This is a genomic window from Vallitalea longa, from assembly GCF_027923465.1.
GTDB lineage: Bacteria > Bacillota > Clostridia > Lachnospirales > Vallitaleaceae > Vallitalea > Vallitalea longa.
In genome coordinates this window covers 1-57,671 of the sequence record NZ_BRLB01000022.1, presented here as the reverse complement: position 1 = coordinate 57,671, position 57,671 = coordinate 1, and the positions used below count along the sequence as shown (strand labels likewise).

Here is a 57,671-nt window from a genome sequence, read left to right as displayed (position 1 = left end):
ATTTGGTTGTCAGTATCTCTGTTTATGAATAATTCTACTATCCAATCACTATTTTCACCTTTAAATATATAATCATAGTTAGTTTCTTTTTTTGTTGATGTATAAAATATCATTATAATAAGTAAAATTATAATAATTAATAATAAAATCTTTTTAAATGCAGAGTATTTTTTCAAATATAACACCTCTTATTAAAATATTACATTATAATCTGTTAGGACCTAACATGCATAATTATACATTTGTAATACATAAATGTCAAGAAATTTATTCGGAAAATAAAACAATAAATTTAACATGTATTAAAATATATATATAATAAAAACTATTTAAATATAATTAGTAATTTAAAGGCAAAAAACTATTAAATATAATAGTATAATAACTTTACAAATAACAGAGCCATTATTATGAATAAAGGCTTTGGATGATGTTTTAATTGTATATTTATAATTTTTATAATTTTTCCATATAGATTTTATCATGATAATTCATATAGAGGCATTATTATAAGATAACTACATATATAATTTAATAAATAATTGACAATAAAAAACTGAAATGCTATAATGAAATTAATCCAAACGATTGGATTAGTTTTTACAAAAAGAATTGAGGGTTTTTTTATGTCCGTAACATTGAAAGAAATTGCTAAAAAAGCAAATGTTTCTATATCGACTGTATCAAGAGTAATTAATAATGATACCAATAAACCTGCTAGTAAAGAGACTCAGGATAAAGTTTGGAGAATAGTAAGAGAACTTGGATATGTTCCTAATCAAAATGCAAGGAATTTGATTAAGGGTAATGAAAGTATTATAGAGAATACTAATACAAGAGCAATCGGATGTATTTTTACATCAACTAGGGACACATATAATGATCCTTTTTTCTCACAGATAGCTAGAGGTATCCAAGATGAAGTTTCAAAAAGAGGATACGTGTTAGGATATTCATTTTCATCATGCGACATGTCATTTTCGGCATTATATAATAATTTGACCTCTAATCCTGTAGATGGGGCTGTTATACTTGGAAGATTCAGTAAAGATGTTCTTAATTTTCTGAAACAAAATATAAGTAACATTGTTTATGCTGGAGTCAACTATGTAGATGCAGGTTTTGATGAAGTTATATGTGATGGATATAAGGGAGCAATGAGTGCAGTTGAACATTTAATTAATTTGAACCATAGAAATATCGGATTCATAGGTTCGACAAAAGAAATAGAAAAGGTAGTTAATGAACATAGATACGAAGGGTATTTGGATACTTTAAATAGACATTCTATACCTGTTGATAAAGCTTATATAGAAGATGTAGAACTTTCTTCAGCTGATGGATTTTCTGGAATGGAAAACATGATTAACAGGTTAGGAAAAGATAAATTACCAACAGCAGTTTTTTGTGCTAATGATTTAGTAGCTATTGGAGCGATGAAAGCTCTTCATAAAAATAATATAAGAGTACCACAAGATATATCAATAATAGGACTTGATGATATAGAGTTATCAGAATATGTTACACCAGGGTTAACAACTATAAAAGTACCGAAAGTAGAATTAGGAAAATTTGCAGTAAAGATGCTTATAGATAAGATTGAAAATGGTCATACTCTACCTGTAAGAGTTAATGTACCTTTCGCACTAATTGAAAGAGAAAGTTGTAGAGCTATAAATTGATAATTAATCATTTATTACTTCTATATTAAGTGAATAGTCGTAAGATTGAGTTAAGCATAATTAGCTCTTATAATTTTTATTATATATCCAAACGTTTGGTACAAAAGGAGGAAACATTTCATGAGTAACATGCTAATCGTCCATGGTGGTGGACCTACAGTAGTAATCAACGCTTCTTTATATGGTGCTATTATGGAAGCAAAGGGAAATGAGAAAATAGAAGCTATTTACGGTGCACTAGGTGGTACAGCAGGATTTTTAAATGAAGATTTTGTTGATTTTAACAAAGAACCACAAGAAAAAATCGAATTATTGAAGACAACACCTGCTACAGCTATTGGTACATCAAGAACACCATTATATGAAAAAGAATATAAGAAGATGGTAGAAATTCTTATAAAACATGATATCAAATATGTGTTGTTCAATGGCGGTAATGGAACTATGGATGCTTGTGGTAACTTAGCTAAAGTAGCCAAGGAGCATGATATCAAAGTTATGGGGATACCTAAAACTATTGATAATGATTTAGCAGTTACAGATCATAGTCCAGGATTCGGAAGTATGGCAAAATATATTGCAACTTCTGTATCTGAAGTCGCTCAAGATGTAAGGGCTATGCCTATACATGTTTCAATAGTAGAAGCTATGGGAAGAAATGTTGGATGGATAACAGCGGCTTCTGCTCTTGCAAGAAAAAATAAAGATGATGCACCTCATATGATTCTATTACCAGAAGTTCCATTTAAAGAAGATGAATTCTTAGAGAAAGTAGAAGAATTATACAATAGATTAGGTGGAGTTGTAGTAGTAGCTAGTGAAGGATTGAAAGATGAGCAAGGAAAACCTATCGTTCCTCCTATTTTCAAAACTGAGAGGGCAACATATTTTGGAGATGTAGGATCTTATCTTGCAGAATTGGTCATTAAGAAATTAGGAATAAAAGCAAGAAGCGAAAAACCAGGAATCGTAGGAAGAGCTTGTGCTACTTTACAATCTTCAGTTGATAGGGATGAAGCTATAGAAGCAGGAAGAGAAGCTGTAAGAGCAACATTAAATGGTAATACAGGTATGATGGTTGGTATCAAAAGAGTTAATAATGATCCTTATGAATGTGAATATTTCTTGATACCTATTGAAAAGGTTATGATGGATGAAAAGGTTATGCCAGAAGAGTTTATCCATGAGAATGGGATGGATGTTACTGATTCATTTATTAGATATTGTAAGCCTTTGATTGGTGAAGATATTCCTGAATATGCATATTTTGAAAGAAATAAAAAGATAGATAATAAGATTTGATGTGAGTGTTTTTGGTAAAAGTAAAGTATTGTAATAATGATGAAAATTTATTTTAAAGAAAGAGAGGGAAAATATGAAAGAAATATTTGTGAATCTTAAAAGATTTGATGTTCCTGTATCTCTAGGTGGGATTTGTCCTAGAGAGAATTCTAAGGAATGGATTGAATGGGTAATAGCTGAAAGTATTAGAAACAATCTAGGGACATTAGAGGGTATTACAGTGACTTATTTATTACCTGAATCTCTTCTAATTCCTGCAATGGAAAAGTTAAAGTGTTATGAAGAGAATGATAGAAAGAATATCTTCTTAGGAAGCGAAGGTGTTTACAGAGGAGATGTTGCAAAGGGTGGTAACTTTGGTGCGTTTACTACCAATCTACCAGCGGCAGCAGTAAAAAGTATGGGACTTAGTTGGTCTATAATAGGACACTCAGAAGAAAGAAAAGACAAACTTGGTATTATAGAGAGATTTGATAAAGATTATGATACTACAAAGGCGTCAATAGCTGTTAATTCTATGATTAATGATGAAGTAGTATGTGCACTTAAGCAGGACATTAATGTATTATTGTGTATTGGAGAGACTGCTAAAGAAAGAGGAGAAGGAACTTTTGAAGAGCAGAAGCCTCGTATCAAAAAAGTACTTGAAGAGCAATTAGAATTATGCCTTGGTGGTACAGTTGAAGTAATGAAGAATAACAAGATTGTTATTGGATATGAACCTATATGGGCCATTGGTCCAGGAAAAACACCACCCGGTAAAGAATATATAGCTTTTGTTTCTAAGTGTATAAAGGATTATGTTAAGAAAGAATTCAATTTTGATATTGCTGTAGTATATGGTGGTGGATTAAAGGAAGAAAATGCTGAGATGATTGCAAGCATTGATACAATCAATGGTGGTTTAGTTGCGTTGACTAAATTTGTTCAGCCTGTAGCATTTGAACCTGAGGGATTAAAAAACATCATTAAGAAATATTGTTAATAAGTTTTAATAATATAAGTAATAATAATGAATAGAGTCAAGATTTAATAAATGTCGAGTTCTATGAATATTACTAAATGAAAAATTATTTATTGTCATTTGACAGTGAGTTTATTATAGGATAAAAAATTAAAATTATGGAGGTTACAATAATGAAATTACAGTTTGAATATGGACAAGGATTAATGGAAGCCAATCTACCAGATAATACTGATGTTTTTATTCCTGGTGAAACAGTAGCTGACCCAGAGATTATACCTGCTGACAAGTTAGAAGAAGTAACAAGACAATCTATTCTTAACCCTATTGACTTAGAGCCTATCTCAAACCAAGTTAAAAAAGGTTCAAAAGTCACAATTATATTCCCAGATAGAGTTAAAGGGGGATTTCAAGAAAATTCTCATAGAAAAGTTTCTATTCCAATTATTATTGAGGAATGTCTAAAAGCTGGAGTGGAAAAGAAGGACATCAAATTAATCTGTAGTAACGGACTTCATAGAAAGAACACTAAAGAAGAAATCAAAAGAATCTTAGGAGAAAAAGTTTTTAATGAATTCTTCTATACTCATCAAATCGTTAACCACGATAGTGAAGATTGGGATAATCTTGTAGACCTTGGATATAATGATTATGGCGATAGAGTAATCATGAATAAGGATGTTTATGAATCTGACCTAGCAGTTCTTATTGGTCATACACTTGGCAATCCTTATGGAGGATATTCAGGAGGATATAAACACAGTGCTACAGGTATTACACATTGGAAATGTATAGGTGCTCACCATATTCCAAGAGTTATGCATAGAGATGATTTCACTCCTGTAACAAAAACAAGTCTCATGAGACAAAAATTCGACCAAATCAGTCAATATATGGAAGACAAAATGGGTAAAAAATTCTTCTGTTGTGATGCGGTACTTGATACTTATCAAAGACAAATCGCATTATTTACTGGATATGGAGAATCAATTCAGCCATTATCTTGGGAAGTTGCTGACAAACGTACATTCATTCCTTGGGCTGAGAAGAAATATGATGTAGTAGTATTTGGTATGCCTCAAAATTTCCACTATGGTAATGGACATGGAACTAATCCAATATTAATTATGCAGGCTATTGCTGCTAATATTATTCGTCATAAGAGAATTCTAAGCGATAATTGTGTTGTTATATGTTCAACAATCTGTAATGGATATTTCCATGATGAAGAATTTCCATCATACAGAGAAGTATATGATTTATTCCAAAAAGATTATAATAATACTTTACCTGATGTAGAAAGATACAGCGAATACTTATCACACAATCAAGAATACATTGATAAATATAGATTTAATCATGGATATCATCCATACCATGCATTTTCTATGATTTCTTGTGGACATATTGCTGAGAAGAATTGTTCGGCAGTATATGCAGTAGGTGCTTATGAGCCGGGTTATGCAAGAGCTATGGGCATGAAGACACGTGCTACATTTGAAGATGCATTGAAGGATGCAAGAAAATATGTTGGCGATAATCCTAATATATTAGCATTACCTAAGACTTTCAAAACAGCTGGCGTACACTTAATGATGAAAGACGAAGTTTTATAAAATAATTATTGTAGGCTGTTCATAATAGCTTGTTTTATATAGGACAGCCTTTTTTCAGATGATAGTAATTGGACAATATTAAGAATTAGATAGAATATGAAACATAACTTTTATTTTAGGGAAATATTTACACGTGTAAGTAATTAGTTTAATAAAATATATGTAATAATAAGGAGGAAATAAAATGCCAATAGTACCTTTAAGACCTTTATTGGAAGCTTCCAATAAGTATAAATTCGCTCATGGAGCGTTTAATGTAAATGCTGTAGCACAAGCAGAAGCAGTTATTGAAGTTCATGAAATGTTTCGTTCAGGTGCCATCTTACAAGCAGCTGATTTAGCTAATGGATTCATGGGTGGAAGAAAAGACTTCATGAATGCAACACTAGAAGATAAAAAAATAGGAGCAAAAAGGATAGCTGATGCTGTAAGAAAGATCGGTGAGCATTCCAGAATACCTATTGTTATTCATCTTGACCACGGAAAAGATTTTGATTCTGTAAAAGCAGCTATAGATAATGGATTTACTTCAGTTATGATTGATGGTTCACATTTATCATATGATGAAAACGTGGAACTTACAAGAGAAGTCGTTAAATATGCTCATCCAAAAGGAGTTTCTGTAGAGGGAGAATTAGGAGTACTTGCAGGTGTGGAAGACCATGTGTTTTCAGAAACATCTACATATACTAATCCTATGAAAGTATGTGACTTTTTCAGAAAAACAGGAGTCGACTGTCTTGCTATATCTTATGGAACTATGCATGGAGCTTCAAAAGGAAAAAATGCTAAGCTTAGAAAAGAAATTGCAATAGCTTCTATGGAAAACTTAAGGCATGAAGGCATTTTCGGTGCATTAGTATCTCATGGTTCATCCACTGTTCCAAGATACATTGTAGAAGAAATCAACAACTATGGTGGAGATATTCAGAATGCTTACGGTATCTCTATAGATGAATTAATGTCTGTAATACCTTTTGGCATTAGAAAGATAAATGTTGATACAGATATTAGATTAGCAGTGACTCGTAACATTAGAGAATACTTTTTAGAGAATCCAAGTAAACAAAACAGCGATTCCATAGGTGGAATTTGGTCCATCATGGATAATAACAAGAGTGCATTTGATCCAAGAGTATATTTAACACCAATTATGGATACTGTATTGACTGGTAACGAGCCTGACGATGATGTTTCTGCAATTACAGATTGTATTAGACGTGGGGTAAAAGAAGTTGTAGGAACATTAATAGTTAATTTTGGATCCGTAGGATATGCACCTAAGATAGAAAACGTATCGTTAGAACAAATGATTAAACGCTATAAAGGCTAGATTGAATTTAATAATTTCACAGTAATAAAGTAATCAATCATAGATATAGCTGCCTGATAACCATGCAATAAACGTTATCTTAGCAGCTATATTATAGATTATGTTACCTATTAAGCTTATTATCGATATATTCGTTAACTGTTTCTTCTAAGAGAAAAAGTGGAATTTCTCCATTAATCAAGATGACGTCATGAAATTCTTTTATGTCAAAATCACTACCTAGAGATTCTATGGCTTTTTCTTTTAGATTATTAATGTAGTAGCGTCCATAAGCATAATGTAGTGTTTCACCTGGATTAGCAATAGCTCTATCTACGATTGATTCAATTTGTTCCCCATAATATAGAGAATAAGTGTTAACTATATCTAATCTAGAAGCACCATAATAATGAAGATACAGGTCGATCATGGTTAATATAGCGTAGGTTGCATCAAGATTACTAAGCATCAATTGATTCATAAGAGGATTATCAAATTCAATATAATTAATTGCTAAGCTTTCAACATATGAGGCCCAGCCTTCGGTAAAACATGAAAAATCAAGGGTTTTTCTAATGTTAGGTATATTATCTTGTTGATATGCTATAGAAAATTGAAAATGATGTCCGGGAATACCTTCATGACAAACTACTATAAAATCATTAACATTCAAACTAGTATATAGAGAATTCTTTAAAAACATATTACCATATTTTTTTAAGTCAATGCTAACAGGAAGATAAAAAGCAGCTGGTAAATCTTTTTCTAGATAGTTTGGTATTGTCAGATTATTAATTTTGGGGATGTCGTATTCATAAAAATTGTCTTTGGTCAATTCCTGACATTTTTTATATAATTCATCAAAGTTGGTAAATGGTTTTGGCTGTGTATTGTAGAGGGTATTAAGCTCAGGTTGTTCTTCAAGTATAGCTTGAATTTCATTTGAAGATTCTATTAATGTATCGTTAGCCCATTCAAATAAATCTTCAGGTGTGATATTAGTACCTGTATTAGCTTTTATAAGATATGAATAATATTCTTTTCCTTTTGGAAAAGTAAAAACACCAGAAGTAATTATTGTTTGGGACTTGATGTCTTCCAATTCTTCAATTAGGTTAGTGTATGCAGGATATACAAAATCATTTATTGTTTTAAGGCATTCAGCTTTTGCAGATACTTTTTCTGAATCTGACATATCAGATAATTGATTGATATTGTCACAGAAAGCAAGATATAAAAAATTTTCTTCAGTAGGTTTCATAAAAGCTTTGCACTGATCAATAACTTTATTAGAAATGTATTCGGGCTGTATATACCCTTTTTGGGCTTTAACTCGCTCACCTTCCATAAGTTGAGTGATTAATGTTGGGAACTGTTGTAATCTTTTTAAAAACTTAGTAGTATCTTCTTTACTCTTTATAGGTATTTGAGATAATGTAAGGGGGATACCAATATGAAAACCTAATGTATGCCGGATGTTGTAGGTGTAGTCTTTATACTCTTCACCTTCAATAGCAAGCTCAAGGTAGTATTTCATGACTTTATAAGATAATTGTTGATCTTTACTTAAATTATCTATATTAAAAGTTTTAAGAGTTTCTAGGTCATCACGATAATTTTCATATTGTTGTTTAAGTGCTTCATCGCTGAAATCATCAAGTTTATCAGAAGTATCTTCCAAACCGAATTCCTCTGGAGAAGATATTAACATAGACATTTCAAGTGGAGAAGATGCTATATACTCTTTGAACATAGTGTCAAGAAAAGAATTGAATCTGCTACTGTCATCAATCTTGATGTTTTCAGTAATATTTTTATCTTGCTGTGAATCAGGTATATATGTTATATCATCATTAGTGCTATTATTACATCCTTGAAGAATCAATGAAAATAGTAATATAATGCTTAGGATACTAACTAAAACTTTATTTTTTATTGAATTAATTTGACGCATAATATTTCTCCCCTTTAAGGTGAATAAATAAATTTAATTATTAATATTTAAATTATGTTCATTATAACTATTATATTCAGTAATACTAATATATAGTAGTATTATGATTTACTTATTTAATATATATAGATGGGTTTATTAAATGATTTACCAATAGTTACAGAATTATACCAAGGGCTTAATATTAATATATATAATATAGAATACTGGTCATATAACGCAATCTTTAACTTATATTAAAGAAATAATAAGGAGGCTGTAAAATGAATTCATTACACTTAGATTATAAAAATGTAGATAAATATATAAATAATGAAATATTAAAAGAAGAAGTATCAAAAAACAAAAAGCTTATAGAAAACTGTTTAAAATCAAAAGCATCAGATTCTGATTCTCTAGGATGGATTAATACTTATCATTGCAATGATGAAGATATGTTGACCAAAATGGAAAGTAAAGCTAAAGAAATAAGAGAAAATGCAGATATTTTCGTTCTAATAGGTGTAGGTGGTTCTAATCAAGGAGCAAGAACTGTTATAAAATCTATGGGTGATAGTAAAGTAGAAATATTATATGCAGGAAATAACTTATCACCAGCGTATCTTAAGAACATAATGGAAAAACTCAAAGGTAAATCAGTTTATGTTAATGTAATAGCTAAGAATTTCGCTACATTAGAGCCAGGAATAACATTTAGAGTAATGAGACAATATTTAGAAGAAACTTATGGAGAAAAGGAAGCTGCTAACAGAATAATAGCTACAGGTTCTCTTAATGGAAGTTCACTAGAGAAGTTAGGAAAAATGAAAGGATATACTCTTCTTCCATTTCCTCTTGATGTAGGTGGAAGATTCTCCGTTTTAACGCCAGTAGGTTTATTCCCTATTGCAGTTTCAGGAGTAGATATAAGAAAGCTACTTGCTGGTGCAAGTGAAATGGAAAAAACTATTCATACTACAGATATTTATAAGAATGATGTTGTCAATTATGCAGTAATAAGAAACTTACTTCTAAAAAAAGGGTATAACATAGAGATATTAGGTGTATTTGAACCTTTAATGGAATTCTTTAATAAATGGTGGGTTCAATTGTTTGGGGAAAGTGAAGGAAAAGATGGAAAAGGTATTTATCCATCATCTTGCTCATTCTCAGAGGACCTTCATTCATTAGGACAATACATTCAAGATGGACAGAAAATATTATTTGAAACATTTATTAATATAGAAGATATGGAATCTAGTTATCCTATCCCATTGGAAAAAGAAGATATAGATGAATTTAATTATTTGAACGGTAAGGATTTTAGTTTCCTTAATAGAAGTGCTTATGAAGCAACAGTTAAGGCTCATTATGAAGGTGGTATTCCAGTTTTAACAGTGAATGTTCCAAAATTAACACCATTCTATATGGGGCAACTATTCTATTTCTTTGAAGTTGCTTGTTATTTATCAGCTACTATACTTGGGGTAGATCCTTTTAATCAACCGGGTGTAGAGGCTTATAAGATTAATATGTTTAAAACATTAAAGGCATAGATTATTATTGGTTATTAGTATTTTTACTTCTCATAAAATAAATAACTTATATAAGGAAATAGCGATGGCTATTTCCTTATGTAGTTATTGATTTATTAATTATTCTATAATCCCCAATAAATTTCTAAGTTATTATCTTCTAACTCAATGTTTTTATTATAATTTTGAGTTGTATTATCATTATATTTGATGTCTATGGTGGCTTTATCACCAACTATATCTCCATTTTCATTAGTATTAAAGTAAACGATACAATTACTTTTACTTATATACCAGTTATTACTGTTTATATAATCCAAATTAATTGTTATATTATCTTTATATTGACTTAAACGATCTGATGGAATTATGATTTTAAAAGTATATGAACCATAGCTGCCACCTTTAGTATTATATGTTCCATTTTCAGATACAACACTACATTTTTCAGACTCATGAAAGCAATCTGCATTGAGATTATCTAAAGATATTTTTTCCCCATCAAGCATAACTGTTAGATTGATGGTGATACGTTCCTTTGAATATAGATGACCTTGAATTCTTGGAGAGTTAATGACTAAAAAGCAGATTATAATAATAATTGCTAAACTACTTATGGTTATTAAAAACTTTTTATTCAATAATTTCATTAGTGTTATCCTTTCTTAAACAATATAATATTTATTTTGTTATATTATATATAATACTTAATTTTGCGCTAAACTACTTATAATGTATATTCTTAATATTCAACTTAATATAGCTGAAATCACGGTCTTCATAGTGCCAAATCCCTTGGCCAATAGATGCTAAATTATAACCATTGAAGTTTTTGTAACCACTTACAGGTGTTGACCATTTTATTTGTTTGTAATTATTATTGTTTTCAATTTTGTATCTATCATTGGAAATGAAATTGATTAGTTGACCTTTTTCATTGAAGAATAGTTGGGCTGAAATTTTTATACCTTCAAGTGTATAGTGAGCTATTACTGATAATTCATCTATTTCTTCCCAAGTTATGTTAGCATCTATCAAAGTCGAAGGGGCAAATATACACATGTCATTAAAAAATGTTACTGTTTCGGCCTTATTCATAATTTCCCCTCGCTGATCTACCACTTTGATTAAGTCTAGAATCTTTATTACCATACTGGCTTTGCCTTTTTCAAAATGATGTAAACCATTGATTGGAATTCCTTTATACTTCATAGTCATATAAAATAGCCTTATACTTTGATTGATAAAGGTTTTTTGTTCGGCAGTTATTGGTGCCCAGTCTTTATCTTCATCTAGTCGCATTTCTCCATCAATATCGATGGCAAATTGATTGATCTTTTTCTTACCAACAACATCTACGTATCTTAGATATTTTTGAATCACAACTGGTAAATATTGAAGATCTTTTTCTGTAATGATTTCATTATTATCCAAATTATCAGCAGATAATGCTCTAGATAAGTTTTCTTTGTAAGCTCTATGTGTACTTCCATAATACCAGTATACCATGATAAGTATAATTAGAATGATTACAATACCTAATGATTTCAATTTCTGTTATCCCTCCATTTTAGTACTCAGTTTTATAATACCATTGAATAGTCTTTCCATATAATTAAAGAATTGCTCAAGTTCTTGTTGGTCAAATCTCTTAAATAATATATTCATTTCTTCTATATCTGATAGATCTCTGTTTTTCCAATATGCTCTTGCTTTATCCGTCAAAATCAATCTCTTTGCTCGCCTATCTTTTGGGTCACGGATAATTTTTACATAGTCTTTTTTTTCAAGTTTCAAAGCAATTTGTTTGATATTCTGATATGAGTTACCAGCTCTATCAGCAGCTTCTTTAAATGTTGGATTAGCTGTACCAAAACTATCAATGACAATCATCAAAAACAGTTGTTTTGATGTTAGGTCATCTTCAACTAGTGTTTTGTCCAAATATACTTGTAATGTATTTGATAATTTAAAAATATATGAAAAAATATTATTTTGTAATTGATTTTTATTTTTCATTGTAGTCTCTTCTTTCATATTAGAATAATACATAATATATTATATATCTGATAAATACATAATATATTATGTATTGAAAAATGTCAAGTATATTATACATTTCAACTTTTAATATTCTATACTATAATACTACTTCTATTATTTTAAGAAACAAATAAATCTTATCAATAGGAAAATAGTTATTCTGTCAAGCCTCTTAATAACGGTTGTAATTGAAAAAATACTTTGCATTTTTTTTGTTAAAACTATATAATATATCATAACGACAACCCCAAAATTATTACTATCTACTGGTTATGAAATCAATAAAAACTTAAGTGAGATTAATTTGTATAATAATAATTTTGATTAAACAGATAATAATAATTATTAAAAAACGATCGGAGGAAAAATACAATGGCAAAAAAACCATTTTACATTACAACCCCAATATACTATCCAAGCGATAAGTTGCATATAGGTCATTCATATACAACTGTAGCAGCAGATACTATGGCAAGATACAAGAGAATGCGTGGTTATGATGTCATGTTTTTAACAGGAACAGATGAACATGGACAGAAAATAGAAAAAGTTGCTAACAAACAGGGGATAACTCCTAAAAAATATGTGGATAACATTGTGGATTGGATAAAAGATCTGTGGAGAACTATGGATATATCATATGATAAATTCATAAGAACAACTGACCAAGACCACGAAAAAACTGTACAGAAAATATTCAAGGACTTATACGATAAAGGTGATATATATAAGGGTTCATACGAAGGATGGTATTGTACTCCATGTGAATCATTTTTTACTGAGCGACAACTTCAAGATGGTAAATGTCCAGATTGTGGAAGACCTGTGGATAAAGTCAAAGAAGAAGCGTATTTCTTCAAACTTTCCAAATATCAAGATAGACTTATAGAATATATAGAGACACATGAAGATTTCATTCAACCAAAAACAAGACAAAATGAAATGCTTAATAATTTCTTAAAACCTGGTCTTGAAGACTTATGTGTATCTAGAACTTCTTTTGAATGGGGAATACCTGTAGAATTTGATAAAGGACATGTAGTATATGTGTGGTTAGATGCCTTATCAAACTATATCTCAGCTCTTGGATACCATACAGAAGATGATGAGAAATACAAAAAATATTGGCCAGCAGATGTACATTTAGTAGGAAAAGAAATAGTAAGATTCCATACAATAATATGGCCTGCTATGTTGATGGCGTTAGGTGAGCCATTGCCTAAACAAGTATTCGGACATGGATGGTTAGTAATAAACGGTGGAAAAATGTCTAAATCAAAGGGTAATGTAGTAGATCCTAAGATACTTTTAGATAGATATGGTTCAGATGCAATAAGATATTTCTTAATGAGAGAAATCGCATTCGGACAAGATGGTAATTTCACTAATGAAACCCTTATTCAAAGAATCAACTCAGACTTGGCTAATGATTTAGGTAACTTAGTATCAAGAACAGTCGCTATGATCAATAAATATTTTGGAGATGAATTTACTGATAAATTTGAAGCTACAGAATTTGACTCTGAAGTAGAAAAAATGGCACTAGATACAGTAAATAAAGTAGAAAATGTAATGGAGAATCTATTCTTCAGTGATGCATTGGTTGAAATATGGAATTTAGTTAGAAGAACTAATAAATATATTGACGAGACAAGACCATGGGTATTAGCTAAAGAAGAAGATAAAAAACCAATACTTGCTAATGTATTATATCATTTAGCTGAAAATCTAAGAATAATATCAATACTTATTGAACCATTCATGCCTAATACTCCAAAATTGATGAGAGAACAATTAGGTATAAAAGATAAAGAATTAACAACTTGGGAAAGCACTAAAAAATGGGGAAGATTGTCAAAGGATATAAAAGTCAATCCAAGTAATATCATATTCCCAAGAATAGATATGACTAAAGAAATAAAAGAATTAGAAAAAGCTCAAAAAGCTGGTAAAGAAGAGCCAAAAGAAGTAAAAGAAGAAGATTATATAACTATAGATGATTTTGCTAAGGTAGAATTAAAAGTAGGAGAAGTAATAGAATGTAACAAAGTAGAAGGTGCTGATAAACTATTAGTATCAAAAATAAAAATTGGTAGTGAAGTTAGACAGATTGTATCAGGTATAGCAAAAAGTTATACTCCTGGTGAAATGATAGGAAAGAAGGTTATTGTAGTAACTAACCTTAAACCTGTTAAATTAAGAGGCGTTTTATCAGAAGGTATGATACTTGCGGCTTCACTTAAGAAAAATTTAGTAGTAGCGACTGTTGATGGGGATATTAACAGTGGTGCTGTTGTAAGATAATATTAAATTAATCTGTGATAATAGAGAGGGTGTATGTACTGCTTTTTTTACGTATATACACCCCATTATCTTCATAGAGATATATTTATTGGTTAAAAGCATAAGAATATAGAGGTGGAAACAATGATATTTGAAAGTCATGCTCATTATGATGATGAGAGGTTTGATGATGATAGAGATTCTTTGTTAGATAATCTTCCAAACAAAGGAATAGAATATGTAGTAAATGCCGCAGCTGATATTGATTCGTCATACAAATGTGTAGAATTATCTAAAAAATATAATTATATATATGCTGCAGTAGGAGTTCATCCAGATGATGTAGAAAATATGAAAAAAGATGACTTGAAAATTTTAACTGATCTAGCGAAATATGAAAAAGTTGTTGCAGTAGGAGAAATAGGTCTTGATTACCATTATGAAAATTCTCACAGAGAAGCTCAGAAATTATGGTTTACAGAACAAATTGAATTAGCAAAATGTTTGAAATTGCCTATAATAGTACATAGTAGAGAAGCTGCAAAAGATACTATGGATATTATTAAATCATCTAATGCAAAAGAAATAGGTGGAGTAATACATTGTTATTCAGGAAGTTTAGAATTGGCACGAGAATATATTAAAATGGGATTCTATATAGGTGTAGGCGGTGTTGTTACTTTTAAAAATGCAAATAAGCTGAAAGAGATAGTGAAAGAATTACCTATAGAGAATATATTAGTAGAGACAGATTGCCCATATTTGGCACCAGTACCTAATAGAGGTAAAAGAAATGATTCTAGTAATCTAAGATATATAGTCGAAAAAATAGCGGAATTAAAGAATATGCAATATGATGAAGTTGAAAAACATACTAATGAAAATGCTAAAAAACTATTTAAAATAAAGTAGCTATAGGGTAACCACATAATAGTGGTTAACCCTATTGGCCTATTTTTTAATTTCTATTTGTGTCATTAATTCCTCTAATTGTGAATCGATTTGTTTAGACATTTCCATTATATCAGTATTGACAGTTAGTTTTCTATTAATTTGATTTAAAATATTAGTTAGATTTTCATTTACTTGATAAATTATTTCAGTACTTCTCATAGAAGGCACCTCACTTAATTATTTGTTTGTCATATTAATAGGAATTGGAATTAATAATAACTAAGGTTAATAAGTTGATGTTCATAAATAGATTTATTAAGTTAATATTAATTATGATATTTGATAAATAGTATTAGTATATGTAATAGTAGTTTTAAAAATATAATTTGTATAGAATTATTTTGTATATATATATTTTAACACATTAATCGAATTTATAAAGAAAAAAATGGAAATTTTTACAAAAACTCGAAAAATTAATTATTTTTATATGTTTTGTTTATCTATTAAACCAAATGACACCATTATACAATATATAGTATAGAATTTAAGTAAATAACGTATATGTTGTATATAGATGTAAAAAATTGGAATTTAATAACATATTTGATATTAATGTTAAATTCTGCAATTGATAACAATTCAAAATAATAAGTAATACCAGTTATAAGTTTATTATATTATCATAAAAAACAAATTCAAAGAGGTGATTTATATTACAGAACCAATTGCTTCTCCAAAAAGAACAATAGAAATAATAAAAAAATATGATTTTGCATTCCAAAAGAAATTCGGACAAAATTTTTTGATAGATCATCATGTTCTAAATAAGATAGTTACATCTTCAGAAATAAGCAAAGATGATGTGGTAGTAGAAATAGGTCCTGGAATTGGCAGTCTCACTCAACAATTAGCAGAAAATGCTAAACATGTTATAGCAGTTGAGATTGACAAAAAACTCATACCGATATTAGAAGATACATTAAGTGATTATAGTAATATTACAATAATTAATGAGGATATTCTGAAAGTAGATTTAGGGAAATTAGTAGAAGAAAAAAATAACAACAAACCTATAAAAGTAGTTGCTAATCTTCCTTATTATATAACGACGCCTATAATAATGGGGTTATTTGAAAAAAATATACCAATTACAAGTATTACTGTAATGGTTCAAAAAGAAGTAGCTGATAGAATGAGGGCTGAACCAAGTACTAAAGATTATGGTGCTTTGACTTTAGCTATTAAATATTACTGTGACCCATATATTGTTGCTAATGTACCACCTAATTGTTTTATACCTAGACCTAAAATAGGTTCAGCAGTAATTAAACTCACTAAACATACCAGTCCACCTGTTAAAGTAGATAATGAAAAATTACTCTTTAGAATAATAAGAGCATCATTCAATCAGCGTAGAAAAACACTTATCAATGGATTATCTAATAATCTACAGGAAATGTTTGAGAAAAGTGATATAAGACAGGCTATGGATAACATAGGGCTACAATCTAACATAAGAGGAGAAGCGCTTAATCTAGAAGAATTTTCAAATTTGACAAATGAATTAAATAAATTTATAAAATAAATTTGAGTCATTAATATACTAAAACCTTCCTTATATAAATATAAATGTATAAAGGGGGGTTTTAATGTGCAAGCAAAAAATTATAATCGGCAAGTTATCGATCTGAAACAAGATGATAAAGGATATGTATCTGTAGGTAATAAATCTTATGGATATTGTAAAATAGAAAAAAGAGGACAGAAATTAAGAATTAAGATATCAGTTAATGGACTTATGAATTCAAATAGAATCTATAAAGCTTATCTTATAAGATCTACTGAAAAAAATAGTGATATGATACCTATTGGAGTTATTGAATTAGATAACAATAATTATAGTAATTTAAATGTTACTACTGATTCTAGTAAAATCATGGGACAGAGTATTTCAATTGATGAAATTTCAATTGTAGCTATAGTGTGTAAAGATGATAATGATAATTTTAGTTTTCCATTGGTAGGATATATAAAAGAAATAAAATATCCTTGGAAAAAAAGTCTAAATACAAATAAAAGGAATAAGAAGAAAAAAGAAGTAATCAAGAAAGATATTATAGTTGATAGAAATGATATTCAACATAAAGAAATAAATTATGTTAATAATAATGATAATAATAAAAGTTTTTCAAGTCAAAATGATAAAAATTCTAAAAATGTTGAAAATCTCAAAAAAGATGAATCAATCAATTTGAAAAAAGATAAATCAATTAATCAGACTTTATGCAGTAATGAAAAAACAGAACCTGAAAAAACCGAAAAAGATGAAGTATATGAAAGTAATAAATCTATTGAAATAGATGATATAGGTAATCAAACTTTTGATATTATAAAAAATCATTTTGATGATAAAGAATTAGCCAAAATCCATGATAATATTTTTAGAGAATATCCCAAAATGAGACCTTTTGAAGGCAAATACTCAGATGTGGAATGGATTAGAATCGAGCCTGCCGATATTATCTATTTTCCAATTGAATCTTGGTTGTTGACAAATAATACATTTTTATTGAATGCATATAGGAAATATAAACATCTTATACTTGGTAGGAATGAAGAATGTAAAGATGGAAAGCCATACTTTATCTTGGGTGTACCTGGAATCCATTATCCAAAAGATAAAGTAGCAGCATATTTTTATGGATTCAAAGATTTTATTTGTTGTTCAGGAGCAAAGACTAAGTCAGGAGAATATGGATACTGGATTAAAGAGATAGATTGTCCAATGTAATCTAATTGTAATGATATTGACATCTAAAATACACATTAAAATGGTATATTAAATATGAAAACTATCCCCCCTTTTATTTATGATAAATTTACATATTTTATCCTACCGCCGTGGTAGGATTTTTTTTGTTAAATTAAGAAAGTTCTACTTTCTATTTTCCTTGAAATCTTTTATGAGGCGTCTGTTCTGATTATGCTAAATTAAAAAACCACTAATCATATTTGAAAAGCGGTTTTATTATTTATGTAAACTAAATTAGTGAGTAATTGCTTTAGATTTGATATTCTTGAAATAATAACCAATATAACTGGAGAGAGCTATTAATTCTAAGATTATTGCTATAAACATTACCAAGATACTTATAAAATAATGTGGTATAACTATTATTAAAAATATAGCAGCTGAAAATACTACAGTTGCAAGTTTACCGAATTTGTTAGATGGTATAACAGTCTTTTCTTTCCTAAAATACAAAAAGATACCTGATATAACTAAACAAGTTTCTTTAACTAAAACTATAAGTAATACCCATAAAGGTATGTAGTGAGACACATTTAAGCAAACTAATGTAGTTAACAACATTAATTTGTCAGCTAAAGGGTCTAATACTATTCCTACAACAGAAACTACTTCGTATTTTCTAGCAAGATATCCATCTAAAAAATCAGTAAAACTAGCAGTCAAAAATATAATTAAAGCATATATATGAGCATTATCTGTTGATGAAAAAAAGGCTATAGGAAATAGTGGCACAAGGAATATTCTAATTATGGTTAGGATATTTGGTACATATTTCATTATTATTCCCTCCTTGTTAATTGTATATCCATAATTATCACGTTATGATTATTATATATAAAAGATAAATCCAAGTCTATAGTTTTAACCATATTAATTATTTTTTTTACGACTTGATATACAAAAAGAATACCATTAAATTAAAATAAGATCAATTTAATGGTATGTGCTACATATTGTTTAATCAATATTCATTTTGTCTGGAATGGGAAATTGTTGTTATCTTCTTGTGATTGTTATATCACCCATACTACATTCAATAGTATAAGGACTTCTTTTTTTAGTAGTGTCAAAATCAGATTTAATATCGCCCATTGATGCTTTGGCTGATATTAATGAATTATCGTTATCATATAATTTCATATTAATTTCTCCCATATCACATATAATGTTGAAAGAATCAATATGCTTTTTAAAGGTTGTATTGATTGAACCCATATTGGCTTCTAATTCGCAATTATTTAATTCATCATTAGATATAATTTTTACCGTACCCAAATTAGCAGTTATAGTACAGTTTTTAATTGCTGAGTTTGATTCAATATTTACATCACCACTATTTGCTATAATCTCTAAGTTATCTATTTCAGAATTATTATTAAGTTTTACTATTCCAAGAGCACTAATTAACTTAACTGATTTTTTAGGATTAGATATAGTAATATCTATTTGACCTAAACTTGTTGTTATATCAATAATATCTGATACATTGGAATAAAAATCGTTATTATTGATATCTCCCAAATTATTTTTTATATAAAGATTATCGATGGAGAAGTCTTTTGGTACGTATATAGTCAAAGTATTTTTGTAATTGTCTTTATTAATATTTCCAGAAAAATTTCTTGTTTTTATATGTTGAGTAATATTCAGAGTTTTGTTTTTAATTTCAGCATTATAATCTATAGCATAATTATCTATATCAGGTTTAGTGTATATATACTCTACTTTTATATCACTTCTATCTTCCTGTATGAACGAGATACTAGCTACATCTGTAGTTATATCTATTTCATTAATATTGTCTTTAGAAAAAGTATCTTCGATGGTATCTCCTGTTTTGTCATAATGGTTATTGAAATTAAAGTTCATTGAATTATTCCATCCTTTCTCTACAGTATCTTCTATATCATCTACAAAATTATCTTGTACAAAAGGTATAGATTTTAACCAGTCCATATTAAAATATAAATTGTTATCCTCAGATTCTTTATCATCTTTTTTATCATCTGTAATATATGTTTTATAATATAGATCTACATCATTAACAGCCGCATAAGCTATTATGCCAAAAAACGAAGTTACTAAAGTTATACAAAGTATTATAGTTAGACTTTTAAGCTTTTTCATAATAATTATCACTCCTAATAATTTTTTTGTTCCATTCGATATACTTCATAGTAAAATCTTTATATAGTTTTAATGTAACTGATGTACCCACAATAATAAGTCCTCCAACACTTGCAACAAAAATAAATACTAAAAATCCTAGAATAGGATGAGCTATTATATAATAAGGTATGGAAACAAAACTTAATGAAGTCCCTACAACAGAAACTATCAATATAGCGATACTGGATATTATCAATGCTATTCCAACTACGAAAAGTGAGATTAAAACTGCCCATAATGCAAGATAAACTCCAATAAACATTAAATTGAAAAATATCATTCCTATTAATATGGGAATATTATATGTGACTCTATTGTTAATATATTGTACATTTTTTATGTCTTTTTCTCTAGTTTCTCCTCTATTATATGTATGCATATTAGGTATATAAGAAGCAGCGATGGTTTCTGGGTTTCCAAGTTCATCAGCAATCTGTTCTTCTGATTTCCCATCATATAGTCCAGATTTAAAGTGTTCTTCATAGTCATACATAATGTCTCTACGTTCATCATATGGTAGAGATTCAAGTAGGATATCCAATTTTTTTAGAAATTCATTTTTATTCACTTACATCTGCCTCCTCAATTAAAGAATTAACTCTTGAAACAAAATCATACCATTCATTATTTAGTTGATCTTTTGCTTCATAACCCTTTTTTGTCAGGGTATAATATTTCCTTGGTGGACCCTCGGTAGATTCCTTTAGATAAGTTTCAAAATAGTTTTCTTTTGTTAATCTTCTTAATAAAGGATATATGGTTCCTTCGGATATTCTTACGTTGTTGGATATCTTCTTCACTAACTCATAACCATAATAGTCGTCTCTTGAGAGCAGAGATAATACACACAACTCTAATACGCCTTTCTTAAACTGTATATTCATATGTTAACCTCCTAAATCATCTCTCAAATTTTATTATAGTATATCACACACTACCTAATAATACAAGGTACTGATTAAAGAAACATTCTGAACTGTTTTTACTTAATTAATACCACCAAAAATATTTATTACAATTAAATATTAAGCTATAATCTTTTTATATATTATAAAGATGTAAAATATTATATGTCTATTAATTAGTCAGTAGTAATTTTTTACATTTTTACTAAACAAGGAAGAAGATGATAGTAGCTGCTATTATCATAATATGTATAAAATATTAGAAATAAGTCTATCATTTATATGATAGTTATTTAAACCTAAATTGTTTAATAATTATGAAATAAATTCTTGACAAATATGTTCAATTTAGATATACTTTGATTATCAAATTATTTGCAACACAAAACAAATAGGAGAGACGATATGAAAAATGTTAAAATCATAGGAACAGGTAGTTATCTACCAGATAATATAGTATCAAATAATGATCTATCCTCCTTTGTTGATACAAATGATGAATGGATTAGTAGCCGTACTGGAATTAAAAATAGACGAATTACAACTGGTGAAGGGACAACAGATATAGCAGTTAATGCTGCAAAAAAGGCTATTGAATCTTCAAAAATACACCCTAGTGAAATTGACTTGATATTAGTAGCTACTATTTCATCAGATAATTTTACTCCATCTACTTCATGTGAAGTACAGAAGGAAATACAAGCAGACAATGCTATGTGTTTTGACATTAATGCTGCATGTTCTGGTTTTATATTTGCACTAAATACAGCTACAGCTTATATTAAAGCAGGTTTAGCAAAAAATGCTTTAGTTATTGGAGTGGAAGTATTATCTAGATTGACTGATTGGAAAGATAGAAGAACATGTGTATTATTTGGTGATGGCTCTGGTGCAGCTGTAATTAGCGAATCAGAAGAAAAAGGAATAGATAATTTTGACTGCAAATCATTTGGAAATTTAAGTGAATATCTAATATGTGGTGGAAGCGATCTGAAAAATCCTTTTGTCAACAAAGAGTCAGATAAATATATACAGATGAATGGACAGGAAGTATTTAAATTCGCATGTGGTTATGTACCAAAAGGTATTAAACATGTTATTGAAAAATCACCATATGAGATAGAAGATATTGATTATTTTGTATTACATCAAGCTAATGAGAGAATAATTAATTCCATAGCTAAAAGGTTAAAAATACCTCAAGATAAGATATATAAAAACATTTCTTCATATGGTAACACATCATCAGCTAGTATACCTATTGCTTTAGATGAAATGTATAGAAAGAATATATTGAAAAAAGGTCATAAAATTATTATAGCAGGCTTTGGTGGAGGACTTACTTACGGAGTCGCTATGATAACAATCTAAATTAAAATAATATAAATCAATTAGGAGGATTATAAAATGGATTTTGAAAAATTAAAAGAGATAGTAATCGATCAACTAGATGTTGAAGAAAGCGAAGTAACATTAGAAGCTAAATTTATAGATGATCTTGGAGCAGATTCCCTAGACTTATTTGAATTGGTCATGGCGATTGAAGAAGAATCTGGAGTGGAGATTAAAAACGAGGATTTACCTTCAGTAATTACTGTACAAAATGCATTAGATTACGTGAAAAACAATCAGTAACGAATGATTAACTTATAACCAATCAGGGGTACCCGATTGGTTTAAATTTTAAGGAGTGAAAATAGTGGAATCTGAGATTTGTAAGATGTTGAATATTAAATATCCAATATTTCAAGGTGCTATGGCTTGGATAGCTGAGTATAACTTGGTAGCTGCAGTATCAAATGCAGGAGGTCTTGGAATTATTGCAGGAGGAAATGCTCCTTGTGATTTGGTCAGAGAACAAATAAGGAAGACAAAAGAATTAACTGACAAACCTTTTGGAGTTAATATAATGCTCCTTTCACCTTATGCAGATGAAATAGCTCATATGATCTGTGAAGAGAAAGTTGCAGTTGTCACAACAGGGGCAGGAAATCCTGGTAAATATTTAGAGATGTGGAGAGAAAACAATATTAAGGTTGTACCTGTAGTACCATCCGTTGCGTTAGCCAGAAGAATGGAAAGATCAGGTGTGGATGCTGTTATCGCAGAAGGTTGTGAATCAGGTGGTCATGTTGGAGAATTGACGACTATGGCACTCTTACCACAAGTTGTAGACTCTGTAGATATTCCTGTTATTGCTGCTGGTGGAATTGGTGATGGAAGAGGTTTAGCTGCTGCCAAGATGCTTGGAGCTGATGCATTCCAAATAGGAACAAGATTCTTAGTTGCAAAAGAATGTATAGTACATAAAAACTATAAGGATAAAATTCTAAAAGCTAAGGATATTGACACTCGTGTGACGGGAAAAGTTACAGGCCATCCAGTAAGAGCATTAAAGAATAAGTTTACAAGAAAACTTATTCAATTGGAAAAAGAACGAGTTAGTGTGGAAGAATTAGAGGAATTCGGTACTGGCAAGCTTAGGTTAGCTGTTATGGATGGAGATGTGACGAATGGTTCTGTAATGGCAGGTCAGATTGCAGGATTAATTTCTAAAGAACAGACTTGTAGTGAAATAATACAAGAATTAATGATAGATGCGAATAAGACTATGAAAAAATATTTAGAAAGCTAGGAAGAGCAGGCTGTTTAGATATATGAAAGGAATGAAAGACATGGGAAAGACAGCTTTTTTATTTCCTGGGCAAGGGGCTCAATATCTTGGTATGGGAAAAGAAATAGCCAATAATTATAAAAGCAGTAAAGAAATTTTTCAAATCGCCAGTGAGGCACTAGAACTTGATATAGAAGAAATATGTAACGAAAAAGAAGATGTTCTTAATAAAACAGAATATACACAGCCTGCAATACTGACAACTACTATAGCTATTTTAGAAGCTGTAAAAGAACATGGATTAGAGGCAGATGTAGTTGCTGGATTAAGCCTAGGGGAATATAGTGCTTTAGTAGCTAATGAGACGTTGGATTTTCGAGAAGCTGTAAGTCTTGTTAGAAAAAGAGGTAAATATATGGAAGAAGCTGTTCCTGACGGTAAAGGTTCTATGGCAGCAGTCCTAGGTCTAGAACCACGTAAAGTCGAAGAGATATGTGACAGTGTAGATGGAATGGTTAAACCAGCTAATTATAATTGCCCAGGACAAATTGTAATAGCGGGAGAAGTAGAAGCATTAGATACTGCTTGTGAAAAATTAGAAGAAGCAGGTGCTAGAAGAGTAATTAAGCTAAAAGTAAGTGGACCTTTTCATACCCCTATGCTTAACTCAGCAGCGGAAAAATTAATGAAAGAACTAGATAAAGTCAATGTCAAGAAAAGTAAGATACCGTATATAACCAATGTAACAGCCGATTATGTAGATAATTATGATGATGTCAAATCTTATTTAACTAAACAAGTCATTTCACCAGTAAGATGGGAAGAGACCATAAACAAAATGATAGATGATGGTGTAGACACATTTGTAGAAATAGGACCAGGTAAAACATTAAGTTCATTTGTCAAAAAAGTAGATAAGAGTAAAAGAATTATTAATATACAAGATATGAAATCTTTAGATAAAGCATTGAAACTAATCAATAAAGTAGATTGATAATAATAGGTATACGAATAAGAATTAAAATCCCATAGAAAGGATGATAATCTAATGGATAAGATTGCTGTAGTAACTGGTTCTGGTAGAGGGATTGGTAGAGCAATAGCTCTTAGGTTAGCTAAAGATGGTATAACAGTAGCTGTTAACTATAGAAACAGTGAAAGTAAAGCAAATGAATTAGTTGAAGAAATTACTCAAAATGGAGGTAAAGCAAAAGCATATAAAGCTGATGTAAGTAATTATGAAGATGCTAAGTCTCTAATATCTCAAATTAAAGATGATTTTGGAAGAATAGATATTTTAGTTAATAATGCAGGCATTACTAAAGATATGTTAATGTTGAAGATGACAGAGAAAGAATTTGATGATGTTATAAATGTTAATTTAAAAGGAACATTCAATTGCATTAAGCATGTAAATAGGATCATGTTAAAACAAAGAGCAGGAAGAATTATTAACATATCTTCTGTTATCGGTGAAATAGGTAATGTCGGTCAGGCAAACTATGCAGCATCAAAAGCAGGGATAATAGGTTTAACTAAATCAATGTCAAAAGAATTAGCTACTAGAAATATAACTGTAAATGCTGTTGCACCAGGGTTTATAGAAAGTGATATGACTGATACTATAAATGATAAATATAAAGAACAGATTCTATTGAATATTCCTATGAAAAGAATCGGCAAGGCTGAAGAAGTTGCTAATGCAGTAGCCTTTTTAGCATCAGATGAGGCAAGTTATATTACCGGTCAAGTAATTAATGTAGACGGTGGAATGGTTGTATAGTTTACATGAAAGGAAGATTAACTATGAAAAGAAGAGTTGTTATAACGGGACTAGGTGTTATTACACCAGTTGGGAATAATGTAGATGAATACTGGAATAATCTAAAAGCAGGAAAAATTGGATTTGGGGAAATTACCTCATTTGATGCATCAGAGTATCGAGCAAAAATAGTAGGTGAAGTAAAAGACTTCGATCCAAAAGAATATATGGAAAGAAAAAGAGCAAAGAGAATGGATAGATTCGCTCAATTTTCTATAGCGGCTGCTAAGCAAGCTCTTGATGATTCTGGCCTTGATTTAAAAAAAGAAAACCTTGAAAGAATAGGAGTTACTGTAGGAACAGGTGTTGGTGGTCTTGGAACTATAGAAAAAGAAGAACAAAAATTACTATCTAAAGGTCCTAACAAAGTTTCTCCAATGTTCATACCAATGGTAATTACTAATATGGCAGCAGGCAATATAGCTATACAATTTGGCTTGAAAGGTATATGTACTAATATAGTGACAGCATGTGCAACTAGTACCAATACTATAGGGGATGCATTCAGAACAATACAATACGGTGATGCAGATGTTATGGTTTCTGGTGGAACAGAAAGTTGTATCGTACCACTTGGAGTTTCTGGATTTACTGCACTCCAAGCATTGAGTAGTAGTGAAGATCCTGAAAAAGCGTCAAGACCATTTGATAAGAATAGAGATGGCTTCGTAATGGGTGAAGGCGCTGGTATAGTAATATTAGAAGAATTAGAACATGCAAAAGCTAGAGGTGCTAATATATTAGCGGAAGTAAAAGGATATGGAGCAGCTTGTGATGCATATCATATTACAGCCCCAGCTCCAGGTGGAGAAGGAGCTGCTAGATCTATGAAGATAGCGCTAAAAGATGCTGGAATCGAGCCTGAAGAAATATCTTATATAAATGCACATGGAACAAGTACAGTATACAATGATAAATTAGAAACTGCTGCAATAAAGAAAGTTTTTAATGATTATGCATATAAAGTTCCAATCAGTTCAACTAAGTCAATGATTGGACATTTACTTGGAGCAGCTGGAGCAGTTGAGATAGTTGCATGTGTAAAAACGATATTAGATGGATATATACATCCAACAGTAGGCTATACGACCAAAGATGAAGAATGCGACTTGGACTATGTTCCTGTAAAAGGAAGAAATGCTAAAGTAAAATATGTTTTATCCAATTCTCTTGGATTTGGTGGACATAATGCTTCATTAGTTATAAGTAAATATGAGGAATAAATTGTTGGTAATTTTAGAAACTCTTAATTATATAAGGAAGTGAAAACTATTGAAATTCGAAAATATAAAGGAGCTTATTAATATAGTAAGCGAAAAGGGGTTAGCACGTGTAGATATTGAAAAAGAGGGTTTTAAAATATCTATAAGAAAAGAAAATAAGACTATAATTACATCAGATAAATCATTAGATGTTGACAATACAAAATTGAAACAAGAAAAAAAGAAGAATGAAGAATCAGAGGTCAATGATGATTCTAATATGGACATAGAAGATGAGAACGCCATAGTAGTTAAATCTCCAATAGTAGGTACATTCTACAGTGCTGCGAGTCCTGATGAAGAAGATTATGTCAAGCTTGGAGATAAAGTAACTAAGGGCAAGACTCTATGTATAATTGAAGCAATGAAATTAATGAATGATATAGAAGCAGAGATTTCAGGTGAAATTGTTGATATTATGGTTAAAAATGAAGAGATAGTAGAATATAATCAGCCTTTATTTAAAATAAAACCGTAGATATTATAATAGTATATAAGCACTATTAATCTATATTTTTAAAGAAAGGAATAGGTTGTTATTATGTTAGATGTAACAGAAATTCAAAAGATTATCCCACATAGATATCCATTTCTATTAATTGACAGAATTACAGAATTAGAACCAGGTAAAAGAGGAGTAGGATTCAAAAATGTATCTATCAATGATTATTTTTTTCAAGGACATTTTCCTAATGAACCAGTTATGCCTGGAGTACTTATAGTAGAAGCTCTTGCTCAAGTGGGAGCAGTTACTTTACTAAGTTTAGATGAGATGAAAGGGAAAACTGCATATTTTGGAGGTATTAACAAAACCAAAATAAGACGAAAAGTTGTACCTGGAGACCGATTGAAGTTAGAAATAGATATTATTAAGAGAAAAGGACCAGTAGGAGTAGGAAAAGTAGTTGCATCTGTAGATGGAGAAACAGCTGTTACTGGTGAACTAACATTTATTGCTAAATAAAATGAATGTAATGTTTTGGAAAGTAGGTGAAATATGTTTAATAAAATCCTTATTGCAAATAGAGGCGAGATCGCTGTACGAATAATAAGAGCATGTAGAGAAATGAATATACAGACAGTGGCAGTCTATTCAGAGATTGACAAAGAAGCTCTACACACACAGTTAGCAGATGAAGCTATATGTATTGGACCGGCCCCAGCAAAAGATAGTTATCTTGACATTAAAAAGATAATAAGTGCAGCTATTGTGACAGGAGCCAATGCAATTCATCCAGGATTTGGATTTCTTTCTGAAAACAGTAAATTTGCTAAAGTGTGTGAGGAATGTAATATTACATTCATAGGTCCAACTGGTGATATGATGGATAGGATGGGTAACAAATCAAAGGCCAGAGAAACAATGGTTGAAAATAATATTCCCGTAGTTCCAGGATCAGAAGGAGCTGTAGCCAATGTGGAGGAAGCTGTAAAGATAGCAGAAGAGATTGGATATCCTGTTATAATAAAAGCATCTGCAGGCGGTGGCGGAAGAGGAATGCGAATAGCTAATGACAGTGATGAACTATATAATTCTTATAAAACTGCTAGTGCTGAAGCAAAAAGTGCTTTCGGTGATGATACTATGTATGTAGAGAAATATATTACTAATCCTAGACATATAGAATTTCAGATATTAGCTGACAATTATGGTAATACAGTACACTTAGGTGAAAGGGATTGTTCAATGCAGAGAAGGCATCAAAAAGTCTTGGAAGAATCTCCTTCAGCAGCAATAACTGATGAACTTAGAAAAAAAATGGGTGAAGTAGCTGTAAAAGCAGCTAAAGCTATTAATTATAGAAATGCTGGAACAGTAGAATTTTTATTAAATGATACTGGAGAATTTTATTTTATTGAAATGAATACCAGAATTCAAGTAGAACATCCAGTTACAGAAATGGTTACAGGAATAGATTTAATTAAAGGGCAGATCCAAATTGCAAATGGTGATAAGTTGGATTACTCCCAAAAAGATATCAACATTAAAGGGCATGCTATAGAATTAAGAATTAATGCGGAAAATCCAAGTAAAGGATTTAGACCATCTCCTGGAGATATTAGTTTTCTGCACATGCCTAGCGGAAAAGATATAAGAGTTGATAGTGCAATATACTGCGGATATAAAATACCTCCTACTTACGATTCAATGATAGCTAAATTAATAGTTTTTGATAAAGACAGAAAAAGTGCTATAAAAAAATTAAATAGTGCTATTGGTGAATTTATTGTAGAAGGTGTAGATACCAACATAGATTTTCAATATGAATTAATAAATGATGATAGTTTTATAAGAGGTAATTATAATACATCATTTATTGAAAAATTTATGGAGAGATAATTGAAGAAATACTAACTCAACTTTCTCAGTTCGATATTCTATGTGGGAAAGTTGAGATATTGACCTAATGGTTGAAAGAAAGTTTTTCTTCATAAAACTTTTATAGAAGAATTAAAATACTACATAAAAAATTCTATCAAGAACAGATAATAACAAAAAATAGTAAAGGGTAATATTTTGCCTGTTTTTATATGCTATTTATAAAATTAAGTTATTGCCATTTCCCTAGGTTGGATATTACCTTTTACTATTTTTTGACATTATCGAGAGCAAGCTTAATGTATACAATTTGTTTTAACTAAATTAATTATTAAAGGGGTATATGTATGAAAGAATTGTTTAAAAAGAAAAAATACATTAAATTACCTATAAAAACAACAATAAACAATAAAGAAGATTATGATGATGTAAATGATCCATCAGTACCTTCAGGAAAATGGATAAAATGTAATAACTGTGGAGAAATAATTTATAAAGACGATTTTGATGCCAAAAATCAGATATGTACCAAATGTCATAAGCATTTTAGAATGGATAGCGAATCAAGGATATCACAAGTCATTGATTCTGGTTCTTTTAAAGAACTAAATGCTGATCTTATTACTAAGAATGTTTTGGATTTTCCGGAATATCTTGATAAAATTAATTGTCTAAGGGAAAAAACAGGTTTAGTAGAAGGAGTAATAACTGGTGAAGGTAAGATAAATGGTATAAAAGTAGTTATTGCAGTGATGGACAGTAGGTTTATGATGGGAAGTATGGGAGAAGTAGTTGGTGAGAAAATTACAAGAGCTATAGAACATGCTACTAGTAGAAAACTACCGATAATTATATTTACTGCATCAGGTGGTGCGAGAATGCAGGAAGGAATAGTTTCATTAATGCAGATGGCTAAAACTTCAGCTGCATTAGCTAAGCATAGCGAATCTGGACTTTTATATATAACGGTTCTGACAGATCCAACAACTGGAGGAGTAACAGCTAGTTTCGCAATGTTAGGTGATATAATTCTTGCAGAACCAGGAACACTTATTGGATTTGCTGGTGCTAGAGTTATAGAACAGACAATCAATCAGAAATTACCAGAAGGTTTTCAAAGAGCTGAATTCTTACTAGAACATGGATATATAGATATGATTGTAGAAAGAAGAGACATGAAAGGTACTTTATATAAATTATTAAAATTTCATTGTTAAATTATATTAAAGAGGTGTAAAATATGAATCCATGGGAAAAAGTAAGTATAGCAAGAATGGCTGAGAGACCGACTTCCGAAGATTATATAAAACTTATTTTTGACGACTTTTTGGAGCTTCATGGAGATAGATTATATAGTGATGATAACGCTATTATAGGTGGTATCGGATTACTTGAAGGTATGCCTGTCACAATTATCGGGCAGCAAAAAGGGCGTTGTACAAAAGAAAATATTGATAGGAATTTTGGTATGCCTCATCCCGAAGGGTACAGAAAATCACTTAGACTCATGAAGCAGGCAGAAAAATTTAATAGACCCATTATTTGTTTTATTGACACACCGGGAGCATATTGTGGCATAGGAGCAGAAAAAAGAGGTCAAGGTGAGGCAATCGCAAGAAATTTATTTGAGATGGCTAGATTGAAAGTACCTGTTGTTTCTGTTGTGATAGGTGAAGGAGGAAGTGGAGGAGCATTAGCTTTAGCAGTATCTGATAGAGTTTGGATGCTGGAAAACTCAATATACTCTATACTTTCACCAGAAGGATTTGCAAGTATTTTATGGAAAGATAGCAAGAGGGCTAAAGAAGCCGCTGAGGTAATGAAAATAACTGCTGATGATTTATTGGAATTGGGAATTATAGAAAAAATTATAAAAGAGCCTGATGGTGGTGCACATAATAGTTTCGAAGAGATCGCTAGGGAACTTAAAGATAATTTCATTAATGAAATAGAGAAGTTACTAGAAATTGATCAAGAAGTTTTAATTGAAAATAGATATAATAGATATAGAAAGCAAATTAACCCTATACACCGATAATTATCTGGATTTATGTAGAGAAAAAGAGTATAATAAGAACAAGGATTCTGATTAAAATAGATATATTTTAATTGGACTTCTTGTTTTTTAATAGTAAAGTTTTATTTTACTATTTACCTGAGGCTTAGCCTCATATTTTTTGCAACAAGGGTTAATATAGTTATAGTACATCGGAGGGAAGAAAATGGCTAAAAAGCAGAAAAAAGACACAAGAACAATCAAAGCATTAGGAATTTTAGTTCTAGTCATTGCAGCAGTCTGTATAGGACTTACATTGGGAAAAGGAGCATCCAAACCAAAAAGCAATGAAAAGAATGATGAAAACAATAATGTAGTGAACCAAGAATCTACTGACGAACCAAAGAATTCAGTTGACACTGGAGTAGAAAACGGAACCGATACGGATTCCAATCAAAAATTGGATGAAAAAGAAAAAACAGATGAAAAAGTAAAGTCTGAGACACAAGAAACAGAGACAACCGATGAAAAAGAAGAAAATATTCAAAAAGAAAACACTGAAGTAGCAAAAGATGATACTGATACAGAAAAAGAAACACCTCAAGGAAGCAGTAATGGAGATAACTTCGATATGAATGTTGATACTGCTGATTTATCCAATGCAAGAGATGGTTGGAGTTTTAGAGTGAATGATGAACATAAGCAACCAGAAGGGTATAATAAATTCGATATAGGTCAATACGATGCTTATTATGTTGCTGATACAGACGAAAAAGTAATATATCTAACATTTGATGAAGGATATGAAAATGGTTATACGGCAAAAATTCTTGATACATTAAAAGAAAATGATGTAAAAGCAACTTTTTTTGTTACAAAACCTTACATAAAAAAGAATGTTGATTTATGCAAAAGAATGAAAGAGGAAGGACATATAGTAGGAAATCATTCGGTTAATCATAAAAGAATGCATGAGCTTACAGATGATAAAATTAAGTATGAAATAGAAGAGACAGCAAGATATTTTGAAGAAATGACAGGATATAAGATGGATACTTTCTTTAGACCACCAGAAGGAGAGTATAGTGAAAGGACATTATATTTAACTAGAAAATTAGGATACAAGACTATGTTTTGGAGTATGGCTCATCGTGATTGGGAAGTTGATAATCAGCCGAGTGTAGAAACTACATATGAATATGTAACTAATCATACTCATCCAGGTATGATAGCGTTATTACATGCGGTATCATCATCTAATACAGAAGCACTTGACAGTATTCTAAAAACAATAAAAGATCAGGGTTATAGATTCGGAAATCTATATGAAGTTGAATAAATAAATAATCTGAGTTTAATTAAAAAGGAGATACCGCTGTTATTTGAATCATATACTATGATTTAATTGCAGCGGTATTTTTATATATGTATATTTTTATTAAATAGGAAAATTCTACTTTCTATTTTCCTTGAAATCTTTTATGGGGCTTAGCTTTTTGTTCTTTGGCAAATAATTTATTATAAAGATTATTAACTTGACCTTTTAAGCTAATTAACCTTTTTTTAGCAGATTCATCCCCTTGAATGTATTTGAGCATCAAATTTCCTTCTTCCAAACATAATTCATCATGTAGAGGGAAGATTTCTCTAAACAGATATAGAGCATATTTAACAAGTCGGAAAGGACCTACTGGACGAGGGGTTTCTCCTTCTGGATATTCAACACCTACGCTGTAAAGATCTTTGATACTATCAATAATATCAGTTTGCTTATTGGAAGGAGCAAAAACTATACTGAAGAACCATCCGAATAAATCTCTATCTTCACATCCATGAGCGTCACTCACACCTACTATAGGTATATCTTTACCTTTTGCTCGCTCTTCATAATATCTAGCGATCTGTAATGTGTTAGATGAAAATTCGTATCTGTGATAGCCACCTACAACTTCATTAGCATCATAGGGTTGATTGTCATACATATAATCAATGACAGAATTGGAGATGTAATAACCAGAATCTATTAACCAGTAAGGGTGACAGAAGATAGATAATCCTCCTCCTTTTCTTATTTTATCGAAACACCATTCACTAGAAGCACACTCATATCTTGCATGATCATCGTCAATATCTATAGTTTTTTCAATATCTTTAACTTCTTTGTAGTATTCATCTTTATTTTCCTTCATATATTCATTAACACTGAAATTTCCACCAAAATTAATAATATGAACATTATTATTTTCGGGATGAACTTCTTCTCCATTTGCTATCAACATATCAAGTTCAACGTCTTTAAAACTATTTTTGCTTTCAATTGACGGATAATATTTTCCATGGTCGGTTAATGCCATGAAATCAAATCCTATTTTTCTACAAGATGCGGTAACAAAAGCAGGAGATTCTGTTCCGTCCGAGCGATGACTGTGCATATGTAGATCTCCTTTATAAGGAATCCTATCAAATAAATCAGGTTTTACAGAATAGAAATTGAAAGAATATGTTTTTTTGGTTTTAGTATTAGTAATTCTAATTGTATGCTCTTGTTCTCCTGTAAAATGTTGGTTTAATTCAATTACACCATTTTCCCCTCTAACCATATACTTATCTTGGTAATTATATTCCCCTTTATTAGAAAAATGTTCTAAAGGATAATAAACAACCTCATAATCAGTATCAGAGTCAAAAGATTCGTGATTAACCAAAGGTTTGATTCTTATATCGACTGTTGTATCCGCCAGAATTATTTTAGGGGTGACTTCAAAAAAACGTAATACTTCATTCATCACATATCCTCCTTAAATACTTATTTTTTTTATTATAGCATAATGAATTTAAGCAAACAAGTATTTGTGTGAAGTTATATTAATATATATGTAATAGCAAGTAAATATTAGCGTTTAACTAAATAAAATTATATTATTTCCTTGAGATTTAATAAAATTATGATATAATTATTTGCATAAAGTTGTATATATGTGTATTTATTAGGAAAAAATATGCTGTTATATAATAAGGAGATGTTTTTTGGAATGATAAAATTAAATAAAACTCAGGTAAAAATATTTATTTTATGTTGGGCTGCATATGCCAGCATATATTTTGGAAGAGTCAACTTATCTGTAGCTATTCCCCAAATTCAAAATACTTTTGGTTGGTCAAAGGGAAGTATAGGGTTGATAGGTACACTATTCTATTGGGTATATGGTTTTGGACAATTGATTAATGGGCAAATAGGAGACAAAGTATCAGCTAGGAAAATTATATTTATGGGTTTGATAACAACAGCTGTATGTAATATATTTTTTGGGTTTTCTTATGTATATTTGATAATGATAATTTTATGGGTAGTTAATGCATATGCACAATCTTTATTATGGGGTCCTATAGTTAAATCAATAACTAATTGGTATGAATATGATAAGAGAAGTAGTGTCTCCATAGGTATATCAACCTCAATGGTAGCAGGTTACTTATTGGCTTGGGGAGGTTCTGGATTAATAATATCAAGATATAGCTGGAACTATGTGTTTTTAATACCTGGAGTAGTTATATTTATTTATTCAATAATATGGTTTATATTTTTTATAGACAAACCTAAGGTGCAAGAATCATGTGTACTAAATGATACAAGAGAATCTAGTATATCTGAAAATCAAGATAAGTACACATTACTTCAAGTAGTGAAAAGATCTAAATTGATTTATATTGTCATAGCTTGTTGTGTACAAGGAATAATAAAAGACTCTATCGCATTGTGGGCTCCTAGTTTATTTATGGAAACACAGAGTCTTGATATCAATAAAACAATTCAATATATAATATTTATACCTTGTATGAATTTATTAGGTATGATGTTAGCAAGTTATTTAAATAAAAAAATGCAATATAAAGAAAAACGTACCATAGTTTGGTTGTTTATAGCAGGTATAATTACGGTATTGGGATATTTTATGTTCGGCTCATATAGTACAGTAACAGCTCTATTATTCTTGGGATTATTATCTGCTGTAATGTATGGAGCTAATACTCTATTGCTCGGAGTTATTCCATTGCATTTTTCAAAATACAATAGGGCTTCTTCTGTAGCGGGATTTTTAGATTTCTGTTCGTATTTTGCAGCGGGATTTTCAACATTTGTTACAGGTGTTTTAGTGGATTCTTTTGGATGGAATGGAGTTATGGTCTTTTGGATTGTTTGTTTGATAATAGGAACGATAGCTTTGCTTATGAGTCTTAAATATGATAAAATAGCAGTAAAAATGAAAGAAGTAATGAATAATACATATTAGCTAATTGAAGGAGTGGGAGTTTTGTTAGCAGAGGAAAGATATAAAATTATACTTGAATTGTTGGAGAAAAATAATTCAGTGAAATCTTCTTATTTAATTGAACTTTTTGGTGTTTCTGTGGAAACAGTAAGAAGGGATTTAGAACATATGGAGAGTAAAGGATTTTTACATCGTGTGCATGGAGGAGCAATGCTAGATGAGATTAATCCAAAACCAGTAGACTTTAAGATAAGAGAAAAAAGTCATAATGAAGAAAAAGTTAAAATAGCGGAGAATGCAATTAAGTATATATCTGAAGAATCTGTTATAGCTCTAGACAATGGTACTACAACATTAGAAATAGCAAAACTTCTAAAATATAATTTTAAGAAATTAACTATATTAACTAATTCAATATTAGTAGTTGAAGAATTAATAGATCGAAATAATTATACAATCATATTATTAGGTGGTATAGTTAATAGTAAAGATAAATCCCTAAAAGGAGAACTAGTCGAAAATTATATCAATTTATTTCATATAGATATATCTTTCATTAGCGTTAGCGGAATATCTTTAAAAGAAGGTGCTACGGAATTCGAATTAGAAACAATACCTATACAGAAGAAATTAATTGAACGTTCTGGGAAAAAAATATTGTTGGCTGATAGCAGCAAATTCGGGGTTGTATCTTTACTGAAAGTTTGTGACTTAAATGATGTGGATACAATAATTACAGATTCTAATTTGAAAGATTCAATATATGCTAGATATAAGGAAAAGGGAATCAACGTAATCAAATGATCTGTTATAGATAGTAGACTTATACAATTCAATAGTTCCAGATATTTTATAAAGGGTAGCTTTTTACTATAGGTTTGTTGATTATATATATTTATGTGGGTATTATCCATGCTTTTTATAACTTTTTACTCTTTACAAAGGAGTTAGAATTATATTATAATTTAGACTGTTGTTTGATTAACATATCATGATAAATAAGTTTAACGTTCAATCAATATAGTATATACTTAGATTAATTAATCTTGATAATTTAATTTTCGTATACTGTAGAAGTTGGAATCAGAAACAATTAATAAAACAAGTAATTTTACTAATAATATAAATAAGGTAAGTTTCATATGAATTGGTTAATAATAAATATGAAATGGACTTTACAATAAAATAACTAGGAGGTACATAAATGTCCAAGATATTTGAACAAAAAGACTGGCAAGAAAGCATGAAATTAAGATTTGATTTTAATAATATGATGACAGCTTATGTTGGTGAGAACGGTATTAATGAATCAGAGATAGCTGATTTGGAAGCACAAATTGAAAAAGCTGAAAAAGCTATGGTAGAAAAACGTACTAACGGAGGAATGGACTGGAGAGAATTACCATACAATCAAGCAGAAGTCGTATCTGATATTAAATCTTATGTAGAAAGTGTTAAAGATGATTTTGATGCTTTTGTAGTATTAGGAATCGGCGGCTCAGCACTTGGTCCAATTGCAGTACAACAAGCCATTAATCATCCTTATTATAATGAATTATCTAAAGAAAAAAGAGGGGGATATCCAAAATTATATGTAATGGATAATGTTGATCCTGAAAAACTTGTTTCTTTATTTAATATCATCGATCTTGATAAAACATTATTTAATGTCATTACTAAATCTGGAAGTACTTCAGAAACAATGTCCCAATTTATGATTATCAAAGAAATGTTAGAAGAAAAATTAGGTAAAGAAGAATCTAAGAAGCATATTGTATGTACTACTGATGTTAAGAATGGTAATCTTAGACCTATAGCTGATACAGAAGGATACAAAAGCTTTGTTATTCCTGCAGGAGTTGGAGGAAGATTTTCAGAGCTTACACCAGTTGGTTTATTGCCAGCAGCTATGTGCGGTATAGATATTGAAGAATTGTTAGCAGGAGCAGCTTATATGGATGAAATGTGTAAAACAGATAATACATTCAAGAACCCTGCATCAATGTATGCTATTCTTAATTATATATCAATGAAAAAAGGTAAGAATATATCAGTTATCATGCCTTATGCAGACTCATTAAAATACATTGGTGATTGGTATGCACAATTATGGGCAGAATCACTTGGTAAGAAATACGATAATGATAAGAATGTGGTAAATTCTGGACAAACACCAGTAAGAGCTCTAGGAGCTACTGATCAGCATTCACAAGTTCAATTATACTCTGAAGGACCTAAAGACAAAGTTATCGTATTTGTAGGTGTTGACAAATATAAGACATCTCTAGATATTCCAAAGATATATGGCGATATTCCAAGTCTTGGATTCTTAGGTGGAGAGACTCATAATAAATTAATAAAAACAGAGCAAATGGCTACTGAATATGCTCTATTGAAATCAGGTCAAACTAATATGACTATAACTTTACCAGAAGTTAATGAATTTACATTAGGTCAAATCTTATACTTATTTGAAGTAGCTACTGGATTTGCAGGAGAGTTATTGAATATTAATGCATTTGACCAGCCTGGAGTAGAAGAAGGTAAAAATGCAACATATGCTATGTTTGGAAGACCAGGATATGATGAAAAAAAAGCTGAACTTGATAAAAGACCGGCTAAGAATGATAAATACATCATCTAATAAGACATAATAAAAGGAGCTATTATAGCTCCTTTTATTATAATCTCATTATGCTTCTTCTTTTTTTCTTTTCTTTTTCAACATCTATAATTTCTATTTCAAGGTAATCAAAATCAATTTGTTCTATAAAATGATCTTGTTTAAATGAAGTTTTCCCATATGCAGGATAATCTTTATAATTATCATTCAGCCACATAGGATGTTGTAAATCAAATTCATAGCATATTTTATCAAGACAATCATGAGTCAGAGCATCTTTAGATAGATTATCTTCCATTTGCTCTATAACAGTATCTTTTACCATTTTATTATTTTTATAAACTTTTCCCCAAAGTCTGAACATATTATTTTCCTCTCTACGGATAAAAAATTCTTGATTTTAATTAGTAGCGTTTATATTATTATATATGCATTATAAACAAGCTTCAACCTTTATTTTCATTAAGACTTAATAAAGTAATATCTATAAAATGTCAGATATACTATAGATAATCTTCTCTTTACAGGTCATGTTATAATATTAATGTGAGTTTTTTTCGGATCTTTTATTTATTAAAATAATGGAAGTCTTAAGGAAAGGTAATAGATGATGATTTATAAAGACATTGTTGAAGGTATTTTTATTGAACGTCCCAATAGATTTATAGCGAAAGTATTAATAAATGGAATACTAGAGACTGTTCATGTTAAAAATACTGGAAGATGTAAAGAGATTCTAGTTGAAGGAACTAAAATATTTTTACAAAAAAGTAATAATCCTAATAGAAAAACCAAATATTCATTGATAAGTGCATATAAAGACGATATGCTGATAAATATTGATTCTCAAGTACCTAATTATGTGGTATATGAAGCAATAGCTGATAATAAAATACGTGAATTTGTTGATTGCGATATACTAAAAAGAGAACAGAAATATAAAAATTCCAGGTTCGATTTATATTATGAAAAAAATAACAAAAAAGGATTTATAGAAGTCAAAGGTGTAACTCTAGAAAATGACGGTCTAGCAATGTTTCCTGATGCTCCCACCAAAAGAGGAACAAAACATCTTGAAGAACTCATTGATGCCACATGTAATGGATATGAAAGCAATCTGTTTTTACTGATACAGATTGATGATATAAATAAATTCAAACCTAATCATGTGACGGATAAATTATTTGCTAAAACTTTATTGAAAGCAAAAGATGCAGGAGTCAGAATTTTATGTTATAATTCATTAGTGACAAAAGATGAAATAATTATTGGAAGTAAAGCAAAAATATGCTTAGAAACAGAATTCAACTAAAGAAGGTGAAATCATGGAAGGAGAAGAAAGAAGAACTAATATTATAAAACTTTTAACAGAAAGTGAAGAACCAATAACTGGATCAAATTTAGCCAAAACATATTCAGTAAGTCGTCAAGTAATAGTTCAAGACATAGCACTACTTAGAGCTAAAGGGTGCAAAATCATTTCGACATCTAATGGTTATATGATATATGAAACCAAAAAGGAATTCACTAAGCTATTGGCCGTAAAACACTCAAAACATCAGATAAAAGAAGAATTAGAAATAATGGTGGATTTTGGTGCAACAATAGTGAATGTTATGGTTGTTCATCCTGTTTATGGTGAAATAACTGCTAATCTTATGATTTCTTCTAGAAAACATATAGATGATTTTATGAAAAAACTTCAGAACAACGAATCAGTACCTCTTATGAGATTAAAGAATGGCGAACATTATCACTTAATAAAAGCAAGTAATCCTAAGATTTTGGATTTAGTTGAAAAAGAATTAAAATTAAAAGGATTTTTAATGTAAAAAAATTTAATTACAGGTGACAAGACACATGAATTTACAGGAGGATTGTTATGAAACAAGGAAATAAGAAAAGTGGATTCATTAATAAAATTATAAACCGATATTTTATTGATGGGTTGAGTGGTATGGCAATGGGATTATTCTCAACTTTGATTGTTGGATTGATCATTAAGCAGATAGGAAGTTTAATTGGAGACAATCTTATTGGGAATACATTAACTAGCATAGGTTCCATTGCGAGCATATTGACAGGAGCAGGAATTGGTGTAGGTGTGGCCCATAAGCTGAAGACATCAAATTTAGTAATGTATTCATCAGCCGTTACTGGTCTAGTTGGTGCATATGCCGGTAAAATCATCAGTGGTCAGACTTTTGTTGATGGTAATGTTTTGCTTATTGGTCCAGGAGAACCCCTTGGAGCTTTTATTGCTGTTATTTTTGGTATTGAAATAGGAAAACTGGTAGCAGGTAAAACTAAGATTGATATTATACTCACACCTATAACAACAATTATAGTTGGAAGTAGTATTGGTCTATTAGTTGGACCGTCAATATCTTCATTTATGTTTTGGCTTGGTGATATTATTGAATTTGCAACAGTCCAAAAACCATTTATTATGGGAATATTGGTCTCTGTATTAATGGGAATGATGTTAACTCTACCTATTAGTTCTGCCGCTCTATCTATTATTCTTAATCTAAGTGGATTAGCAGCTGGTGCCGCAACGGTAGGGTGTTCTACTCAAATGATAGGTTTTGCAGTAGCAAGTTATAGAGAAAACAAAGTGAATGGTCTTGTAGCTCAGGGTTTAGGAACATCAATGTTACAAGTCCCTAATATAGTCAAGAATCCAAGGATATGGCTGCCGCCTATTTTAGCTAGTGCCATTCTTGGTCCAATATCAACTAAATTATTTTTGATGGAGAACAGTGCTTATGGTGGTGGCATGGGTACCGCTGGTTTAGTAGGACAAATTATGACTTTTGATACGATGTTTGAAAATCAGTCAGCAGGTATACTGATTACTAAGATAATTGTTTTGCATATAGTATTACCAGCCATATTGACGTTAGTTATTTCTGAGCTGTTCAGAAAAAAAGGATGGATTAAATATGGGGATATGAAACTAGATAGTTAATTAATAGACTTTTTAACTTTAATATTCCATGTAGATCGGTTTATAAAGAATTTTATAGAATAAAAGCATAGGTATCTCACCAAAAATAGGTTGAGATACCTTATTTATATGTATTAAATTAAGAGAGGATAAGTTAAGTTAATATATAATTAGAAATTTTAAGACAGTATTGATAATGAATCAAATATGAAGTATGGTTAATACATATTAAGATAGGTATTACAAAATGGACTATTGCTGAAGGATATATGTTGATTAAATAGCTATATTTTTGTGTTGATAGGTAATTTAAATAAATTTATAAATTTTTGAAGGGATTTCTAAATAATTAACGTCTATACATATAGATACTAATTTAGTATATCTTAAGGGAGATTAATACAAGATATAATATCTGTTAGAAAGAGAGGAATAAAATGAAGCATAAAAAATTAGGAACTTTAACTTTAGCACTGACACTGATAGTACTAGGTATAATTTTGTTAATAAACAATTTTGTACCCATAGACATTTACAAGACATTAAGAATACTAGTAGCAATAAGTATCATACTTATTGGGGTGGAATTCATTTTCTTTGATTGGTATTACAAAAAAAGAAATTCTGCTATGGAGTTAAAAGTTAGTGTTTCTTCAATTATATTACTTATAATAATATATAGTGTTTGTTTTTTATTTACTAATATTAAAATTAATCTAAATAATGAAGAATCAGGAAATATTTTTAGAAGGTTGTTTGAAATGACAGACCAATACCAAATAACTAAAAGTTATGTAGAAAATGCTGATAACCTAGAAACAATAAGTATAGATAGCAATGGGGGAGATATAAAAGTAAGTGCAACAGAGAGGAAAGATATAAATATAGAGGCAGTAATCCATGTAAATACTTATGGAAGTGAAGAAGAAGCAGAAGAATTAACGGATAATATGATTGATATTGATAGAAAAGAAGAAAATATTCTACAAATAAATTCTAATAATAAGATGTATAACCATAGACAAATATATTCATATGTGGATTATACAATAGAAATACCAAAAGAACTACAGGTTAGCATAAGTAATAAAAATGGCAATGTTTATGTGTATGATGTGAATGGAAAAACTGTAATTTCTTCCCGTAATAGTGATATTGAAGTTGAAAATATAGGTGATGAATTATATATAGAAAATAAGTATGGAGATATAGAAGTATGTAATGTAAGTGGAGTCACTGAAATAAAAAATGAAAACGGAGTAGTTGATATAGAAAAAATCGGTAGTGACCTTATAATAAAAAATTGTTATGACAAAATAGAATTTGAAGATATTATGGGAAATGTTACTATTGAACAAAAAAATGGTGAAATAGATGGTAATTCAGTAAATAAGGACTTAGAGATAGATGCAGAATATAGTCCTGTTAAAATAGAAGACATTAAGGGATCGGTAAATATAGAGACTACTAATAATGAAGTTATTGTAAAAAATGTAGATAATAATTTAGAGTTATCCAACAAATATGGTGCTATGACATTAGAAAAGATTAGAGGAAATATATCCATATATAGTACAAATGGAGATATAAATTTAGATAATCATGATATACAGGTTAAAGAAATAGATATTGAACACAAGTATGGAAGGGTAAATATTGATATTCCTAATGATCAACAAGGACAATTCAAATTGAAGACTAGATACGGTAACATCAATTCAATAATTGATATGGAGATTGATGAAGAAGATAACGAACAATCAGTAAACAGCATAATCGGAGACAATAATAGCTTGATTGATATAACTACTAATAATGGCGATATAGAAATTGAGTAATATAAAAAGCATCATAGATTTCTTTATGAAGTGGGTGGTTATTTGGATGATTCCATAGAAAAGTTAATAGAACGAGACCAAATAGCTTTTAGAGCACTTGTTGAAGAATATCAAAACAGATTTCTAAGTATGGCTTATAAATATACCAACGATTATAATGATGCTGAGGATTTATGCCAAGAAATATTTATAAAGATATATCAAAACATATCATCATTTAAAAATAAAAGTAAATTATCTACTTGGTTGTATAAAATAGCAATCAATACATGCATAGATTGGGGTAGGAAAGATAAAAGAAACCTCTCAAGCTTAATGAACTTTGGAGATAAAGAAGTAAAACAAGTAAAGTCAAATCATAATACTGAAGATATAATTATTTATAAAGAATATCAAAAAGTAATACATAATACTGTATATAGCCTAAAAGACAAGTATAAATCAATAATTATATTGTATCATTTCAATCAATTGACTTATAAAGAAATATCTAGCATATTAAACATATCAACTAAAACTATTGAAACAAGATTATATAGAGCAAGAAAACAGATAAAAACAAAATTGATAAAAGAAGGTTTTGGAGGTGAGATTATTGAATTGCAAAAAACATGAACAACTAGAGATACTTGATGTAGATACGATTGATTTGCTTAACAATCATCCACCTTTAGTAAGAGATAAATACCTGACAGATAAAATTATGACAGCTGTTTTGAATGAATCAGAACAAAAAAAATCCAGAAAAAGTTTTAATTACTCTTTTGAATTAAAACTGGCTAATAGTCTTATATGTACAGGAGTATTTCTTCTGATTACTAATATTTTAACTATAAATTCAAACACATATATTTATGATGGTTTTAGAGAAACCATATGTAATTTCAATAATATGTTAACAAATATAATGAATTATTTTAATTAAGATAGAAGGAGGAATTAATTATATGAAATGCTTTTATCATCAAGATAGAGATAGTCAATATAAATGTAAAAAATGTGGAAAACATTTATGTTCCCAATGTAAAGTTATAGCAGGGAATGTTGTATATTGCAAAGAGTGTTATGAATCCTTGAAGAATAATAATATCAATCGAGAATATAATAAGTTTTGGGCATTTGTATTATCCTTAATACCTGGAGTAGGTCATATGTATTTAGGATTAATGAAAAAAGGACTATACTTTTTGTTACTAATAATTTCATGCATGTTCTTAGCTGATGTTAGTTATCAAACACCAATAGTTGCTTTATTAGGTATAGTGATATGGTTCTATAGTTTCTTTGATGCATATCATATAAGAAAAAGAATCGATAATAATGAAGATATATTAAATACAGATATAGTAAGCAACAAAATACTTAAAATAAATATTAAGAAGAAATATATTGCATATGGATTAATTATTATAGGAGTCTACTTACTTTTTAACTATTTATTGTTGGATATTAATTCATGTTTAGAATTAACATATGTTCAAAGAAGAACGATAAGTAGAATTGTTGTACCTATAATTCTAATTATAGGTGGGCTATTATTATTAAAACGAATAAAGAAAACAGTTATGAATGATGAACAAGAATTAGATGATAATAGGTATATTACTGATGAATATGATGATTTTAATAAAAAAAATAATGGGGAAAACTACGAGAGTGAAAATGATAGTTTCAAAGAACAAGAAGTTAATATAGAAGATGAGATACTAGAGAATGAAATAGATATTGACTACAATGATGAAAAAGACAATTTAGTAAACTAATATAAATATATTACTAAGCTTTTCCATTATATAGAATTGAATGATTCTGTAACCCAAATAACAATTAAGATAGTTTGATAAGCTATCTTAATTGTTATTTTCATTTACTTTACTAATGATAGGTGATAAAATCTACTTGATACTAACTGTATTAATCCAATTTTTTCTATCATAATTAATAGCCTTAGGATTAATTCAAATAAAATGGAGGTTTTGTTATGTTGAAAAGGTTTTTAAAGGTATTATGTATTATTTTAGTTGTATTGATATTAGCTGTTGTTGCTTATTTGATTTTTATGACAGTCACAGATTATAAACCTGAAGAAGTTATATCACTTAATGTCTCTGATGACACAGAACAAGTACTTAAAAAAGATACTAAAATATCAGCAATGACTTATAATATGGGTTATTGTGGACTTGATGCAGGACAAGATTTTTTTATGGATGGAGGAACAGGATCTAGATCTATAAGCAAAGAAAAAACATTAGAAAATCTTCTAGGAATGACCGAATTCATACAAAGTCAAGAAACAGATTTTATACTACTTCAAGAAGTTGATATAAAAGCCACTAGAAGTTATAATATCAATGAATATGAAAAGTTAAAGGAGAACCTATCTGATTATAGCTCAATTCATTGTATCAATTATAATGTACCATGGGTACCGGTTCCTATATCAAAACCTCACGGGAGTGTGAAATCAGGATTAGTGACTTTTTCAAAATACAAGATAACAGAAACTAATCGTTATCAATATCCAGGAAAAGAAAAATGGCCAAGACAGTTAGCACTATTGGATAGATGCTTTATAGAGAGTAAATTACCTGTAGAAGAGGGTAAAGAACTTATTCTACTTAATTCACATCTATCAGCATATGATAAAGGTGGTACAATCCGAAAACAACAGTTGGATTTTTTGAAAGATTATGTTTCCAAGGAATATGATAAAGGTAATTATGTAATAGTAGGTGGAGACTGGAACCATGCTATTCCAGGTACTGATTCAGGTATGTTTGAATCTAAACAAGAGTGGCCAGAATGGTTAAAAGAAATACCTGAAGATTTCTTACCTGAAGGATTTAAATGGGGAGCGGATAAAACTGTTCCAACCAATAGAACCGTTGATATTCCATATGAAGAAGGTGAAAATTATTACAGTGTTATAGATGGATTTCTAGTATCACCTAATGTTGATATAATCAATGTTGAAGGTCAGCAACTTAATTTTCAATATACTGACCATAACCCAGTTACTCTAGAATTTACATTAAAATAGACTTTAACGAAGTAACAGATTATTTGGAGGAAAGACTATGAATTATAAGAGAATAGATAAAAAGGCTGTAAAAGCTTGGATAATAGCTAGAGCCATTTTTTTAATCATATTTGGGATTATGTATTTCATTGGTATCTATGTGCTTTTGATGCCTACCATTAATGACGTAAGTGTAAAATATGTAATAAACATATTTACAGTATTGATTATGGGCTACTTGATGATATATACTTTTCTATTCCCTTTTATTGAATATAAAGAATGGAAATATAGTATATCAAATGACAAGATTGAATTAATCCATGGTATTTTTATTAGAAAAAAGATTATTATTCCTATTAATAGATTACAATTCCTTGATGTCAATCAAGGACCTATTCATAGAAAATACAAATTATCAACTATAAGACTTAATACTGCTGGAGGGTTACATGAAATTCCTGCATTAACTAATGAAGAAGCAGAAAGTATTTCTAAGAATTTAGCGAAGGTAGTTAAAGCAGGTGAAGATATTGACTAATATAGAGAGAAATCATCCATTATATATACTAAAACAAGCTATTAATGGAATATTAACACAAATTGTTTTTATAATTATAGCGTTTACTTATTTGAACAAACATATAGGCACATTTTTTTCTGCATTAATAATAGCTACATTTATAATACTATATATTGTATATAGTGTATTAGCTTGGTATAAAACAACTTTCTACTTTAGTGAAAACTCTATATTTTACCAGAAGGGAATATTGAATATCAATAAAAGAGAAGTGCCAATAGAAAGGATAACTACAATAGACACTTCACAAGGATTGTTCGAACGTATATTTAATCTATCCAACATCAAGGTTGATACAGAAAATGTTAAAGCAGAGAAAAGTGAAATAAAGCTTACTTTGTCAAAAGAAAAGGCTATGATACTTAAGCAAAAACTTTTAGATAAGGATATTGAAAAAAGTACTGAGGAAACTAGTGAATATAATCTATACAAATTAAGTCTTAAAGATTTGATACTTTATTCAATAGTATCCAATTCTATTTTTCAAGGAATTATAGTTATATTTGCCATATATAATTATTTAGATGATATAAGAGACATAACTAGTTTCGATAGTTTAGAATATATCAATCAATTCAAATTTGAGGGTTATGTCATTGCGGTTTTAATATTAAGTGCGGTTTTAATAAGCTTAATAATATCTTTCATTAAGAATTGTATAAAATACTCTTATTATACTGTGGGTGTGGAAAATAATAAAATCAATATTAGCCATGGTTTAATAAGTAAAAAGAATTATTGTTTCGATAAAGATAAAGTAAAGGGTATCCATATAAAGCAAAAGTTGATAATGCAATTGTTTCATGTCAGTACAATAGAAATTGAGAGTATAGGCTATGGTGATGAAAAAGGAGAAAGAGCAGTTTTATACCCATTCTGTAGTAATAAGTTAAGGGATAGAATAATAGATGATATTGTACCTGAATTTAATTATGACGGTAATGTCAATCATGCATCCAAGAATTCTTATATAAGGTTTATATTTATGAGATTATTAATAACTGTTATTATTGCAGGCATAGCAACTTATAATATCAATTATGGATTTATTTCAATAATCTTAGTGGGCATAGCTTTACTGCTTGGACATATGGAGTATAAAAATACTGGTATCGGTATGTCAGATGATCTAGTTTATCTTTCATATAAAGGATTTCGCAAAAAACAATCTATTGTAAAAATTAGTTCTATACAAACATTGACAATGTCACATAATTATTTTCAAAAGAACAAATGTATATGTAACTACACTATTAATATATGGGGAGCCATATTAGGTAAAAATATAACTGTCAAGAATATCAGAAATAATTTATTTGAATCTTATGTGGATAAATTATAGATTAATAATTATCCAACAGAACGGCGTAAGCTGTTGATTGTTCGTCTTATTCCATATGCAATAAAATCAGCCATACTCATAACAGTATTAAGACGGGTATTCTGCAGTATAAGCATATCCATGAAGCCAGAAAAATTGACTATTCCAGTAATATACATATCACCAACAGGAGGTAAGGTTTTATTAACACCCGCACCAGGGTTAATAGAACCTTTTCCTATACTTATATAACCTATATGATCCATTTTTCCCAGGCATGCATCTATAGCGATTATAAAAGGTTTTGCATAAGTGGTTTTAATATAATCTACAGTTTCTTCAATATTTTTCGCATGAACAGGTTTGCTTAATGTACCTAAAATAATTACATTATTCAATAACATTTTCTTTAATTTATAACCGACGATAGGTCCCAGACAATCACCTGTAGCTCTATCTGTACCTATACATAAAATAATTATATTAGTATTAATATCAGTGTTCTCTTCCAGAAAACTAGATAATGTATTAGAAAAGCTATTGATAGCAGATATATCTGAAACATTATAATAGTATATTTCTTCATGATTTTTTTTGATTTTCATTTTATCAGCCTACTTCCTTAGAATTTTATAGAATAAAAAAAGGTTCGTTTTTACGAGGAATTAACTTTAGATATTTATTGATATATATATTTTTAGCAAAAAAATTAGTTATTAAACCAGATAAATACATATAGTTAACAATTTACAATAAATTCCAATTTTCTATAAATAAATGCATCATAATCTGATACAAATCATTTTTTACAAAAAAAGTAAATTTAATAGCGAATAAAAAAATATTCTATAGACAAGCTTTGATAAAATTTTTTATCTATATATGCTATTATCTTCATATATTTAATGTATTTATGGGGTGTGTAAATTATGAATGAAAACTATAAGAATAATAATATATACCTAGATAAGTTAGATTCTCTACCAAAAAATGTACGCCAAATTGGTGATGCAAGAGAAGGTAATAGAATTTATATGGAAGACTACGTGTGTTCTTATTTACAACAATTTGCAGCAGAAAAGAAAACAAGTGAGAGAATAGCTTTTTTGATAGGAAAGTATTATACATATAATGGAGATGTCATAGTCACTATAGATGGCGCTGTTCAAGGAGATTTCACAGAAAAAGTTAATGGAGATTTATGTATAACGGAAAGTACTTGGTATCATGTATATGAAAAGATCAGAAAATATTTTGAAGATTATAGTGTTGTAGGTTGGATGTATACTCAACCTGGTTACGGTATATTATTAACATCTTTTCTAAAAGAACACCATAGCAAAAATTTTATGGATGATAAACAAATATTATATATAGTGGATCCCTTAGAAAAAGAAGATTCATTTTATACATGGGAGAAAGGTGAGTTAAAAGAAAAAAAAGGGTATTATATATATTATGATAAAAATCCTTCAATGCATAATTATATGTTGGAGAATAAAACTAAGAGTGAAGAAATGAATGAGCCAGATATTGATGAGAATAAAGATATAATAAAGATATTCAGGAGGAAAGATCAACAGAAAAAAGATGAGGCATATCAAAAAAAGTTTATCAACATGCTTTCTATACTATGTGGAGGATTGGTTTTAATATGCTTAGTTATGGGGATAGGATTACTTAATAATATAGAAGAACTAAATAATGTAAAAACTGCCATGAATACTATGACAGAAAAATATAATAACATCAAGAAGGAAGTAATAAATCTTGAGAATAAAAATGAAAATGTCTATGAACCAGCTAATGAGGAGAATAATGATGTAGAAGAAACAGAAACAACAGGAGATACGAAAGTAAATGATCAAACTGATATACCGCACACTACTACTATAGCTCCAGTTGAAGTACCTAGCACTTATGCTGTTCAAGCAGGAGATAGCCTTAATACCATCAGTCAAAAATTCTATAATAATAAAGATATGGTACCAGCTATTCAAGAATTAAATGATATCACCGATAAGCATAAAATATATATAGGGCAGGAAATAAAATTACCAAAACCTTAAAATAAGGGGCTTCCTAATAATGCATTCTACTAAAATCTTAGTAATTTTGTAAAATGCATTATTAGGAAGCCCCTTTTCAAAATAGTGAATTGTATATATATTATTCTATAATACTTTCCATTTCGTCCAATAGACCTTCAAATACTTTTAATGCTTTTTCTACAGGTTCAGGACTATTCATATCAACCCCTGCTTTTTTTAGGGTATCGATAGGATACTCAGAACAACCGCTTTTAAGGAAATTCATATATTTTACTACAGCATCTTCCCCTTCATTTAATATCTTTTGGGAAAGTGTTATTGCTGCTGAATAACCAGTAGAATATTGGAATACATAATAATTATAATAGAAGTGAGGAATTCTTGCCCATTCCATATCGATTTCACTATCTATTATCATATCATCTCCGAAATATTTTACATTCAAGTCATGATACATGGAACTTAATGAGTCAGCAGTAAGAGCTCCGCCTTGTTCAACTACCTCATGAATAAGTTTTTCATACTCTGCAAACATTGCTTGACGATATAGAGTTCCTTTAAATTGTTCCATGAAATGATTGATTAAGTATAATCTCATATTTTTATCTTCAGTTGTTTTTAGAAGATATTCCATCAATAGAGCTTCATTAACTGTTGAAGCAACTTCGGCTAAGAATATAGGATATTCTGCATAGATATAAGGCTGAGTCTCTGATGAATAATAAGAATGAAGAGAGTGTCCCATTTCATGTGCTAAAGTAAACATATGATTCAAGTTATCTTGGTGGTTAAGTAATACATATGGATGAACACCATAAGTACCCCAAGAATAAGCTCCACTTCTTTTGCCTTCATTTTCATACACGTCAATCCATTTTTCATTAAATCCTTTATTAATAAGATTGCAGTATTCTTCACCAAGTGGTGCAAGTGCTTTCAAAACGGTTTCTTTTGCTTCATCAAAAGTTATTTTGACATCCATATCTTTGACAATTGGTGTATATACGTCATACATATGGAGCTCGTCTAAATCAAGCATTCTCTTGCGAATAGATACATAACGATGCATTAATGGAAGATATTTATGAACAGTTTCTATTAATTGATCGTAAACTGATACAGGTATGTTATTCTCAAAAAGACTTGCTTCGCAGGTTGAATTGAATTTTTTTGCCTGCATATAGAAAATATTCTTTTTGACATTTCCAGCAATGGTAGATGCCAAAGTGTTCTTATATTTTTTATAAGTTGCATATAGAGCTTCAAAAGCATCTTTTCTGACTCTTCTATCTTTACTTTCCATAAAGGATACGTAGCGGCCTTTAGTAAGTTCTACATCATTGCCATTTTCATCTTTTATTGATGGAAACTTGATATCGGCATTATTGAACATAGCAAATGTATTTTCTGGAGCTTGAGCTAAATCTTGTGCTCTTGCAAGTAATAACTCTTCTTCCATACTGAGAATGTGTTTTTTCTTACGTAATAGGTCCTCCATATAAGTTTTGTATAATTCCAAACCATTAGAGGAATTCATATAATTTTCTAATACGTTATCTGGTATAGCAGAAATTTCTGGTTCAATGAAAGACATACTGCTATTAACTTTAACCATTAGTGAATTAGCTTTTTCAGATGTATTTTGTGCTTCGGCATTATTAGCATCCTCGTGTAATTTCATATTAGAATATACATATAATCTTGAAAGCTTTTCTCCTAAGAAGTCTCTTTTCCTTAAACACTCTAGTAATGTATCTGCTGAATCTTGTAACTTGCCAGCAAAAGATTTAATTTCTTCTGTCACAGATATAATTTCATTATATAATTTTTCCCATTCTTCTTTTGAAGAAACCATATCTTCTAATTGCCATTTAAATTCTTCGCTAATTTCGTTTCTTTTTGGTAATTTAGCCATTTTGCTCATTATAACAACTCCTTTCAATGGTAGTATAATATATATAAGTTAAAGTTTCTAGAGTTTTACCTTAAATATTTATAAAAATATGTTGTTAAGTAAAATTTGAATTTAAGGTGGAAAATTTGAGATACTAATATGTAAATCTCTAATTTTACAGCATAAATTTATTTTAATAATTATATACTATAAGAGTTATGGTTAATATCTTAATATAAGTTTAATAATTCTACTATAAAATTGTGATATAATTTTAAATGTATATTTTGAATATTTAATATTATCTGTTAAAAGAAAGGATATATTATGATTAATAATACTCTAAACATTTTATATGTATCAGCTGAGATTTCTCCTTTTGGTACAACAGGAGGTCTTGGAGATGTTTCTGAATGTTTACCTGAAGTATTGGCTGAAAATGGGTTAAAAGTAATACGCGTTATGCCGAAATATAAAAAAATAGAAGAAAAATTTGTATTGAAGAAGATTAAAAGCTTTATTATAGAAATAGAAGGGAAAACTAGAGTTTGTCATATATATAAATATGAAGAAAAAAAGCTTACCACATATTTTATAGGAAGTGATGATTATTTTGAGAGAGATAACTTTTATGGCTATGAAGATGATGACATAAGATTCGGTTTCTTCTCAAAGGCCGTATTGCAAATGTTGATTCTCCTTAATATTAAACCAGATGTTATTCATCTTAATGATTGGCATACCGGTCTCATACCTTTTCTTCTCAAAAAAGAATATAGTAAAATATATTTTTATGATAATATTAAGACAATCTATACTATTCATAATCTACAATATCAAGGAGTATTTGATAAAAGAAGTATTGAAAGATTAGGTCTATCATATAAATATTACGATAGTGAGATATTAGAATACTATGGAAACATCTCTTTCATGAAAGGTGGTATTGTATGTTCTGACTTAATTAATACAGTAAGCTATAATTATGCAGAAGAAATTCAAACTCCTCAATTTGGATATGGATTGGATGGCATTCTACGTAAATATAAAAACAAAATATGTGGTATTATCAATGGAATACATTATGATAAATTTAATTGTGAAACAGATAGATGTATCTATAGAAATTATAATGTGGATGATGTTATTATTGCAAAAGAAGAAAACAAACATTATTTGCAGCAGAGAGTTTCTCTACCTACAAAAAAAGTGCCTTTAATTGGTATGATTTCAAGACTAAGTGAACAAAAAGGAATAGATTTATGTATACAGGCAATAGAAAAGTTGATAGATAAAGATATTCAATTTATTATTTTGGGAACAGGAGATAAAGAGTACGAGCGGTTACTTACATCCGTTTCTGCTAGGTATCCAGACAAAGTAAAAGTAATAATAGATTTCAATAATGAAATGGCAAGACATATATATGCAGGTTGTGATTTCTTCTTGATGCCTTCTTTATTTGAACCTTGTGGATTATCACAGATATACAGTATGAGATTCGGTACTGTTCCTATAGTCAGAAGAACAGGAGGTTTAATAGATACTGTAGAACCTTTTGACAGTGATAGTTTAGAGGGAACAGGTTTTATGTTTGACAAATATGACATAGATGATTTTATGGAATCAATAAACAATGCATTAGATATATATTATGAAAGAACCAAATGGAATATTCTAGTTGAAAATTGTATGGGTCAGAGATTTACATGGGATAAATCGGCAAAAGAATATATTGAAAAATACAAACAATTAATTTTACCCTCTTAATATTTTATAAGAAATATACGATTAGTAGTAATTATATTCTTATGAATTAGTGTTCTTAATAATAATTGTTGGTATATCATAATAAATTAATTATATTATCGAGATGGAATACTAAGAAAATAAATTTAAGGTGTAGATTAATTTTTATTCCATGTTTAATATTAGTTAAATGGTATAAATACACTTTCTGAACATAAATATATAATGTACATTTATGTTCAGGAGTTGATTAGTTGAAGTCAGATTTTAAGAATTCTATAAAAATAGCATCTGTATATATTGGAACTGTATTAGGAGCAGGATTTGCTTCTGGGCAAGAATTGATGAAATTCTTTGCATATTATGGTTACAAAGGTATGATAGGATTATTACTTACAGGTGTAATGTTTGCAATAGTTGGATGGGCTGTATTAGAAATAGTTTTTTTTAACAAAGCGAAAAGTTATAAAGAATTCATCTATCCTATAGCAGGAAAAACATTCGGAAAGATATTGGAAGTGTCAGTTATATTTTTTATGTTTGTTTGCTTTTGCGCTATGTTCGCAGGATCGGGTGCATTGTTTCAACAGAGATTTCATATACCATATCAAGTTGGAGTTCTGGTTATGGCTATTTGTTGTTATGTAACTTTTTTATTTGATGTAAAAGGGGTCATAGCTGTTAATTCAATTTTAGCACCTATATTATTAGTAGGGGTATTGATAGTTGGATTATATATGTGGTTTTTCAGGAGCACTACGGTATTGAACAAAGTTGTAGAAGTATTTTTAGTTGTTAGGGACAATTGGTTAAGTTCTGCCATAATATACGTATCATATAATATAATTACTGCGGTTGTAGTGTTAACTACGCTACACAAATTAGTTAAGAGTAAATTTATTGCAAGATTTGGTTCGTTCATAGCAGGAATAGCTTTAGGCATGATAGGTATAATACTGGGTTTAGTAATATTAGTACATTATTCTGATATACAAGGAATAGAAATTCCTATGCTAGCTATTGTAATGCGATATGCCAAGGTGTTACAATATATTTATATCGTAGTATTACTATCAGCTATGTTTACAACAGCTGTAGCCAATGGTTATGGTATTTTATCCAAACTAAAGCTAAAAAACACTAAATATGGTAAAATAAAATTAGCTGTGTTTATACTATATGCAGTTATATTTTCTCAAATAGGTTTTTCAAATATGGTAGGGAAAATATATCCTATATTTGGATATATAGGTGTATTTGAAGTTATACTTATTCTTGTATACTTTATAAAAATGAAATACGAACAAATTAAAGTTAAGGTAAAAAACAGCATGTTTCCTTTTGGAAAAACAATTACTAAAAATATAAAAAGCAGGTGAAATTGATTGAAGGAACAAAGGATAAAAATTTTTTTCATAATGTTAGTAGTTATTTGTTCTATAACAGTGTATGTTTTGGTTATTAGACCAAAGGGGTTTGGTTTTATTAGTGGAAAAGTCGATTTGGAAGTTGTAAACAATATTGAATATAACCCAATTGATAAAATACATATAAATGAATTAGGGAAAAATATAGTTAGGACTTCAAAAGATGGTGTCACTATGATGGATATGAAAGGGACAACCATATGGGATAAAACATTTAATATGATGAATCCAAAAGTAGTAAAAGTTAAAGATTATTTAGCTGTTGGTGATATTTCTGCTACAAATATCTATTTATTTGATAAAAATGGTTTTGTGAGGAGTTATAATGTTAATTACCCTATTCTCATGTTTGATATCAATGAAAATGGGATAGTTGCAATTATAGGTCAAAGTAATAAAGGGCATATAATTGAATTATATGATTCAGATGGAACTAAAATTATTCAGAGAGAAACATTCCTTGAAAATGACGGACATCCTTTAGGTTTTGATATTTCACCTGATGGAACTAAAATGGTTACTAGCTATTTGTTTGTAAAAGGAAGTTCAGTTATATCTAACTTGACGTTTTTTAATTTTAGTGATACTGGACAAGAATATGATGAAAGGGTTACTGGAGGTTTCAGCATTGAAGGAGCGGTTGTTCCAGAAGTTGAATTCCTTGATAATGAGAAAGTCAGTGCAGTTGGAGATAATCAAATCTTATTTTATAATGTAGATGTTATTCCAGAAGAAATAAAGCGTATTGAATTATCTAATGAGATAAACAAGGTAAAGTATACAGAAGATAAATTACTCGTTCTTTTTGGTAGAGTGGTTAAGAATGAAGGTTATTACAAGGAAAATAGTCTAGTTACTTTTAGTAATGAAGGTAAGCAATTAAATGTTACAGAATTTGATTGTGAAATTACTAGTCTAATTGGAAATGCAGACAAATATTATGTTGAGAGCGAATTGTTCATAAGAGAATATTATAATGGTAAAATCAATTGGGAATCCACTTTGAAGGGAGATATGAAAGATATTATTCCTATTGGTAATAATACTTTCTTGATTATTTTGCAAAATGAATATAAGGTAGTAAAAATAACAAAATAAGGAGGTTGAAAAATGACTTGGTTAGATATAGTAGTAATAGGGATTATAGTAGTATGCGCTATTATTTCATATAATAGGGGACTAATTAAGACTCTATTTAGTTTTGTATCCTTGATTATTTCGGTTGTAGTAACGATGTATTTATACCCACTTGTAAGCCAATTTCTAATTAAAAATACAGGAGTGTATGTGTCGATTAAAAGCTCAATAATTGGTTTGTTGAATCTAAATAATACAACTCAAAATGTTAATTCTACAGGAGAACAAATTAATTTTATTAATCAATTAAATTTGCCAGAACAATTCAAACACTTATTGGTAACTAATAATAATAGTGAAGTATACAACTTACTTAATGTTAATAGCATTGGAGAATACATAGGTGGTTTAATTGCAACATTAATAATTAATATTTTATGTTTCCTTGGAGTATTTATCATTGTTACCATTTTAGTTAAACTTCTTATCAATATACTTGATTTGGTAAGTAAATTGCCAGTTCTTAATCAAATCAATAAGATGGGAGGGCTAATACTAGGAGCAGTAAAAGGAGTAATTATAGTATGGGTATTATTCTTAGTAATGTCCCTAATGAGTGCTAATCCTAACGTTAACAATGTTTTTGAGACATTAAAAGTCTCAGAAGTCGCTAGTGTCTTATATAATAATAACCTATTAATGAATATTGTTACTAATATTAAAAGAAGTATCATTTAAAGATTAATAAGTATCAAATCAATTTTAAGCGTACTAACAAACAAATAATATAATTACTTGACCTAAATACCTTTATAGGATTTAGGTCTTTATTTTATTTAAAAGAAAAGGTCTACTTCCTAATTTTCGTGAAATCTTTTATAAGTTGTAGTCTCTTTATTCTTAATATAGATAGGAAAGTTTCTTTTCTATTCTTATAAGCTAACTAATTTATAATTTTCATGTACTTGAATTAGTATTAAAAGGTTAAATGAAAAACAGTTTATGTAATTATTTGTAGTAGAAATCAAAATAAATAGCAATTGATATAATTATATTATATAGTGAGTATAAAAAGTTTTATATTTAAAAATCATTATTTTGCGCATAATAATAGCATATTTCTTTTATTTTATAAAAAAAACATTATTATTATGTAGTTTTATAAAACGCTGTAAACCCTGTAAATATCAGGCGTTAGAAGTATATTGATTAATAAGTGTTCAAAAACTGGTAAAAAATATCGAAAAAAAGCTTGACTTTGATTATGTGGGATGATATAATTCTTTTCGCTGGTGAAAACAACAACAGCAACAGCAACAACAAAGAACCTTGAAAACTGAACAGTGAAACAACCAAAAACTTAGTAAAAGTTTTACCCAAGAAATTCCTTAGTAAATT

Annotated in this window: 54 protein-coding genes (1 of these 54 running past the window's edge); 40 read left to right on the top strand and 14 right to left on the bottom strand. The window is 29.3% G+C overall.

All coding sequences use genetic code 11. The annotated features are described in order from the left end of the window. Positions 1–176 carry the 5' end (the start) of a hypothetical protein gene (locus QMG30_RS22050; RefSeq protein WP_281819206.1) on the bottom strand. Its footprint begins 265 nt before the window's first position, so the window shows 176 of its 441 coding nt (coding positions 1–176); its start codon is at positions 174–176; its stop codon lies beyond the left edge, outside the window. 450 nt (positions 177–626) lie between these two features. Here QMG30_RS22050 and QMG30_RS22045 point away from each other — a divergent pair, with 450 nt between their 5' ends. The 5 genes from QMG30_RS22045 to QMG30_RS22025 all read left to right on the top strand — a co-directional run bounded on the left by QMG30_RS22045 (position 627) and on the right by QMG30_RS22025 (position 6,897). After that, a complete protein-coding gene (locus QMG30_RS22045) occupies positions 627–1,682 on the top strand; it encodes a LacI family DNA-binding transcriptional regulator (protein ID WP_281819205.1) in 1,056 nt (351 codons plus the stop codon). A 120-nt stretch (positions 1,683–1,802) separates the two neighbouring features. Continuing rightward, positions 1,803–2,984: a 6-phosphofructokinase gene (locus QMG30_RS22040; RefSeq protein ID WP_281819204.1), complete on the top strand. Its 1,182-nt coding sequence runs from the start codon at positions 1,803–1,805 to the stop codon at positions 2,982–2,984. Positions 2,985–3,057: 73 nt separating this feature from the next. Continuing rightward, the gene (locus QMG30_RS22035) at positions 3,058–3,969 is read left to right on the top strand and encodes a triose-phosphate isomerase (RefSeq protein WP_281819202.1); all 912 of its coding nucleotides are present in this window, start codon (positions 3,058–3,060) and stop codon (positions 3,967–3,969) included. 152 nt (positions 3,970–4,121) lie between these two features. Continuing rightward, a complete protein-coding gene (locus QMG30_RS22030; RefSeq protein WP_281819201.1) occupies positions 4,122–5,564 on the top strand; it encodes a lactate racemase domain-containing protein in 1,443 nt (480 codons plus the stop codon). Between the two features lie 184 nt (positions 5,565–5,748). Then, entirely contained in the window at positions 5,749–6,897 is a 1,149-nt protein-coding gene (locus QMG30_RS22025) for a class II fructose-bisphosphate aldolase (RefSeq protein WP_281819199.1), read from the top strand. 103 nt (positions 6,898–7,000) lie between these two features. On the opposite strand, the gene QMG30_RS22020 is transcribed toward QMG30_RS22025, so the two are convergent. Further along, positions 7,001–8,830: a DUF885 domain-containing protein gene (locus QMG30_RS22020; RefSeq protein ID WP_281819197.1), complete on the bottom strand. Its 1,830-nt coding sequence runs from the start codon at positions 8,828–8,830 to the stop codon at positions 7,001–7,003. A gap of 263 nt (positions 8,831–9,093) precedes the next feature. Between QMG30_RS22020 and QMG30_RS22015 the strand changes: the two genes are divergently transcribed. Beyond that, complete coding sequence (locus QMG30_RS22015) at positions 9,094–10,365, top strand: glucose-6-phosphate isomerase (protein ID WP_281819196.1); 1,272 nt, start codon at positions 9,094–9,096, stop codon at positions 10,363–10,365. 104 nt (positions 10,366–10,469) lie between these two features. On the opposite strand, the gene QMG30_RS22010 is transcribed toward QMG30_RS22015, so the two are convergent. The 3 genes from QMG30_RS22010 to QMG30_RS22000 form a co-directional block, all read right to left on the bottom strand. Beyond that, positions 10,470–10,994, bottom strand: a complete 525-nt coding sequence (locus QMG30_RS22010) for a hypothetical protein (RefSeq protein ID WP_281819194.1) — start codon at positions 10,992–10,994, stop codon at positions 10,470–10,472. A 73-nt stretch (positions 10,995–11,067) separates the two neighbouring features. Beyond that, positions 11,068–11,895 (bottom strand): DUF6544 family protein, encoded by an 828-nt coding sequence (locus tag QMG30_RS22005; RefSeq protein WP_281819193.1) that lies wholly within the window; start codon positions 11,893–11,895, stop codon positions 11,068–11,070. 6 nt (positions 11,896–11,901) lie between these two features. Then, a complete protein-coding gene (locus QMG30_RS22000) occupies positions 11,902–12,363 on the bottom strand; it encodes a MarR family winged helix-turn-helix transcriptional regulator (RefSeq protein WP_281819192.1) in 462 nt (153 codons plus the stop codon). 396 nt (positions 12,364–12,759) lie between these two features. Here QMG30_RS22000 and metG point away from each other — a divergent pair, with 396 nt between their 5' ends. Together metG and QMG30_RS21990 are read left to right on the top strand one after the other, a co-directional pair. After that, on the top strand, positions 12,760–14,691 hold the full coding sequence (gene metG / locus QMG30_RS21995) for a methionine--tRNA ligase (protein WP_281819191.1): 1,932 nt from the start codon (positions 12,760–12,762) through the stop codon (positions 14,689–14,691). A gap of 123 nt (positions 14,692–14,814) precedes the next feature. Next, positions 14,815–15,582 (top strand): TatD family hydrolase, encoded by a 768-nt coding sequence (locus tag QMG30_RS21990; protein WP_281819190.1) that lies wholly within the window; start codon positions 14,815–14,817, stop codon positions 15,580–15,582. 39 nt (positions 15,583–15,621) lie between these two features. On the opposite strand, the gene QMG30_RS21985 is transcribed toward QMG30_RS21990, so the two are convergent. Continuing rightward, the gene (locus QMG30_RS21985; protein ID WP_281819189.1) at positions 15,622–15,783 is read right to left on the bottom strand and encodes a hypothetical protein; all 162 of its coding nucleotides are present in this window, start codon (positions 15,781–15,783) and stop codon (positions 15,622–15,624) included. Positions 15,784–16,279: 496 nt separating this feature from the next. Here QMG30_RS21985 and rsmA point away from each other — a divergent pair, with 496 nt between their 5' ends. Together rsmA and QMG30_RS21975 are read left to right on the top strand one after the other, a co-directional pair. Continuing rightward, positions 16,280–17,152, top strand: coding sequence for a 16S rRNA (adenine(1518)-N(6)/adenine(1519)-N(6))-dimethyltransferase RsmA (gene rsmA, locus QMG30_RS21980; RefSeq protein ID WP_281819225.1), 873 nt, complete (start codon positions 16,280–16,282; stop codon positions 17,150–17,152). Positions 17,153–17,218: 66 nt separating this feature from the next. After that, complete coding sequence (locus QMG30_RS21975) at positions 17,219–18,358, top strand: DUF6128 domain-containing protein (protein ID WP_281819187.1); 1,140 nt, start codon at positions 17,219–17,221, stop codon at positions 18,356–18,358. Positions 18,359–18,613: 255 nt separating this feature from the next. Here the strand turns inward: QMG30_RS21975 and pgsA are convergent, their stop codons facing one another. From pgsA to QMG30_RS21955, 4 genes are all read right to left on the bottom strand, one after another. Further along, complete coding sequence (gene pgsA, locus QMG30_RS21970; protein ID WP_281819186.1) at positions 18,614–19,156, bottom strand: CDP-diacylglycerol--glycerol-3-phosphate 3-phosphatidyltransferase; 543 nt, start codon at positions 19,154–19,156, stop codon at positions 18,614–18,616. A 219-nt stretch (positions 19,157–19,375) separates the two neighbouring features. Then, entirely contained in the window at positions 19,376–20,506 is a 1,131-nt protein-coding gene (locus tag QMG30_RS21965; protein WP_281819185.1) for a DUF4097 family beta strand repeat-containing protein, read from the bottom strand. Further along, positions 20,493–21,116 (bottom strand): HAAS signaling domain-containing protein, encoded by a 624-nt coding sequence (locus tag QMG30_RS21960; protein ID WP_281819183.1) that lies wholly within the window; start codon positions 21,114–21,116, stop codon positions 20,493–20,495. Before QMG30_RS21960 ends, QMG30_RS21965 begins: the two co-directional genes overlap by 14 nt. After that, on the bottom strand, positions 21,109–21,432 hold the full coding sequence (locus tag QMG30_RS21955; protein WP_281819181.1) for a PadR family transcriptional regulator: 324 nt from the start codon (positions 21,430–21,432) through the stop codon (positions 21,109–21,111). Before QMG30_RS21955 ends, QMG30_RS21960 begins: the two co-directional genes overlap by 8 nt. A 426-nt stretch (positions 21,433–21,858) precedes the next feature. Between QMG30_RS21955 and QMG30_RS21950 the strand changes: the two genes are divergently transcribed. The 12 genes from QMG30_RS21950 (at position 21,859) to pdaA (ending at position 32,806) form a co-directional block, all read left to right on the top strand. Beyond that, positions 21,859–22,824, top strand: a complete 966-nt coding sequence (locus tag QMG30_RS21950; RefSeq protein ID WP_281819179.1) for a beta-ketoacyl-ACP synthase III — start codon at positions 21,859–21,861, stop codon at positions 22,822–22,824. 36 nt (positions 22,825–22,860) lie between these two features. Next, positions 22,861–23,088: an acyl carrier protein gene (acpP, locus tag QMG30_RS21945; RefSeq protein ID WP_281819177.1), complete on the top strand. Its 228-nt coding sequence runs from the start codon at positions 22,861–22,863 to the stop codon at positions 23,086–23,088. Positions 23,089–23,152: 64 nt separating this feature from the next. Further along, positions 23,153–24,088: an enoyl-[acyl-carrier-protein] reductase FabK gene (gene fabK, locus QMG30_RS21940; protein WP_330680821.1), complete on the top strand. Its 936-nt coding sequence runs from the start codon at positions 23,153–23,155 to the stop codon at positions 24,086–24,088. A gap of 40 nt (positions 24,089–24,128) precedes the next feature. Next, a complete protein-coding gene (fabD, locus tag QMG30_RS21935; RefSeq protein ID WP_281819222.1) occupies positions 24,129–25,061 on the top strand; it encodes an ACP S-malonyltransferase in 933 nt (310 codons plus the stop codon). 54 nt (positions 25,062–25,115) lie between these two features. Further along, positions 25,116–25,850 carry a 3-oxoacyl-[acyl-carrier-protein] reductase gene (gene fabG / locus QMG30_RS21930; protein WP_281819176.1) on the top strand — a complete coding sequence of 245 codons (735 nt, stop codon included), beginning with the start codon at positions 25,116–25,118 and terminating at the stop codon, positions 25,848–25,850. Between the two features lie 23 nt (positions 25,851–25,873). After that, a complete protein-coding gene (gene fabF, locus QMG30_RS21925; protein WP_281819175.1) occupies positions 25,874–27,112 on the top strand; it encodes a beta-ketoacyl-ACP synthase II in 1,239 nt (412 codons plus the stop codon). A 49-nt stretch (positions 27,113–27,161) separates the two neighbouring features. Continuing rightward, positions 27,162–27,629 (top strand): acetyl-CoA carboxylase biotin carboxyl carrier protein, encoded by a 468-nt coding sequence (accB, locus tag QMG30_RS21920; RefSeq protein WP_281819173.1) that lies wholly within the window; start codon positions 27,162–27,164, stop codon positions 27,627–27,629. A gap of 63 nt (positions 27,630–27,692) precedes the next feature. Further along, entirely contained in the window at positions 27,693–28,115 is a 423-nt protein-coding gene (gene fabZ / locus QMG30_RS21915) for a 3-hydroxyacyl-ACP dehydratase FabZ (protein WP_281819172.1), read from the top strand. Between the two features lie 33 nt (positions 28,116–28,148). After that, positions 28,149–29,492 carry an acetyl-CoA carboxylase biotin carboxylase subunit gene (locus QMG30_RS21910; protein WP_281819171.1) on the top strand — a complete coding sequence of 448 codons (1,344 nt, stop codon included), beginning with the start codon at positions 28,149–28,151 and terminating at the stop codon, positions 29,490–29,492. A 326-nt stretch (positions 29,493–29,818) separates the two neighbouring features. Beyond that, entirely contained in the window at positions 29,819–30,688 is an 870-nt protein-coding gene (gene accD, locus QMG30_RS25345) for an acetyl-CoA carboxylase, carboxyltransferase subunit beta (protein WP_281819170.1), read from the top strand. 23 nt (positions 30,689–30,711) lie between these two features. Then, a complete protein-coding gene (locus tag QMG30_RS25340; protein WP_281819169.1) occupies positions 30,712–31,509 on the top strand; it encodes an acetyl-CoA carboxylase carboxyltransferase subunit alpha in 798 nt (265 codons plus the stop codon). 184 nt (positions 31,510–31,693) lie between these two features. After that, entirely contained in the window at positions 31,694–32,806 is a 1,113-nt protein-coding gene (gene pdaA / locus QMG30_RS21895; protein ID WP_281819168.1) for a delta-lactam-biosynthetic de-N-acetylase, read from the top strand. Between the two features lie 121 nt (positions 32,807–32,927). Here the strand turns inward: pdaA and QMG30_RS21890 are convergent, their stop codons facing one another. Next, complete coding sequence (locus tag QMG30_RS21890; RefSeq protein WP_281819167.1) at positions 32,928–34,253, bottom strand: PHP domain-containing protein; 1,326 nt, start codon at positions 34,251–34,253, stop codon at positions 32,928–32,930. A gap of 246 nt (positions 34,254–34,499) precedes the next feature. On the opposite strand from QMG30_RS21890, the gene QMG30_RS21885 reads away from it, so the two are divergent. The 3 genes from QMG30_RS21885 (at position 34,500) to QMG30_RS21875 (ending at position 38,382) form a co-directional block, all read left to right on the top strand. Next, positions 34,500–35,759 (top strand): MFS transporter, encoded by a 1,260-nt coding sequence (locus QMG30_RS21885; protein WP_281819166.1) that lies wholly within the window; start codon positions 34,500–34,502, stop codon positions 35,757–35,759. Between the two features lie 21 nt (positions 35,760–35,780). Then, a complete protein-coding gene (locus QMG30_RS21880; RefSeq protein ID WP_281819165.1) occupies positions 35,781–36,542 on the top strand; it encodes a DeoR/GlpR family DNA-binding transcription regulator in 762 nt (253 codons plus the stop codon). 400 nt (positions 36,543–36,942) lie between these two features. After that, complete coding sequence (locus QMG30_RS21875; protein ID WP_281819163.1) at positions 36,943–38,382, top strand: glucose-6-phosphate isomerase; 1,440 nt, start codon at positions 36,943–36,945, stop codon at positions 38,380–38,382. A gap of 37 nt (positions 38,383–38,419) precedes the next feature. Here QMG30_RS21875 and QMG30_RS21870 read toward each other — a convergent pair whose 3' ends face one another. Continuing rightward, positions 38,420–38,725, bottom strand: a complete 306-nt coding sequence (locus QMG30_RS21870; RefSeq protein ID WP_281819162.1) for a hypothetical protein — start codon at positions 38,723–38,725, stop codon at positions 38,420–38,422. A gap of 243 nt (positions 38,726–38,968) precedes the next feature. On the opposite strand from QMG30_RS21870, the gene sfsA reads away from it, so the two are divergent. The 10 genes from sfsA (at position 38,969) to QMG30_RS21820 (ending at position 48,096) form a co-directional block, all read left to right on the top strand. Further along, on the top strand, positions 38,969–39,673 hold the full coding sequence (gene sfsA / locus QMG30_RS21865; RefSeq protein ID WP_281819160.1) for a DNA/RNA nuclease SfsA: 705 nt from the start codon (positions 38,969–38,971) through the stop codon (positions 39,671–39,673). Positions 39,674–39,686: 13 nt separating this feature from the next. Beyond that, the gene (locus tag QMG30_RS21860; protein WP_281819159.1) at positions 39,687–40,193 is read left to right on the top strand and encodes a transcription repressor NadR; all 507 of its coding nucleotides are present in this window, start codon (positions 39,687–39,689) and stop codon (positions 40,191–40,193) included. 50 nt (positions 40,194–40,243) lie between these two features. Continuing rightward, positions 40,244–41,332: a PTS sugar transporter subunit IIC gene (locus QMG30_RS21855; RefSeq protein WP_281819158.1), complete on the top strand. Its 1,089-nt coding sequence runs from the start codon at positions 40,244–40,246 to the stop codon at positions 41,330–41,332. Between the two features lie 416 nt (positions 41,333–41,748). Beyond that, complete coding sequence (locus QMG30_RS21850) at positions 41,749–43,149, top strand: DUF4097 family beta strand repeat-containing protein (protein WP_281819157.1); 1,401 nt, start codon at positions 41,749–41,751, stop codon at positions 43,147–43,149. A 42-nt stretch (positions 43,150–43,191) separates the two neighbouring features. After that, positions 43,192–43,764: an RNA polymerase sigma factor gene (locus QMG30_RS21845; RefSeq protein ID WP_281819156.1), complete on the top strand. Its 573-nt coding sequence runs from the start codon at positions 43,192–43,194 to the stop codon at positions 43,762–43,764. Next, on the top strand, positions 43,745–44,074 hold the full coding sequence (locus tag QMG30_RS21840; protein WP_281819155.1) for a hypothetical protein: 330 nt from the start codon (positions 43,745–43,747) through the stop codon (positions 44,072–44,074). The genes QMG30_RS21845 and QMG30_RS21840 overlap by 20 nt, the downstream gene beginning before the upstream one ends. Positions 44,075–44,096: 22 nt before the next feature. Continuing rightward, the gene (locus QMG30_RS21835) at positions 44,097–44,912 is read left to right on the top strand and encodes a hypothetical protein (protein ID WP_281819154.1); all 816 of its coding nucleotides are present in this window, start codon (positions 44,097–44,099) and stop codon (positions 44,910–44,912) included. A gap of 218 nt (positions 44,913–45,130) precedes the next feature. Beyond that, a complete protein-coding gene (locus QMG30_RS21830; RefSeq protein WP_281819151.1) occupies positions 45,131–46,192 on the top strand; it encodes an endonuclease/exonuclease/phosphatase family protein in 1,062 nt (353 codons plus the stop codon). Positions 46,193–46,229: 37 nt separating this feature from the next. After that, complete coding sequence (locus QMG30_RS21825; protein ID WP_281819150.1) at positions 46,230–46,712, top strand: PH domain-containing protein; 483 nt, start codon at positions 46,230–46,232, stop codon at positions 46,710–46,712. Then, entirely contained in the window at positions 46,696–48,096 is a 1,401-nt protein-coding gene (locus tag QMG30_RS21820; RefSeq protein WP_281819148.1) for a PH domain-containing protein, read from the top strand. The genes QMG30_RS21825 and QMG30_RS21820 overlap by 17 nt, the downstream gene beginning before the upstream one ends. Positions 48,097–48,104: 8 nt before the next feature. Here QMG30_RS21820 and yyaC read toward each other — a convergent pair whose 3' ends face one another. Next, positions 48,105–48,680 (bottom strand): spore protease YyaC, encoded by a 576-nt coding sequence (gene yyaC, locus QMG30_RS21815; protein ID WP_281819147.1) that lies wholly within the window; start codon positions 48,678–48,680, stop codon positions 48,105–48,107. A gap of 324 nt (positions 48,681–49,004) precedes the next feature. On the opposite strand from yyaC, the gene QMG30_RS21810 reads away from it, so the two are divergent. Beyond that, a complete protein-coding gene (locus QMG30_RS21810) occupies positions 49,005–50,144 on the top strand; it encodes a LysM peptidoglycan-binding domain-containing protein (protein ID WP_281819146.1) in 1,140 nt (379 codons plus the stop codon). A 100-nt stretch (positions 50,145–50,244) separates the two neighbouring features. On the opposite strand, the gene pepF is transcribed toward QMG30_RS21810, so the two are convergent. Further along, positions 50,245–52,050: an oligoendopeptidase F gene (gene pepF / locus QMG30_RS21805; protein ID WP_281819145.1), complete on the bottom strand. Its 1,806-nt coding sequence runs from the start codon at positions 52,048–52,050 to the stop codon at positions 50,245–50,247. A gap of 297 nt (positions 52,051–52,347) precedes the next feature. Here pepF and QMG30_RS21800 point away from each other — a divergent pair, with 297 nt between their 5' ends. The 4 genes from QMG30_RS21800 to QMG30_RS21785 all read left to right on the top strand — a co-directional run bounded on the left by QMG30_RS21800 (position 52,348) and on the right by QMG30_RS21785 (position 57,011). Continuing rightward, positions 52,348–53,790 (top strand): glycogen synthase, encoded by a 1,443-nt coding sequence (locus tag QMG30_RS21800; protein ID WP_281819144.1) that lies wholly within the window; start codon positions 52,348–52,350, stop codon positions 53,788–53,790. Positions 53,791–54,023: 233 nt separating this feature from the next. Continuing rightward, the gene (locus QMG30_RS21795) at positions 54,024–55,148 is read left to right on the top strand and encodes a YkvI family membrane protein (RefSeq protein WP_281819143.1); all 1,125 of its coding nucleotides are present in this window, start codon (positions 54,024–54,026) and stop codon (positions 55,146–55,148) included. A 6-nt stretch (positions 55,149–55,154) separates the two neighbouring features. Beyond that, positions 55,155–56,294 carry a DUF5711 family protein gene (locus QMG30_RS21790; RefSeq protein WP_281819141.1) on the top strand — a complete coding sequence of 380 codons (1,140 nt, stop codon included), beginning with the start codon at positions 55,155–55,157 and terminating at the stop codon, positions 56,292–56,294. 12 nt (positions 56,295–56,306) lie between these two features. After that, positions 56,307–57,011 carry a CvpA family protein gene (locus tag QMG30_RS21785; RefSeq protein WP_281819139.1) on the top strand — a complete coding sequence of 235 codons (705 nt, stop codon included), beginning with the start codon at positions 56,307–56,309 and terminating at the stop codon, positions 57,009–57,011. Positions 57,012–57,671: the final 660 nt, after the last annotated feature.

What these genes read in the sequence shown, in the direction of transcription:
- QMG30_RS22045 (WP_281819205.1), top strand. Translation starts at nt 627, where the DNA reads ATGTCCGTAACATTGAAAGAAATTGCTAAAAAAGCAAATGTTTCTATA.
- QMG30_RS22040 (WP_281819204.1), top strand. Translation starts at nt 1,803, where the DNA reads ATGAGTAACATGCTAATCGTCCATGGTGGTGGACCTACAGTAGTAATC.
- QMG30_RS22035 (WP_281819202.1), top strand. Translation starts at nt 3,058, where the DNA reads ATGAAAGAAATATTTGTGAATCTTAAAAGATTTGATGTTCCTGTATCT.
- QMG30_RS22030 (WP_281819201.1), top strand. Translation starts at nt 4,122, where the DNA reads ATGAAATTACAGTTTGAATATGGACAAGGATTAATGGAAGCCAATCTA.
- QMG30_RS22025 (WP_281819199.1), top strand. Translation starts at nt 5,749, where the DNA reads ATGCCAATAGTACCTTTAAGACCTTTATTGGAAGCTTCCAATAAGTAT.
- QMG30_RS22020 (WP_281819197.1), bottom strand. Translation starts at nt 8,830, where the DNA reads ATGCGTCAAATTAATTCAATAAAAAATAAAGTTTTAGTTAGTATCCTA.
- QMG30_RS22015 (WP_281819196.1), top strand. Translation starts at nt 9,094, where the DNA reads ATGAATTCATTACACTTAGATTATAAAAATGTAGATAAATATATAAAT.
- QMG30_RS22010 (WP_281819194.1), bottom strand. Translation starts at nt 10,994, where the DNA reads ATGAAATTATTGAATAAAAAGTTTTTAATAACCATAAGTAGTTTAGCA.
- QMG30_RS22000 (WP_281819192.1), bottom strand. Translation starts at nt 12,363, where the DNA reads ATGAAAAATAAAAATCAATTACAAAATAATATTTTTTCATATATTTTT.
- metG (WP_281819191.1), top strand. Translation starts at nt 12,760, where the DNA reads ATGGCAAAAAAACCATTTTACATTACAACCCCAATATACTATCCAAGC.
- QMG30_RS21990 (WP_281819190.1), top strand. Translation starts at nt 14,815, where the DNA reads ATGATATTTGAAAGTCATGCTCATTATGATGATGAGAGGTTTGATGAT.
- QMG30_RS21985 (WP_281819189.1), bottom strand. Translation starts at nt 15,783, where the DNA reads ATGAGAAGTACTGAAATAATTTATCAAGTAAATGAAAATCTAACTAAT.
- pgsA (WP_281819186.1), bottom strand. Translation starts at nt 19,156, where the DNA reads ATGAAATATGTACCAAATATCCTAACCATAATTAGAATATTCCTTGTG.
- QMG30_RS21965 (WP_281819185.1), bottom strand. Translation starts at nt 20,506, where the DNA reads ATGAAAAAGCTTAAAAGTCTAACTATAATACTTTGTATAACTTTAGTA.
- QMG30_RS21955 (WP_281819181.1), bottom strand. Translation starts at nt 21,432, where the DNA reads ATGAATATACAGTTTAAGAAAGGCGTATTAGAGTTGTGTGTATTATCT.
- QMG30_RS21950 (WP_281819179.1), top strand. Translation starts at nt 21,859, where the DNA reads ATGAAAAATGTTAAAATCATAGGAACAGGTAGTTATCTACCAGATAAT.
- acpP (WP_281819177.1), top strand. Translation starts at nt 22,861, where the DNA reads ATGGATTTTGAAAAATTAAAAGAGATAGTAATCGATCAACTAGATGTT.
- fabD (WP_281819222.1), top strand. Translation starts at nt 24,129, where the DNA reads ATGGGAAAGACAGCTTTTTTATTTCCTGGGCAAGGGGCTCAATATCTT.
- fabG (WP_281819176.1), top strand. Translation starts at nt 25,116, where the DNA reads ATGGATAAGATTGCTGTAGTAACTGGTTCTGGTAGAGGGATTGGTAGA.
- fabF (WP_281819175.1), top strand. Translation starts at nt 25,874, where the DNA reads ATGAAAAGAAGAGTTGTTATAACGGGACTAGGTGTTATTACACCAGTT.
- fabZ (WP_281819172.1), top strand. Translation starts at nt 27,693, where the DNA reads ATGTTAGATGTAACAGAAATTCAAAAGATTATCCCACATAGATATCCA.
- QMG30_RS21910 (WP_281819171.1), top strand. Translation starts at nt 28,149, where the DNA reads ATGTTTAATAAAATCCTTATTGCAAATAGAGGCGAGATCGCTGTACGA.
- accD (WP_281819170.1), top strand. Translation starts at nt 29,819, where the DNA reads ATGAAAGAATTGTTTAAAAAGAAAAAATACATTAAATTACCTATAAAA.
- QMG30_RS25340 (WP_281819169.1), top strand. Translation starts at nt 30,712, where the DNA reads ATGAATCCATGGGAAAAAGTAAGTATAGCAAGAATGGCTGAGAGACCG.
- pdaA (WP_281819168.1), top strand. Translation starts at nt 31,694, where the DNA reads ATGGCTAAAAAGCAGAAAAAAGACACAAGAACAATCAAAGCATTAGGA.
- QMG30_RS21890 (WP_281819167.1), bottom strand. Translation starts at nt 34,253, where the DNA reads ATGAATGAAGTATTACGTTTTTTTGAAGTCACCCCTAAAATAATTCTG.
- QMG30_RS21885 (WP_281819166.1), top strand. Translation starts at nt 34,500, where the DNA reads ATGATAAAATTAAATAAAACTCAGGTAAAAATATTTATTTTATGTTGG.
- QMG30_RS21875 (WP_281819163.1), top strand. Translation starts at nt 36,943, where the DNA reads ATGTCCAAGATATTTGAACAAAAAGACTGGCAAGAAAGCATGAAATTA.
- QMG30_RS21870 (WP_281819162.1), bottom strand. Translation starts at nt 38,725, where the DNA reads ATGTTCAGACTTTGGGGAAAAGTTTATAAAAATAATAAAATGGTAAAA.
- sfsA (WP_281819160.1), top strand. Translation starts at nt 38,969, where the DNA reads ATGATGATTTATAAAGACATTGTTGAAGGTATTTTTATTGAACGTCCC.
- QMG30_RS21860 (WP_281819159.1), top strand. Translation starts at nt 39,687, where the DNA reads ATGGAAGGAGAAGAAAGAAGAACTAATATTATAAAACTTTTAACAGAA.
- QMG30_RS21855 (WP_281819158.1), top strand. Translation starts at nt 40,244, where the DNA reads ATGAAACAAGGAAATAAGAAAAGTGGATTCATTAATAAAATTATAAAC.
- QMG30_RS21850 (WP_281819157.1), top strand. Translation starts at nt 41,749, where the DNA reads ATGAAGCATAAAAAATTAGGAACTTTAACTTTAGCACTGACACTGATA.
- QMG30_RS21835 (WP_281819154.1), top strand. Translation starts at nt 44,097, where the DNA reads ATGAAATGCTTTTATCATCAAGATAGAGATAGTCAATATAAATGTAAA.
- QMG30_RS21830 (WP_281819151.1), top strand. Translation starts at nt 45,131, where the DNA reads ATGTTGAAAAGGTTTTTAAAGGTATTATGTATTATTTTAGTTGTATTG.
- QMG30_RS21825 (WP_281819150.1), top strand. Translation starts at nt 46,230, where the DNA reads ATGAATTATAAGAGAATAGATAAAAAGGCTGTAAAAGCTTGGATAATA.
- yyaC (WP_281819147.1), bottom strand. Translation starts at nt 48,680, where the DNA reads ATGAAAATCAAAAAAAATCATGAAGAAATATACTATTATAATGTTTCA.
- QMG30_RS21810 (WP_281819146.1), top strand. Translation starts at nt 49,005, where the DNA reads ATGAATGAAAACTATAAGAATAATAATATATACCTAGATAAGTTAGAT.
- pepF (WP_281819145.1), bottom strand. Translation starts at nt 52,050, where the DNA reads ATGAGCAAAATGGCTAAATTACCAAAAAGAAACGAAATTAGCGAAGAA.
- QMG30_RS21800 (WP_281819144.1), top strand. Translation starts at nt 52,348, where the DNA reads ATGATTAATAATACTCTAAACATTTTATATGTATCAGCTGAGATTTCT.
- QMG30_RS21785 (WP_281819139.1), top strand. Translation starts at nt 56,307, where the DNA reads ATGACTTGGTTAGATATAGTAGTAATAGGGATTATAGTAGTATGCGCT.